Source organism: Zobellella denitrificans (genome assembly GCF_002237365.1).
Lineage (GTDB): Bacteria > Pseudomonadota > Gammaproteobacteria > Enterobacterales > Aeromonadaceae > Oceanimonas > Oceanimonas denitrificans.
Genome location: NZ_NMUO01000017.1, coordinates 1 through 51,054, shown reverse-complemented (window position 1 = coordinate 51,054; position 51,054 = coordinate 1). Strand labels below are relative to the sequence as shown.

Here is a 51,054-nt window from a genome sequence, read left to right as displayed (position 1 = left end):
GCCGCGCCTCCGGCCTCCGCACCGGTGGTGGCGCCGGCACCGCCCGAACCGCCCTTCGATCCGGGCGTGCCGGACCTGCGCGAGCTGCCGGCCAATATCCGGGCCCGCCTGCCGGCCCTGACCCTGTCGGTGCACATCTATTCGGCCACGCCGGCCAGCCGCATGGCCAATATCAACGGCCAGATGCTGCGGGAGGGGCAGCAACTGGGGGCGCTGCAGCTCAGGAGCATCACCCCCAGGGGGGTCATCCTCAGCTTCGAAGGGCAGGAATTTCATCTTAATTCGGTGGGAGGGTGAGGGGTGAGGGGTGAAAAATGTACTCAGCCCGGCATGGCCGCTGGGTGGAGGAGATATGGGGCGCGGGCGGCCCGCCCGCATGAACCCGGCGCCGGCGGTGGGGTGATCCACTGAAGTGGACCCTACCGCCAGGTCGTTGTAGGGTCGAATTTATTCGACCAAAACACGGCACCGGTGGTGGAACGCTCCCTGGAGCGCGGGCGGCTCGCCCGCAGGGATGACCACACCCATCTTTCCCGCTGCGCGGGAAGGCAGGCGGGCCGCCTGCGCTCCAGGAGTTGCACCGGGTCAAGCAAGGCCTACAATGGCTCGTCTTTTTCTTAACCAAGGAAGTCTATGAGTCACTTCACCCTGCTGGTGGGATCCACCCTCGGCTATGCGGAAGATCTGGCCGAGGTACTGGCCGGGATCCTGGCAAGCCGGGGTCATCAAACGGTTATTCACACTTCTCCCCAAGTTGATCACATCTTGATCGGGCCCGATCATTACCTGCTGCTGGTGTGCTCCACCCACGGCGCCGGTGATCTGCCGGACAACATCCAGCCCCTCTCCCGGCAGCTGCAGGAACAGCAACCGGACCTGGGCGGCCTGCCGTTCCTGGCCGTCGGCCTCGGCGACTCCAGCTACGATACCTTCTGCCAGGCCATACGCAGCCTGGATCAACAACTGCGGGATCGCGGAGCCGAACGGGTCGGCGATCGACTGGAAATCGACGTCAGCCAGCCGGATCTTCCCGAAATCCTGGCCTCGGCGTGGCTGGATCAACAGCTGCAGGCGGCGGGGATCCATCCCTGAGATCATCCGGCCGGGGCCGGACCCTGGCCGGATCCCGTCATGCCGGCCCACACTTTCCACCAAGTTATCAACAGATCGCACCGATCCCGCCATTCATCCGTTCTTTCCTCTACAACCAGCAGATGTTGATAACTATGATCCAAACCGGTGTTAAACCTATAGTTATCCTATTAATCAAATAATCTCCCCCCTGCATCTGTGCATAAACCACAGGGTTAACCACCGTCCATACCGCGTGTCCCGGAGGGTTTTCCACATCAAACGATCATCACTAACCGCATGATCTTGTAGATCAAAAAACGGTTATACACAGATCTGGACGGCACTAATAATAGATCCAACAGAAGATCGATCTAGAGATCTAAGATCTATTTAGGATCAGCCGGATCCCCTCGATCCGGTTTCCATCCGCCCGGCAAACCAGCTAAAATATCCGCCCTTTCGGGATCCTTACACCTGCACGTTTCAAGAGTATCTGTTATGCAATATGAAGAATGGTTTGACGTCATTGTAGTGGGAGGCGGCCACGCCGGCACCGAAGCCGCCGCCGCCGCCGCTCGCATGGGGGCAAACACCCTGTTATTGACCCATAACATCGATACCTTGGGACAGATGTCCTGCAATCCCGCCATCGGTGGCATCGGCAAGGGCCATTTGGTCAAGGAGATCGATGCCCTGGGCGGGATCATGGCCCAGGCCGCCGATCAGGCCGGGATCCAGTTCCGTACCCTCAACGCTTCCAAGGGACCGGCGGTGCGCGCCACCCGGGCCCAGGCGGATCGTCAGCTGTACCGCCAGGCGGTCAGGACCCGGCTGGAAAACCAGCCCAACCTGAAGATCTTCCAGCAAGCCTGCGATGATCTGCTGCTCGACGGCGATACCGTGGTGGGCGTGGTGACCCAGACCGGACTCAGGTTCCATGCCAAAACCGTGGTGCTGACCGTGGGCACCTTCCTCAACGGCCTGATCCATATCGGCATGGACAACTACCGGGGTGGCCGCGCCGGGGATCCTCCCTCGATCGCCCTCGCCCAACGGCTGCGCGAGCTACCCCTGCGGATCGATCGGCTCAAGACCGGCACCCCGCCACGGATCGACGCCCGCAGCGTCGACTTTTCGGTGATGCAGCCCCAGCCCGGCGACGATCCCACCCCGGTGTTCTCCTTTATCGGCAGCCGGGCGGATCATCCCCGGCAGGTGCCCTGCTACATCACCCACACCAACGAGCGTACCCACGAGGTGATCCGCAACAACCTGGATCGCAGCCCCATGTACGCCGGGGTGATCGAGGGGATCGGCCCCCGTTACTGCCCCTCGATCGAAGACAAGATCATGCGCTTCGCCGACAAGGCCTCGCACCAGATCTTCGTGGAGCCGGAGGGGCTGACCAGCACCGAGCTCTACCCCAACGGCATCTCCACCAGCCTGCCCTTCGACGTGCAGCTGGCGATCGTCCGTTCGATCCGCGGCTTCGAGCAGGCCCATATCGTCCGTCCCGGCTATGCCATCGAGTACGATTACTTCGATCCCCGGGATCTGAAGACCAACATGGAAAACAAGTGCCTGCACAACCTGTTCTTCGCCGGCCAGATCAACGGCACCACCGGTTACGAGGAAGCCGGCGCCCAGGGCCTGCTGGCGGGCCTTAACGCCGCCCTGCGCGCTTTCGGCAGGGAAGCCTGGTCGCCGCGCCGGGATCAGGCCTATCTGGGCGTGATGATGGACGACCTGTCCACCTTGGGCACCCGCGAGCCCTACCGCATGTTCACCAGCCGGGCCGAATACCGGCTGCTGCTGCGGGAGGACAACGCCGATCTGCGCCTCACCGAGGAAGGCCGCCGGCTGGGCCTGGTGGATGATCACCGCTGGGCCTTGTTCAGCGACAAGCTGGAGCGGATCGAACAGGAAACCCAGCGCCTGCGGGAAACCTGGATCACCCCCAAACACGCGGCCGCGCCGGCCCTGAACGAAAAACTGAAAACCCCGCTCAGCCGGGAGCACAACCTCGAGGAGCTGCTGCGCCGGCCCGAACTGGACTACGCCGGCCTGATGGCGGTGGAGGGCATTGGCCCGGGCATCGAGCATGAGCAGGCCGCCGAGCAGGTGGAGATCCAGATCAAGTACGCCGGTTACATCGAACGGCAGAAGGACGAGATCGAAAAGCAGCTGCGCAACGAGCACACCCGGCTGCCGCTGGATCTGGACTACAAGGAGGTCCCCGGCCTGTCCAACGAGGTGGTGGTCAAGCTCAACCAGGCCAAACCCGAAACCCTGGGGATGGCATCGCGCATTTCCGGGGTGACCCCGGCGGCTATCTCCATCCTGCTGGTGCACCTGAAAAAGCGCGGCCTGCTGCGCAAGTCGGCATGAGGGACATGATGCGGGAAAAACTGCAACAACTGCTGGCCCGGGCGGATCTTCCGGTCGGTGAGGACCAACAACGGCAACTGCTCGAACTGGTGGCCCTGCTGCACAAGTGGAACAAGGCCTACAACCTCACCTCGGTGCGCGACCCCGAGGCCATGCTGGTGCGCCATATCATGGACAGCCTGGTAGTGAGCCCTTACCTCGAGGGCGAGCGCTTTATCGACGTGGGCACCGGCCCGGGCCTGCCCGGCCTGCCGCTGGCCATCGTCAATCCCGACAAGCAGTTCGTGCTGCTCGACAGCCTGGGCAAGCGCATCCGCTTTATCCGCATGGTGGTGCATCACCTCGGCCTGACCAACGTGGAGGCGGTGCAGAGCCGGGTGGAAGCCTTCAACCCGGAGCAAAAGTTCGATGGGGTACTCAGCCGGGCCTTTGCTTCCCTGGATGACATGCTAAGCTGGTGTGCGCATCTGCCGGGACCGGACGGACGCTTTCTGGCGTTGAAAGGACAATATCCCGAGCAGGAGTTACAATCATTGCCTGCTCACCTGGTGCTGGAGAGGGTCTATCCCCTGGCCGTGCCCGAGCAGGAAGGCGACCGCCATCTGGTGGTCATCCGCAAGAGCAGCCAGTAGAGGTTTCCGGTGGGAAAAGTCATCGCCATTGCCAACCAGAAAGGGGGCGTGGGCAAGACCACGACCTGTGTCAACCTGGCGGCGTCCATGGCCGCCACCAAACGCAAGGTGCTGGTGATCGACCTGGATCCCCAGGGCAACGCCACCATGGCCAGCGGCGTCGACAAATACCAGGTGGCCAGCACCGCCTATGAACTGCTGGTGGACGAGCTGCCCGTCGAGCAGGTGGTAGAGCGGGAAACCAGCGGCGGTTATCACCTGATCGCCGGCAACGGCGACGTCACCGCCGCCGAGATCAAGCTGATGGAATTCTTCGCCCGGGAGGTGCGGCTGCGCAACGCCCTGGCGCCGGTGCGCGACTATTACGACTATGTGTTCATCGACTGCCCGCCCTCGCTCAACCTGCTTACCGTCAACGCCATGTCGGCGGCGGACTCGGTGCTGGTGCCCATGCAGTGCGAGTACTTCGCGCTGGAAGGCCTGACCGCCCTGGTCGATACCATCAGCAAGCTGGCGGCGGTGGTCAATCCCGAGCTGCACATCGAGGGCATACTGCGCACCATGTTCGACCACCGCAACCGGCTGGCCAATGAGGTGTCCGATCAGCTCAAGGCCCATTTCGGCGACAAGGTCTATCGCACCGTCATTCCCCGCAACGTCCGCCTGGCCGAAGCCCCCAGCTTCGGTACCCCGGCCATGTACTACGACAAATCCTCGGTGGGAGCCAAATCCTATCTGGCCCTGGCCGGCGAGATACTGCGCCGGGCCGAACTGGAGCAGGACTCCCCGGAAAATTCGGAACAAACAGCATGACCATGAAACGACGCGGCCTGGGCAAGGGCCTGGATGCCCTGCTCAGCACCAGTTCGGCGGCCAGCCTGCGCCAGCACCAGGCCGAGATCCACTCCCGGCCCGGGGCCAACGGCGAACTGCAGAGCCTGGCCCTGAACGAGTTGCAGCCGGGCCGGTACCAGCCCCGGCGGGACATGTCCCAGGTGGCACTGGAAGAGCTGGCGACCTCCATCCGCCAGCAAGGGATCATCCAGCCGATTGTGGTACGCCCGCTCGAGGCCGGCGGTTACGAGATCCTGGCCGGCGAACGACGCTGGCGGGCCGCGCGGCTGGCCGGACTTGGCCAGGTGCCCTGCCTGATCAAGCCGGTGGCAGACCGGGAGGCCATGGCCATCGGCCTGATTGAAAACATCCAGCGGGAAGACCTCAACGTGATCGAGGAGGCCCGCGCCCTCACCCGGCTGATCGAGGAATTCGGCTTCACCCACCAGACGGTGGCCGAGGCGGTGGGCAAGAGCCGCAGCACCGTCAGCAACCTGCTGCGCCTCAACCAGCTCAACGACGAGGTCAAGCAACTGGTGGAGCACGGTTCCCTGGAAATGGGCCATGCCCGGGCCCTGCTGGCCCTGAGCGGCGAGCCGCAGACCGAGCTGGCCCGGCTGGTGGCCCAGAAGGGCCTGACGGTGCGCGAGACCGAAAAACTGGTGAAACAGACGATTACTCCGAAAAAAGAGAAAATCGACCAGCCCAGATCCTTGCTGATGAACCAGCTTGAACAGGAAATTGGTGAAAAGTTAGGAACAAAAGTAGAAATCAAATCGACCCACAAGGATAAGGGGAAATTGGTGATTTCTTACAACTCATTGAATGAACTGGATAAAATAAGCCAATTCTTCGGCCTGAACGAGATGCTGGAAGATTAGTTTGTAGTAAACATTCAATCAGTTTAAGCCGTTGTAAATGGTCGGAAAAATCGCGCAAAGCTGCCAAAAATAAGGATTTCCCGCAATTGCATTTGCGCCGTTCACGGGTATAATTTGACCTGCTTTTTTGGGGCCTGACTGACGACACTCCGCGTGTGGCCAGCAAGCCCCTAACTGTGTCAGGAGTGGTGGTGAAACAGAAAAAGTGGCTCCTAAGCGATAGGCAAGTGGCGCTGGTGATTCTGTTCTGCCAACTGCTCCTGGTGGTGGCTGTCGCCACCCTGTTTTTTTATCTGCAGGGTGAGGCTGCCGCCCGTTCCGCCCTCCTTGGGGGCGGAATCTACTGGGTTCCCCAATGTCTGTTCAGCGTTCGGGTATTGGTGCACAGCGCCGAACGTTCGACGCCGGGCAGTGTTGTGGCGGACTTCTACAGCGGGGCAGGGATTAAGCTGGGCAGTACTATCCTGTTGTTCGTGGTAGTGCTCAAGTACATGGAGGTGCTTCATGCTCCCCTGTACACGGCTTACGCCCTAGCATTGCTGATGCAGTGGATTCTTTCATTCACTCTCAACAACCGTTACTAGGAAAACACATGGCTGCAACAGGAGATGTCTTAACTTCCCAGGGTTATATCTCTCACCACCTGCAACACCTGCAGGTCGGTTCGGGGTTCTGGGCGTTAAATATCGATTCTTTGCTTGTTTCCGTTGTCCTGGGGATGCTGTTTTTGTGGGGCTTTCAAAAGGTTGCATCCCGTGCAACCAACGGAGTTCCGGGAAAACTGCAATGTGCCGTTGAGCTGTTGGTCGAGTTCGTGGATAAATCCGTCAAGGACGTCTTCCATGGCAAGAGTGCGTTGATCGCGCCCCTGGCGCTGACCATTTTTGTCTGGGTCTTCCTGATGAACCTGATGGACCTTATCCCGGTCGACTACCTGCCCTACGGCATGGAATTGCTAGGTGTTCCCTACCTGAGGGTTGTTCCTACCGCTGATGTTAACGTCACCATGTCCATGGCGTTCGGTGTCTTCTTCCTGATCATTTTCTACAGCATCAGGATGAAGGGCGTGTCCGGCTTTGTTAAAGAGCTGACCATGCAACCGCTGAACCACTGGTCCATGATCCCCGTTAACCTCGTGCTCGAGACCGTGTCCCTGATCGCCAAGCCCATCTCCCTGGGCCTGCGTCTGTTCGGCAACATGTATGCTGGTGAACTGGTGTTTATCCTGATCGCCGGTCTGCTGCCGTGGTGGTCTCAATGGACCCTTCATGTGCCTTGGGCGATTTTCCATATCCTGGTTATCAGCCTGCAGGCCTTTATCTTCATGATCCTGACCATCGTATACCTGGCGATGGCCTATGAAGAACATTAATCAAAAGATAACAAAACTTTAACAAGCTGTCGTTCTAACCACTAACAACTGGAGAAGAAAAAATGGAAATCATCTACATCGCTGCCGCCGTTATGCTGGGTCTGGCTGCCATCGCTGCTTCTATCGGTATTTCTATGCTGGGTGGCAAGTTCATGGAAAGCGCGGCTCGCCAGCCCGACATGCTGCCTGCCCTGCGTACTAACTTCTTCATCGTGGTCGGTCTGGTTGACGCCATCCCCATGATCACCGTTGGTATGGCTCTGTACCTGATCTTCGCCGTTGCCTAATGGCCCGGTCTGTCAATCAGTTAGCTAACCATTTTTAAAGGAGAGTTGCGATGAACATGAACGCAACAATCCTCGGTCAAACGATCGCGTTTATCATCTTCGTTTGGTTCTGCATGAAGTACGTATGGCCGCCCATCATGGCCGCCATCGAAAGCCGCCAGAAAGAGATCGCCGAGGGCCTGTCCTCCGCGGAGCGGGCCAAGAAAGACCTGGCCCTGGCGCAGAACAATGCAACCGAACAATTGAAGGAAGCCAAGCTGCAGTCCGCTCAAATCGTTGAGCTGGCCAACAAGCGCAAGGCCCAGATCATCGAAGATGCAACGCGTGAGGCCCAGGCCGAGCGTGAAAAAATTCTGGCACAAGCCCAGGCGGAAATTGAAGCCGAACGCAATCGTGTCAGAGAGGAACTGCGTAAGCAGGTTGCTGCTCTTGCCCTGGTGGGTGCAGAGAAGATCCTCGAGCGTCAGATTGATGCCGCTGCCAACAGCGACATCGTTGAGAAAGTAGTAGCTGAACTGTAAGGGACATAGAGCTATGGAAATGAAAACCATTGCTCGCCCCTATGCCAAAGCAGCTTTCGATTTTGCCGTTGAGAAAAACGCGGTTGAGCACTGGTTGTCCATGCTGACTTTCGCGGCCGAAGTGGCCCGGAACGATGCCATGACCCAGGTACTCAGCAGCGATCTGAACGCGGAAAAGATGGCCGAGGTGTTTTTGGCTGTCTGTGGCGAACAGCTCGATGAGCAAGGCCAGAACCTGATAAGGGTGATGGCCGCAAACGGACGCTTGAGTGTGTTGCCGGCAGTGGTGCAGGAGTTCGTCTTGATGAAGGCGGAGCTGGACCAGGAAGTGGAAGCCGATGTGGTTTCCGCAGCCAAACTGACCAAGCAACAAGTGGCCAAGATTCAGGCTTCCCTCGAGAAGCGCCTGGGGCGCAAGGTGAAGCTGAATTGCAGCGTCGACAATAGCCTGATGGCCGGCATCATCATCAGAGCCGGTGACATGGTGATCGACGGAAGTGTGCGGGGCCGTCTGTCCCGCTTGGCCGAAACGCTGCAATCTTGATTGGGGAATAGAGCATGCAACTGAATTCAACTGAAATTGCCGAGCTGATCAAACAGCGTATCGAGCAATTCAATGTTGTCAGTGAAGCACGAAACGAAGGTACCATCGTGTCCGTAAGCGATGGCATCATTCGTATTCACGGCCTTGCTGACATCATGCAAGGTGAAATGATCGAACTGCCGGGCAACCGTTACGCCCTGGCCCTGAACCTGGAGCGCGACTCCGTGGGTGCCGTGGTCATGGGTCCCTATGCGGATCTGGCCGAAGGCATGAAGGTCCAGTCCACCGGTCGTATCCTGGAAGTACCGGTCGGCCGCAGCCTGCTGGGCCGCGTGGTCAACACCTTGGGTGAGCCGATCGACGGCAAGGGCGCCATCGAAACCGACACCTTCTCTCCGGTGGAAGTGATCGCCCCGGGCGTTATCGACCGTCAGTCGGTGGATCAGCCGGTGCAGACCGGTTACAAGGCCGTTGACGCCATGATCCCCATCGGCCGTGGCCAGCGGGAGTTGATCATCGGCGACCGCCAGGTGGGTAAAACCGCCCTGGCCGTCGACGCCATCATCAACCAGAAAGACTCCGGCATTAAGTGTGTGTACGTGGCCATCGGCCAGAAAGCGTCCACCATCGCCAACGTGGTGCGCAAGCTGGAAGAGCACGACGCTCTGAAGAACACCATTGTCGTGGTGGCTTCTGCGTCCGAGTCCGCTGCCCTGCAATACCTGGCGCCTTACGCCGGTTGCGCCATGGGTGAGTTCTTCCGTGACCGCGGCGAAGATGCCCTGATCGTGTACGACGACCTGTCCAAGCAGGCCGTGGCCTACCGTCAGATCTCCCTGCTGCTGCGCCGTCCGCCGGGCCGTGAAGCCTATCCGGGTGACGTTTTCTACCTGCACTCCCGTCTGCTGGAGCGCGCGTCCCGCGTGTCCGCCGACTACGTGGAGCGCTTCACCAAGGGTGAAGTGAAAGGCCAGACCGGCTCGCTGACCGCGCTGCCGATCATCGAAACCCAGGCCGGCGACGTGTCCGCCTTCGTTCCGACCAACGTGATCTCCATCACCGACGGTCAGATCTTCCTGACCACCGAACTGTTCAACTCCGGTATCCGTCCGGCGGTTGATCCGGGTATCTCCGTATCCCGGGTAGGTGGCGCGGCCCAGACCAAGATCGTGAAGAAACTGTCCGGTGGTATCCGTACCGCCCTGGCCCAGTACCGCGAACTGGCGGCCTTTGCCCAGTTCTCTTCCGACCTGGACGAAGCCACCCGTAAACAGCTGAGCCACGGCCAGAAAGTGACCGAGCTGATGAAGCAGCAGCAATACCGTCCCATGTCCGTGGCCGAGCAAGCCCTGGTGCTGTTCGCCGCCGAAAACGGCTACCTGGACGATGTTGAGCTCAAGCTTATCACCACCTTTGAAGCCGCCCTGCTCGCTTACGCCAATTCGGAACATGCCGCCCTGATGGCGGAGATCAACGAGCAAGCCGACTACAACAAAGACGTTGTAGCCAAGCTGACTGCGTTGCTGGATAGCTTCAAGGCTACCCAGTCCTGGTAACCATGTGGCAGCAGCCGCTGCCACCTGAATTGGAGAAGCGACATGGCCGGCGCAAAAGAAATACGTAGCAAGATCGGGAGTGTGAAAAACACTCAGAAGATCACCAGCGCTATGGAAATGGTGGCCGCCTCGAAAATGCGCAGGGCGCAGGATCGGATGGCCCACAGCCGCCCATACGCTGAAACCATACGCAAGGTGATCGGCCACATCGCGCAGGGGAACTTGGAATACAAGCACCCCTACTTGGAAGACCGCGAGGTCAAGCGCGTTGGGTTTATTATCGTCTCTACCGATCGGGGCCTCTGTGGTGGCTTGAACATCAACGTGTTCAAGGCCGCCATGAATGAAATGAAGGCATGGACCGACAAGGGCGTGGGTATCGACCTGGGCCTTATCGGCAACAAGGCGGTGGGCTTTTTCAACCGCTATGGCGGCAAGGTGATCGCCCAGGCCACGGGATTGGGTGACAACCCCTCCCTCGGCGAGCTGATCGGCTCCGTCAATGTCATGCTGGAGGCGTACGATAACGGTGAGATAGACCGCCTGTATCTGGTGTACAACAAGTTTGAAAACACCATGGTGCAGAAACCCCGGGTCGATCAACTGTTGCCTTTGCCTGCATCGGAAGAAGAAGTGGCCAGCCACAGCTGGGACTACATCTACGAGCCGGATCCCAAATCGCTGCTGGACAAGCTGCTGGTGCGCTTTGTGGAATCGCAGGTGTACCAGGGTGTGGTGGAAAACCTGGCCAGTGAGCAGGCTGCCCGGATGGTGGCGATGAAAGCCGCTACCGACAACGCCGGCAACCTGATAAACGATCTGCAACTGGTGTACAACAAGGCCCGTCAGGCCGCCATTACCCAGGAACTGAGCGAGATCGTGGCCGGGGCCGGTGCCGTATAAGGCGAAGGTATTCAAAGGTTTAGAGGATTTGACATGAGTAAGGGTATCATAGTCCAAATCATCGGCGCGGTCGTGGACGTGGAATTCCCGCAAGATGCGGTTCCCCACGTTTACGATGCGCTGAAGATCACGACTGAAGGCCAGGGCCAGGGTCTGGTTCTGGAAGTTCAGCAGCAAATCGGCGGCGGCGTAGTACGCTGCATCGCCATGGGTTCCTCCGACGGCCTGCGTCGCGGTCTGGAAGTGGAAAACTCCAATGCACCCATCCAGGTGCCGGTGGGCGTGAAAACCCTGGGCCGGATCATGGACGTGCTGGGCAACCCCATCGACGAAAAAGGTCCGGTGGAATCAGAAGAGCGCTGGTCCATCCACCGCGAAGCCCCCAGCTACGAAGAGCAGTCCAGCTCTACCGAACTGCTGGAAACCGGCATCAAGGTAATCGACCTGGTTTGCCCCTTCGCCAAGGGTGGTAAGGTTGGCCTGTTCGGCGGCGCCGGCGTGGGCAAGACCGTTAACATGATGGAGCTGATCCGTAACATCGCCATCGAGCACAGCGGTTACTCCGTGTTCGCCGGTGTGGGTGAGCGGACCCGTGAAGGTAACGACTTCTACCACGAGATGACCGAGTCCAACGTACTGGACAAGGTATCCCTGGTATACGGCCAGATGAACGAGCCGCCCGGCAACCGTCTGCGCGTGGCGCTGACCGGCCTGACCATGGCCGAGAAGTTCCGTGACGAAGGTCGTGACGTTCTGCTGTTCGTCGACAACATCTACCGTTACACCCTGGCCGGTACCGAAGTATCCGCACTGCTGGGCCGTATGCCCTCTGCGGTAGGTTACCAGCCGACCCTGGCGGAAGAGATGGGCGTGCTGCAGGAGCGTATTACCTCCACCAAGACCGGCTCCATCACCTCCGTACAGGCCGTTTACGTGCCCGCGGACGACCTGACCGACCCCTCTCCGGCCACCACCTTCGCCCACCTGGACGCGACCGTGGTACTGAGCCGTCAGATCGCCGCCCTGGGTATCTACCCGGCCGTTGACCCGCTGGATTCCACCAGCCGTCAGCTGGATCCGCTGGTGATCGGTCAGGAGCACTACGAGGTGGCTCGTGGCGTGCAGTCCGTACTGCAGCGCTACAAGGAGTTGAAGGACATCATCGCCATCCTGGGGATGGACGAACTGTCTGAAGACGACAAGCTGACCGTAGCCCGTGCCCGTAAGATCGAGCGTTTCCTGTCCCAGCCCTTCTTCGTGGCCGAGGTATTCACCGGTTCTCCCGGCAAGTACGTCTCCCTGAAGGACACCATCAGTGGCTTCAAAGGCATACTGAACGGCGACTACGATGCGCTGCCCGAGCAGGCGTTCTACATGGTTGGCTCCATCGACGAAGTGGTCGAAAAAGCCAAGAAACTGTAAGCCTCGAAGGAGGACCTGATGGCTGACTATAGCTTTCACCTGGACATTGTCAGTGCCGAGGAACGTCTGTACTCCGGCTCTGTCACCGCGGTGACTGTCTCCGGCTCTGAGGGTGAATTGGGGATCCGTTACGGACATGCCCCCTTGTTGACGTCCATTCGTCCCGGCCTGGTGCAGTACCTGACCAAGGCCGGCAAACAAGAAGTCCTGTACGTTTCCGGCGGCATGCTGGAAGTACTGGGCAGCAGTGTGATGGTTCTGGCCGACACTGCGATTCGCGCCGAAGATCTGGATAAAGCCAAGGCCGAAGAAGCCAAGAGGGCGGCGGAAGCCAAGCTGCATGGTTCGTCTCACGACACCGACTATGCGGAAGCGGCCGCCGAACTGGCCCGGGCTATGGCGAAACTGCGCGTGCTGCAGTTGCTCAAACAGAATGTGCGGTAATTCATACCGCCTCGAAAAGCGACCTCAGGGTCGCTTTTTTTTTATAAAAAAATCAGAATAACAGCCGGTTGAGCGACTCAAGCAAGCAACAGCAAAGATATGGTGCCAATGCCGTCTCTGTGTAGCCGCCGCTTTAGCCGGCGGACAAGTGCGCCTGGCCTTCAGGCTCCCCATCGTTGGCAGGCTTTCGCCACCTAAAGGGGCGGCTACAGGAAAAAGCATGACGCAGCTCAAATTGACGTTTTCACTTTCCATCATTACGGGATTATCAAGCTTATGAGCATTCAGGCGGTTATTCTGGCGGCGGGCAAGGGCACCCGCATGCGTTCCTCCCTGCCCAAGGTGTTGCACCCGGTGGCGGGACAACCCATGGTCGGCCATGTGCTGGCGGCGGCCAGGGCCTGCGGCGTGGACGGCATCCACCTGGTCTACGGTCACGGCGCCGACCAGCTCAAGGCCAGGATAGCAGCGCCCGGCATCACCTGGGTACACCAGGAGGAGCAACTGGGCACCGGCCATGCGGTGGCGGTGGCGCTGCCGGATCTCAACGACGACGACAGGGTGCTGGTGCTCTATGGCGACACCCCCCTGTTGCAGGCCGACACCCTGCGCCGGCTGCTGGCCGCCCATCCCGACAACGGCATCGCCCTGCTCACAGTCCGGCTGCCCGATCCTACCGGCTATGGCCGCATCGTGCGGGAAAACGGCAAGGTCACCGGCATCGTCGAGCAGAAGGACGCCAGCCCCGCACAGCTGGCCATCGACGAGGTCAACACCGGGGTGCTGGTGGCCAGGGCCGGACAGCTCAAGGCCTGGCTGGGCCGGCTCGACAACGACAACGCCCAGGGTGAGTACTACCTGACCGATATCTTCGCCATGGCCCATGCCGAGGGCTGCGAGATCAATACCGTGCACCCGGCCAGCACCGCTGAAGTGGAAGGGGCCAACGATCGGCTGCAGCTGGCCGGCCTGGAGCGGGCCTACCAGCGGATGCAGGCCGAGCGGCTGATGCGCGACGGGGTGACCCTGCTGGATCCGGCCCGCTTCGATCTGCGCGGCGAGCTGAGCGTGGGCGAAGAGGTGGTGATCGACGTCAACGTCATCATCGAAGGCGAGGTGCGGCTGGGCAACCGGGTGCGTATCGGCGCCGGCGCCATCCTCAAAAACTGCGTGATCGGGGACGACGCCGAAGTGAAGCCTTACTCCCTTATCGAGGGTGCCGAACTGGGCCAGGCCAGCAGCGCCGGCCCCTTCGCCCGGCTACGCCCCGGCGCCGTGCTGGCGGAAGATGCCCACGTGGGCAACTTCGTGGAGATGAAGAAGGCCCGGCTGGGCAAGGGCTCCAAGGCCGGCCACCTGAGTTACCTGGGCGATGCGGAGGTAGGCGACAAGGTGAACATCGGCGCCGGCACCATCACCTGCAACTACGACGGGGTGAACAAGTTCCAGACCGTGATCGAGGACGGCGTTTTCGTCGGCTCCGACACCCAACTGGTGGCGCCGGTGCGCATCGGCAAGAACGCCACCCTGGGCGCCGGCTCCACTATCACCAAGGACGTGGCCGAGGCCGAGCTGGTGATCACGCGGGTGCCCCAGCGCCATATCAAAAACTGGCCCAGACCGGTTAAAAAGAAGCCATAAGCCTGAGGCTGGAAGCTGGAAGAAAGACGGCGCGGCTGCGATTTCACAGCCGCGTTTTTTATTTTCAGATTTGCCTGTAGCTGCCACTTTAGTTGGCTGGGCCTGTGAAACAGGCCTGGAGTAGATTTTTGCCTGTTGGTTTGCGCCGGCTAAAGCGGCACCTACAGCTAAACACCGCAACCTTTCAGACCACTCGGGCAGCTGATCGCTTCCAGCTTATGGCTGACCGCTTTCTTTTAGTTGATCGTTTATCTTTTGATCTGCTAGCATTCGGTTTCGATTCGAAACTTAGTGCGACCATGTCGAAACGCAATACCCAACAGCGCCGTCATATCATCGTCTCCCTGCTCAACGAGCGGGGCGAGCTGACGGTGGACGAGCTGGCCCGCCGCTTCGAGACCTCGGAAGTGACCATCCGCAAGGATCTGGCGGCCCTGGAGAAGAACGGCCTCTTGCTGCGCCGCTACGGCGGCGCCGTGCCGGTGCCCAGCGAAATGGTGGCCGAGCACGGCGGCGAGCCGGTTTCGAAACGAAAGCAGGCCATCGCCCGGGCGGCGGCGGCGCGCATCCGCGATCACAACCGCATCATCATCGACAGCGGCAGCACCACGGCGGCGCTGCTCGGCGAACTCGGCAGCAAGCACGGCCTGGTGGTGATGACCAATTCGCTCAATATCGCCAATGCCCTGCGCGAACTGGAGCCGGAGCCGACCCTGCTGATGACCGGCGGCACCTGGGATGCGTCATCCGAGTCGTTCCAGGGCCAGGTGGCGGAGCAGGTACTGCGCTCCTATGACTTCGATCAGCTGTTTATCGGTGCCGACGGCATCGACATCCAGCGCGGCACCACCACCTTCAACGAACTGACCGGCCTGTCGCGGGTGATGGCGGAAGTGGCCCGGGAGGTGGTGGTGATGGTGGAGTCGGACAAGATAGGCCGCAAGATCCCCAACCTGGAGCTGCCCTGGACGGCCATTCACACCCTGATCACCGACGGCGGCCTGTCGGCCGCCGCCCGAGAACAACTTGAACAGAAGGGCATTAACCTGGTTATTGCCCCCGAACACTGAGGATTTGACTATGTGCGGAATTGTAGGGGCAGTTGCCCAGCGGGACGTGGCGGAAATACTGGTGGAGGGCCTGCGCCGCCTGGAATACCGGGGGTATGACTCGGCCGGGGTGGCGGTGATCGACGGCGAGGGCAAACTCGGCCGGGTGCGCCGGCTGGGCAAGGTGCAGGCCCTGGCCGAGGCCCTGGAACAGCAGCCGCTGGCCGGCGGTACCGGCATCGCCCATACCCGCTGGGCCACCCACGGCGAGCCCTCGGAGCGCAACGCCCATCCCCATGTGTCCGGTGACATCACAGTGGTGCACAACGGCATCATCGAAAACCACGAGGAGCTGCGCGTCGAGCTGCAGGCCAAGGGCTACGAGTTCGTGTCCGACACCGACACCGAAGTGATTGCTCACCTGGTGCACTGGCACCGCCAGCACTGCGACTCCCTGCTGGCCGCCCTGCAGACCGCGGTCAGGCAACTGCGCGGCGCCTACGGTACCGTATTGATGGACACCAAGGATCCCTCCCGGCTGGTGGTGGCCCGCTCCGGCTCGCCCCTGGTGCTCGGCCTGGGCCTGGGCGAGAACTTTATCGCCTCGGATCAGCTGGCGCTGCTGCCGGTAACCCGCCGCTTCCTGTTCCTGGAGGAAGGGGACGTGGCCGAGGTGACCCGCCGCGATATCCGCATCTTCGATGTGAACGGCGCGCCGGTGGTGCGCGACGAGCTGGAATCCGACGTGTCCCACGATGCGGGCGACAAGGGCGAGTACCGCCACTACATGCTGAAGGAAATCTTCGAGCAGCCCAAGGCCATCACCGACACCCTGGAAGGGCGCATTGCCGACAGCCATGTGGTGGTGGAGTCCTTCGGCAACGGTGCCCGCGCCATTTTTGAGCGGGTGGAGCATATCCAGCTGATTGCCTGCGGCACCTCCTACCACTCCGGCATGGTCGCCAAATACTGGTTCGAGGCCCTGGCCGGGGTGTCCTGCGATATCGAGATCGCCTCCGAGTTCCGCTACCGCAAGTCGGTGGTGCGGCCCAACAGCCTGCTGATCACCCTGTCCCAGAGCGGTGAAACCGCCGATACCCTGGCGGCGCTGCGCCTGGCCAAGGCGTCCGGCTTCATGAGCAGCCTGGCCATCTGCAACGTGCCCGGTTCTTCCCTGGTGCGGGAGTCCGATCTGGCGTTCATGACCCGGGCGGGCGCCGAAATCGGGGTGGCGTCGACCAAGGCCTTCACCACCCAGCTGGCCGGCCTGCTGATGCTGGTGGCCGCCATCGGCCGCTGCCGCGGCAACATGGATGCCGACACCGAAGCCCGGCTGGTGCAGGCGCTGCGCAGCCTGCCGGCCCATATCGGCGAGACCCTGGCGCTGGCCAGGGACATCGAAGCCCTGGCGGAAGAGTTTGCCGACAAGCACCACAGCCTGTTCCTCGGCCGCGGCGATCAGTACCCCATCGCCATGGAAGGGGCGCTCAAGCTCAAGGAAATCTCCTATATCCATGCCGAAGCCTATGCCGCCGGCGAGCTGAAGCACGGCCCACTGGCGCTGATCGACGCCGACATGCCGATCATAGTAGTGGCGCCCAACAACGATCTGCTGGAAAAGCTCAAGTCCAACGTGGAAGAAGTCCGCGCCCGGGGCGGCATCCTCTATGTGTTCGCCGACAAGGAAGCGGGCTTCAAGGGCGACGCCACCATGAGGGTGATGCCGCTCAACCACGTGGACGAGCTGATCGCGCCCATCGTCTACACGGTGCCGCTGCAGCTGCTGTCCTACCATGTGGCCCTGATCAAGGGCACCGACGTCGACCAGCCGCGCAACCTGGCAAAATCGGTCACGGTTGAATAAGAAAGACAGTAGAGTAGATAAAAACTGTGGGATGAAAATAAAGTATCATCATTGAAAATATAGTTTCATCATTAAAAATAAAGTTTCATCCTTGCCCGTCATCGACTATGTTGAATTTATCAACAGTCGGTGGCGGGCGTTTTTATGGCAGGAACATTCAAGGGGCTGAGCCAGCAGCAGATTGACAAACGTCTGCGAGAAGGGCGCGGTCAAGGCCACGGGCCCGGATACAAGCCGTTCATCTACACCCGGGACGTTTCTTCCCTGGGACGTTCGCACCGCCTGCTCGGCTCCAAGAGTTCCCGTTTGCACCACCTCCTTTCCGACCTGGAATTGGCCGTGTTCCTGATGCTGGATTGGTCGCCGAAAGTGCTCGATATACGCGAGCAGTTCCCGATGCGGTCAGAGGACACCGTCCGAATTGCTAGGGACCTTGGCATTCCTCACTCTTCTTTCAAGGGCACACCACAAGTCCTCAGCAGTGATTTCCTGGTGGATTTCGATAACCCGGAAATGCCCGTAATGGCCTTTCAGGCCAAGTACAGCACCGATCTCAGAAAGTCTGAAACCATAGAGCGGTTGATGCTCGAAAAGCGTTATTGGGAGGAAAAAGGGATCCCTTGGAAGCTGGTTTCTGAAAAAGAGCTATCCAGGCCGGTACAGGACAATATCCAGTGGCTTTACCCGGCAAGTGCTGAAAAAGACGTGTCTCTAGACGAGTTACACCATTATCAATCTTTGTTTGTAAAAGAGTTTGAGCAGAATCCGAATATGCTCCTGACGACCATTAGTCAGCGTTTGGATATGGCTTACAATCTTCAGGCAGGTCATACCCTGTACTGGCTCAGACAACTGCTGGCCCGCCGTGTTTTTATGTTTGATATCAACTTGTCTTACCGCAAGTTGACCTCCGCTGATATTCGTCTTAATCGCCACAATGATGGTGGGGAGGTAAATATTGCTTCCGGTTAACCAGGTTTTTTCATGGGCAGGGCATCGTTACCGATTGTTATGGTGTTCTGGTGATATCGCCATCTGGATTGAAATAGACGATGACACATCGTTGCCGGTGTGTCTTCCTCTTGAAGAGTTGGAAAGGCTGCTTCTGGATGAGGAAGTACAGCGGATTGATGATCCTTTTATTCAGGCCATCATGCGGGAAGTAGAAGAGGGGACACCGGACTGGCAGAAGAGGGAGCGGGCATGGAATATGCTGGCCGCGCATGTCGAAGATCCGGGATTACTGGACAGCCGCACCAGAGGTCATATCGTCAGGTCCATCATGGAGGAACATGGAGTTACCCACCAGACGGTCTATCGCTACCTTAAGCGCTACTGGCAACGGGGCATGTGCAAAAACGCCCTTCTGCCCGACTATTTCAAATCGGGAGCCAAAGGCAAGAAGCGCCAGGTTACGGGAACCAAACTGGGCAGGCCCAGGGTGGTGAGGGACGGCACCGGCGTGAATATAACGCCCGACATTGAAAGGGTGTTCAGAAGGGTTATCGAAACCAGCTTGCTGAAAGAAAAACATCTCTCTGTGGCCGATGCTCACGCCAAGTCGCTGAACTTTATCAGGGCTATATATCCAGACTCTCCGGCCTCTGAAATGCCAACACCGGAACAATTTCGCTATTTTTTTCGCAGGGAATACGAGAAAACCAGTGTACTGGAAAAGCAATCTTCCGCGATTGATTTTGCCAAGGACATCAGACCCTTGAGGAGCACTTCTACAGCAGAAGCCTTGGGGCCGGGTCATCGATACCAGATAGATGCGACTGTGGGCGATCTGTATCTGGTTTCGGAGCATGATCGCAGCCTGATAGTGGGACGTCCTGTCATCTACGTTGTCGTGGATGTTTTCAGCCGGATGGTCACCGGGCTGTATATCGGTTTTGAAGGACCTTCCTGGGTTAGTGGCATGATGGCTCTGGCTAATGCGGTAACTAACAAGGTGGAGTATTGCCGGCAGTTTGGCATTGATATCGGCCCTGACGACTGGCCGGTACAAGGGTTGCCGGATGTCATCCTGGCGGACAAGGGGGAACTGAATGGCACCAAGGTGGAACCCTTCTCTGAAGCCTTCGGAATCCGTATCGAAAATGCCTCCGCCCGGCGAGGGGACGCCAAGGGCGTAGTAGAAAGGATGTTTCGTACTTTGCAGGACGGATTTAAACCCTATGTTCCGGGCGTGGTGGAAGTGTCTACGAGCCGTAAACGTGGCGGACACGATTACCGGCTGGATGCCAGTCTGACGTTATCGGAATTCACCCGATATATCGTAGCAGCAGTGCTCTATCACAATAACTTCAGGACCATGGCGAGGTACGACCGGGCAGAATCCATGCCTGGCGACCTTCCCGCCGTTCCGCTGGATATTTGGAATTGGGGCCTGGCCAACATGACAGGACGACTGCGCCAGGCACCCGAAGAATTGGTTCGTATCAACTTACTTCCTCATGATGCGGCAACCCTGTCGGACCGAGGAGTCAGGCTATTTGGTTGCTTCTACACCTGCCCTGAGGCCATCAAGGCTGGTTGGTTTCACCGAGGGGCAGGGCAAAGGCCCGAAAAGGTTCAGGTGGCGTACGATCCCCGTTGCGCAGACCATATTTATATTCGGCCCAATAAGTCACTCAAGGACTACTGGGTATGTGACCTGGCCGATCTCAGCCGGCGTTTCCGGGGAATGACGTTTTGGGAGGTGTGGCAGCTCACCCGGGCAGAGAAGAAAGCTGATGCTAATGCGCTGATGGTTGCCACCCAGGAGAAGGGGAAATTGCTTGAACAACTGGAAGCCATTGTGGCCGAGGCTGATGCCAGCAGACCAGATCGCTCCGGGTTGACCAAGAAGGACTTGGGTACTCGCATCCGGGAGAACAAGCAGGGTGAGAAACAGCACGAACGAGGCCGTACAGCTGTAAGGCCAATTAAGAAGCACCAGGACAAAACCGCCGACATAGTGCCGCTGAAGGGCGAGAAGCCGGATGACTATGCCTTTCCTGATATGGGTGATCTGATTTTCGGAGATGATGGCGATGAGTGAGCCGACCAGTGTGGCTGGTATTCCCGAGGCTGAGTACCAGGATCCGCTGTTGCCCGAATACCGGGGCAATCCGCTGATTTGCGCCCTGCCCCCGATTTACGGCCTGCAGGAGGTGGTGGGTAAGCTCCAGTTGATGCCGGCTTTTGATCCCCAGGAGATATTCCTGGATGGTCGCCTCAGGGGGCATGCCATTGCCCGTTTACTACATTCGTTTTTCCAGCCGCTCAACCACCACCTTGAGCTGGAGGACAAAATCAGCCTGATGATCCGTCAGGGATACATTGGGCGTAATCCTGCCAGTGGTGCCTGGTATTCGCACCTGCAAAACGGTTTCCGGCGGGTGGAAGAGGAAGACCTGGAGGCCAGGATATATGAAAACGCCTCATCCACCGCCAGCAGCCTGTCATTGTTCGGGTGCTCGGGATGCGGCAAGACCCGGACCCTGGAACGCATCCTGGGTATGTATTCCCAGGCACTGTACCATCCGGAATACAACATTACCCAACTGACCTACCTCAAGGTGGATTGCCCCATTGACGGCGATCTCGATGAATTGTGCCTCAGCTTTTTCAACCAGGTGGACAGGGTTTTGGGTACTCAGTACAGCAGGAGCCATGGTCGCAAGAAATTGGGGACCAAACGCCTGCTGGCCAGCATGTGCCAGATTGCCAATCTTCATGCTCTTGGGGTACTGATTATTGATGAGGTACAGAACCTCAACGAGGCCAGATCTGGCGGTGCCGAGAAAATGCACAACTTTTTCGTCTCCTTGGTCAATACCATAGGTGTCCCCATCATCCAGGTGGGGACTCACAGAGCCAGTAAATTCTTCCAGCGGACTTTCCGGGCGGCCCGCCGGATTTCAGGATTGGGCAGTGTCCGCTGGGACCGCTTGCCCCAGGATCAGCACTGGCAGAGGATGCTGAAGCGCCTGTGGAAGTACCAGTGGCTGAAGAATGCCGCGCCTCTGGATGATGAACTGGAAAGTACCATGTATGAGTTGACCCAAGGCGTCATGGATATCGTGGTGAAGCTATTCGTGCTGGCCCAGATAAGGGCGATTGTGACCGGCGTGGAGTCCATCAAACCGCTGTTGTTGCGTAAGGTCTATGAAGACGAATTCAAACCTGTTCATCCCATGCTGGCGGCCCTGAGGAGCAACAGAGCAGAGCTTATTGCCCGGTACGACGACTTGCTGATGCCAGAGATTGAAGGACGGCTGATTTCTCTTACTCAGGCACTAGAAAACATTCCCGATCCTAAACCAGCCCCGCCGCCAAGCGATGATAAAACCAAACGGTTGCTGGCCTTGCTTGAAGCAATGGATATCCCCCGGGATATCGCCATGCCCATGGCCGACGACCTGTTGAGGAAGAATCCGGATATTCCGCTGGCGGCCCTGGTGCATAAGGCTACCGCCTATCTTGCCCTAGGCGAAGACAAGCCAAAACCACCAAAGGCCAGCAGAGTGAAGCTGGCCGAATGGGGAAATCTGCCACCTGACGACCTGCGGAACATCTATGCTGCCGGCCCTGAGGGCGAAATTTACGACAGGTTCAAGCAAGCCGGCCTTGTTTTTGATTTGAGTACCCTGCTGGACAAGGCGGGGTGACGCATGTATTTCCCCAGGCCCTACCCCGATGAACTGTTGTACAGCCTTATCGCCCGTTGCCGGGTCCACCTGGGGCTTGATAGCCACAAAGGCCTTCTAAGGCTTTTATTCGATGACACCAGGGTAGCGGCAATCACCGACCTGCCAACCCATTTGGAATTGCTTGCCGGCAACATCGGGTGGAAGGCGGAGGAGCTGCTGCAGCAACATACCCTGTTCCCGCTGTATGCCCCTTTTATCCCCGAGGCCCGCAGACGGCGGTTGCGGCAAGCCATGCTTGCGGCCGATATCCCGGGAGCCATTGGACTGGCGGGCTCGAGTACCTCCAGGGTCAAATGGCCGGGCTGGCTGCGTTATTGCCCCCTCTGTTTTGAAGATATGCAGGGCAGGTACGGTGAGGTGTACTGGCGTCGCTGCTGGCAGGCCATGGGGGCGGACGCCTGCCCGGTGCATGGTTGCATGCTGCTGGATTCCCCCGTCCCGTACCGGCGGCAGGAGCGGCACGAGTTTATCTCGGCTTCACCCGTGTTCGATCGACGAGGCGGTGCCCTTGGCGTGGCGGGCAGTGGTGCCATGGCGGTTTCCGGTTTGGTGGTGCAGCTGCTCTCCCTAGGGGCTTGCCCAACTCCCGGCTACCGGGGCTGGACCCGTTTTTATCAGGTACTGGCGGCCGACCATGGTGCCAGCCGGGGGCGCCAGGTGAAAGCCGGGATATTGTGGGAGCGGGTGCGTTCGTGTCACACCAGCGGATGGCTTGCCTGCAACGGCTTGCTAGGGGATGAGCCCCCAAGCTGGTTTGTGGCACTCTTCCGCAAGCATCGCAACAGCTTCAGCTTTTTACAGCATATAACCCTTTGGTCCGTCTTCCGTCCCGGGCAGGCCGTGGGGGAGATCATCAGGGAAGCCCATGACATGGCGCACTATCCTGTTCCCAAACCTTATGCCCAACTACCGGCAGCGCCCGGGCAGTTGCAACAACGCCGGGAGCATTGGCTTGCCGCGCTTTCCCGGAACGGTGGTGCCAAGCAAGCCAGGATTAACGGTGGTGGCGCCCTCTATGCCTGGCTGTACCGGCACGACCGGGAGTGGCTGATGCAAACCAATGGCACCCGGCACACCAAATCCGGCAACAACAGCCAGGTTGACTGGAGCAAGCGGGATCGATACCTGGTGCGGTTACTGATCCGGATTGGAGAGTATGCGGCCGAGGACCTGGCACTGCCGCGCAAGAGCAGGAACTGGTTCCTGGGCCAGCTGCCGCATCGTGCGTCTGTGGCACACCACCTTGGCCAGATGCCCCTTTGTCGGGCTTTCCTCGAGCGATATTCGGAATCCGTTGGGGAGTTCCAAATCCGCAGGCTGACCCGGGCAATCCTCGAAGACACCAGGCAGGGCAACCATTCAAACCTGTGGGAGCTGGAAAGGCGCTGCGGGCTGCAAAAGGGCAGGGTGGCACCACTTACCGTCGGCTTTATCAACTATATGGGAGGGTTGGATTGAGCAGGATCTTATTTCGTCAGATCCCCAAAGGGAGCAAGTTGTTGGCAGCGGGCAATTTTTTCAAGGGGGGATCGCCTGGTTCGCAATGGCGGTTGGCATCTTTTTTCGATCGGGAAGGCCAGGTTAGGACCGAGCGTTTTGGCCTGGAGATGGCTTGTGTCTTGGGTGTCGGCCGTGAATTTACCGGTGAAGACGATACCCCGTACCTGTCGCACGGTTTCCGCAAGAAACTCGTGCTGCCTCCGGTAGGTGAATGGAAGGAGGCGACATTGGGTCGTTGTGACCGTTTGTCCAAGAGGTTGGCCCAAAAGCCCGAGATTGCCGGCCAGCAGTGTTTTGTGTTCGAGGCCGATGGCGTTACCTTCTGGCTTCCGAAATTTGAACTGGCGCGAAAGCTCTTTTTCCATGCCGGCTTTTTAGTCCGGGCGGCCTTCGAGCCCAATGGCCTGGACATGGTGTTTTCCGTGATAAAGGAGGAGGGCGCCTACCATATCCATACGCCTTCCAGGACGGGGGCGCCAGTCCAGTACCTCAAGATAAAGGGATACCGGGACCTCTTCAGCTGGCTGCTGCTGGAGCGTGAGATGAGGAGCGCCTTCGAATCCATCTGGATGTGCCTGAACCAGGAACAAGTGCGGGGAGGCTCACAGTACGCCAGGTGGCAGTTCAACTTCTTGCCCCCCGAGTGTCTTTCTGGCGTTACGATGGAAGTGCGGGGGCCTTGGGATCGGGACAGCGGTGACATGCTGGTCTGGGAAATACAGTCCCTGCAGGGACTGAGGTTCGAGGTTGATGACGACATTTTCTTCCATCACCCGTCCCTCAAAATGTCGGTCCGGGGGGAAGGCGGTGGTTGGAGCCCGCCAAACCGGGAGGGAGCGGATATCGAGGTGGATGCCGACGAAGAACCGGACGAGGACAAGCAGCGGCAGCTTATCGAGCTGCCTATCGAGGGGATGTTTTTCAACAGGAATCCGGCCACCAGGGTTGCCTACAAGGGAAAGCAGGCCAACGGCCACGGCAAAAAGGTGGACGACGAGCAGGTGCCGGGCGGCGGAACCAAGGCCTTGGGGCTGGCCGACGACGTGGCAGGCGGCACCATCGCACCGGGGGAGCTCAACCAACTCGAAAGACAAGAGGAGCAGGAAGAGTACCCGAACCGCTTTGTGATGCTCAGGGAAATCATCCAGCAGATAGCCGAGGAACCGGGTATCGAGCTGCTGGAACTGGAGGTGAAGCCCTTACCCTACGTACCTCGCTGCAGCTACCACATGATGGCTGATGACACAGCTCGCTGTTACTTGATGGCGAGGTTCAGACTGGAAGATGGTAGGGATCGATATCTGTTGGAGGTTGATACATCAGATCACCGGAAGACCATGTCAACGCGGATCATGAGCTTCAAAGAAGGTGCTGAGGCAGGGAAAAGCATAGATAGGATTTTGAAGGATATGGTGAAAGCGTCGTTGCGTTGGCCAAGCACTATGGTGAAGCATTGTGAGCCATTGCACTCCGTGCACCACCCGAAAGAAAGCTCATTTGGTGCCAATCCCGCTAGGATATTCAACTGGAAGCAGCGAATACGAGCGCTCCTAAGCTGATCGTAAAACAAACAGAAGTATCTTGGCTGCAACATACCCTGAAATCATGCCCACGTTTTCATACCGGCAGTCGACCTATCAGACCCGACTTGAGGCTTCGATATTTGCCACAGGTAGTAATGTGCTGTATATTTGTACAGGTTTCCGGTTGTCATAATCGGACTGGAGGGATTCACCAGTTTCAGGTAAGCTGCCTACCATGAAAAGTACAACATCAAAACTCAACCGCAAGAAGTCTGTCTACTTCTCTGGGCACGAAACGTTTCCGCTGCGCCAAATGTGGCTTAAGAAAGCTTTTGACCAAGCGACCGTTGATAGGCTGATACCCAAGACTACCTTTACCGATGACTCCGCCATCGCAGCCTTCGGTGTGGGTAAGAATATGGTTGCATCGATTCGGCATTGGGCCTTGGCGTGCGGAATCATGACTGACGAAGGGGACGCTTTCCGCTTAACAGACTTCGCCATGGACACTCTGTCAAAGGACGGTTTTGATCCATACGCAGAAAACCCCTCCACCGCGTGGTTTGTACATTGGCAACTAGCAGGCAGGTGCCATCGCTCCACCACGTGGTATTGGCTATTCAACCATGTGACCGCTCCTACGTTTACACGCCAAGAACTCGAAGAACCTTTGGCGCTCTACGCCCGCACTCTTGACCCTAAGCATCGACTGTCTACCGCCACTATTTCGCGTGACTTGGAGACCTGCCTACGCAGCTATGCTCCACGTACAGCAAACGGTTCTCCAGAGGATTTCGCTGAACCTCTACTTGGCGAGTTGGGGCTGCTTCAAGAGGTCCATAGGGGACAATACGCATTCCGCCGGGGCCCCAAGGCCGCGCTTCACGACGGTATTTTTATCTATGCCCTTATTGATTTTTGGGATAAAACGGCCGCCAACCAAAGCTCACTAGCTTTTGAAGCGATCGCTTATGCTGAAGGGTCGCCCGGCCGTGTATTCAAGCTCGACGAGGAGTCGATCGCCCAACGACTGATTTCTTTGGCCGACTTCACTGATGGCAAACTCGCGTGGACAGACTCTGCGGGCCTTCGCCAAGTCCATAGAAAAGACCTCACAGATGACGATCGAAATGAAATGGTCAGAAGAGCTTATGGCTGAGACAAAAGAGCAGATGCTCGCGGACATCGTTCAGATTTCACACCAATACCAACGCTCAATCCGGATCGATGCAGATATTGGCCGTTCTGATGCATTGGACGGCTACATATTCCATGCGACCGCATCGACAGTGGTAGATGGAATGTGCAGGCAGCTTTCGGCAACCAACCAACGTAGCTTCACCTGGACTGGACCATTCGGCGGAGGTAAGTCGTCCCTAGCAGTGGCTCTAGCGAGCGCTCTGCATTCTGACAACAGCCTTCGTGAGAAAGCTCGCTCCGTTCTAAACTTGGGCTCGAAGTCGGAATTCGACAAGGCTTTCCCTGTCCAAAACGGTTGGCTGGTTATCCCGGTTGTGGGCAGACGCGGCAGTATCCTCAAGGAGTTGGATATATCTATCCGCAAAGCCCGAGGCAAGAGTTTTGACGGTCGAAACAAACCCAATGCACAGGGCGTCATTGCCGATCTTCTTGCTGAAGCTAACAGTCGCCCGAACGATGGTGTCCTGGTATTCGTTGACGAAATGGGCAAATTTCTTGAGGCCTCGGCCCTAGGCGCAGGCGACGATGTCTATTTCTTCCAAGAGCTAGCCGAAGCATCTGCACGCTCCGAAGGCCGGCTGGTTGTGATTGGAGTGCTGCATCAATCATTCGCGCAGTACGCCAACCGTCTCGGCATCGACACGCGTGACGACTGGGCCAAGGTCCAAGGTCGTTACTTGGACCTTCCTTTCGTTGCTGCAAGCGATGAGGTTGTTGAGCTCATCGGCAGTGCGATAGAAGCCAAGCAGCGCCCAGAATGGATACGGGAGGCTTCAATATCTGTTGCTGATGCAATCAGATCGCGCCGCCCCGCAGTCGGCAATGATTTCGCTTCTGCCTTGGAGCGTTGCTGGCCACTGCACCCAACCATGGCTGCTTTGTTGGGCCCGATCTCAAAGCGGCAATTCGGCCAAAACGAGCGTAGTACCTTCGGCTTCCTCTCCTCGGTAGAGCCCTATGGCTTCCGTGCTTACTTGCAATCGACGCCGCTAGACCAATCATCTTGGTATCGCCCTAGTGACTATTGGGACTATCTGCGCGCGAATCTAGAGCCCGCCATCCTGGCCTCTTCCGATGGGCACCGCTGGTCCCAAGCGGTCGAAGCCGTGGAGCGCGCCGAGGCAAAGTCTGGCGACCCTTTGCTTGTGGCGATGATCAAGAACATCGCAGTCATCGATTTGTTCCGCAATGGCTCGGGGTTGTCCGCCGATCTGCAAGTTTTGTCGAGTCTATTCCACGATGTGCCACAGGAGCAGATCGAGGAGGTTCTTAAGAAGCTCACATATCTCAAAGTGGCTTTGTATAAGAGCTACACCGGAGCTTGGTCAGTCTTTGAGGGCAGCGATTTCGACATTGATGCTGCTATTGCCCAAGCATTGGCCGTGTCTCCAGGAATCGACTATACCAAGCTATCCCAGTTCATGGGTTTGCATCCCGTAGTAGCCAAGCGGCACTACCACGAAACGGGCTCCATGCGCTGGATGGAGTTCTCGCTGCGTAGCATCGAGCAGGCGGAGAAGATCGCCAAAACCTATTCTCCCCAACGGGGCGAGTTTGGCCAGTTCATCCTTGCTCTTCCTTGCCGCGACATGACCATTCGTGAGGCCCGAGAGCGGGCCCAAGCCTGTGCGTACGAGAAGCCTTGGCCGGTGCTGGTGGGCATCCCGGACAACCATGCCCGGATTGCTGAACTTTCGGCCGAATTAGTCGCCTTAGAACAGGTAAAGAAGCGGCCCGAGCTTGAAGGTGACACGGTAGCTCGTCGTGAAGTCTTCGCCCGTTTAACAGCTACGCGCACCGCTCTCGAAGACCAGCTCCAGGCCGCAGTTTCACTGTGCAGATGGCACAATGGAAGCGACAAAATCATCGAGCCTGGAGCTAAGCTTTCTCCTATCGCTTCAAATCTCGCGGACAATCTCTATGAGTATTGTCCTCGTGTGTGGAGCGAGCTAGTCAATCGCGATAGTGTTTCGAGCAATAGTGTCAAGGCTCGACGTGATCTACTACACGCCATGATCAACGCCGAAGGTCAAGAGCGGTTGGGTATCGAAGGATTTCCCGCCGAGCGAGGTCTTTTCGAAACGCTGCTTGTCGCATCGGATCTCTATCGAGTTGAAGGAGGGGCTTGGCGCTTCTGTGAGCCATCTGCAGCCTCTCCTAAAGGCTTCGTCCACCTCTGGAAAATTACCCGGCAGCTTTTCTCGGATGCTAATACTCGTGTCGGTGTGAATGCGGTCTACGACCGTTGGAGCAAAATCGGCATGAAGCAGGGCATCTTGCCCGTGTTTCTCACAGTGTTCTTACTGGCGCACAAAGCTAACATCGCCGTATACAAGGAAGGCATGTTCATTCCCCGGCTAAGCGATGCGGATATCGACGAGTGCCTGCAAGATCCTGCTCGCTTTACACTCCGCTGGATCGCTATTGATGAGGACAAGAGCCAAATTCTAGAAGGTATCTCCAGTCTCCTTGAAGAGGTTGGAGAGAAAGGGGGTGCAGCCGATCCTCTAGAGGCGGCACGAGGCCTCGTGGCGATGATTTTCAACATGCCCGAGTGGTCTCGACGTACGCAGCGATTGGGTGAAACAGCCAAAGCGATCCGGGATATGCTGTTAAAGGCCAGCGATCCGCACAAAGTCTTGTTCGTTGATTTGCCTTCGCTACTGGAAGCTGCCGATGCTAAAACCTATGTGACCGCTCTGCGCGAGCCGCTGCAAGAGATCGCAACAGCCTATCCAAAGATGCTCTCCGAAGTTGAAAGCAGAATGCTCGAAGCGCTTGATGCGACTTCAGAGGACTTAGCGTCTTTGCGTGAAAGAGCGAAGTCGGTAGCCGGCATTTCAGGTCATTTCAGGCTCGATGCGTTCTCTACACGCCTTGCCTCATACGATGGCAGTCGTCAGTCACTGGAGGGGATTCTGAGCCTGGCGGCAGAAAAGCCGCCGCGCGACTGGGTTGACCGTCACATCGATACAGCCGTGCTGGAGCTTGTCCAGTTCGCTAGGCGCTTTCGCGAGGCTGAGGCTTTCGTCGGGGTCAAAGGACGTGAAGCACGCAGTGAAGCCATCGCCTTGGTTATTGGCACCGGAGCGGATACTACGACGATCTCTCGATCATTCGCGCTCTCGGAGCGCCATCGTCAGACGGTGGATGACAAGGCCGCTGAACTAGCCTCAATGTTACAAGACCAAGGTTTTGACACTGATGTTCTGCTAGCAATCCTGGCTAAAACCAGCATGAAGCTGGCAAAGGAAAAGGAGCACGTGAATGGCTGAGCGACACGTACTGGGCCTCTCTGGTGGCAAAGACAGCGCAGCTTTGGCTGTGTGGATGCGTGACCATCACCCAGAGTTAGACATCGACTACTTCTTTACTGATACCGGTGAAGAGCTCCCAGAGGTTTACGAGTTCTTGGGAAGGCTCGAAGGCTACTTGGGTAAGCCCATTGAGCGGCTCAATCCCCGCCGAGATTTCCGCTTTTGGCTTCGCGAATATAACCACTTCCTTCCCAGCCCGCAGACGCGCTGGTGTACCCGCCAACTCAAATTGGCACCGTTCGAGCAGTGGGTCAAACCATGGCTGGCAGCTGGAGACACGGTGTTCTCCTACGTGGCCATTCGTGCTGATGAGGAGTACCGCGAAGGGTATGCGGCAAAAGCTCAAAATCTGATAGTGAGATTCCCCTTTCGCGAAGCTGGCATCGACAAAGCAGGCGTGTTCGACATCCTAGAATCTTCCGGCGTAGGCTATCCGAAGTATTACGAGTGGCGCTCACGTAGCGGCTGCACCTTCTGCTTTTTCCAGCAGAAGATCGAGTGGGTGCGCCTCAAAGAGCAGCATCCCGAGGATTTCGAAAAGGCCAAAGAGCTAGAGAAAGACGCTTTGGAGCATGGATCACCGTTCACTTGGTCTAAGGGTGAGTCACTCTGTGACTTGGAAAAACCGGAGCGTATTGCTGAGATCAAGGCAGAATACGAGGCTCGGCGTGCGCGCCTTCGCCTAAGCATCCCTATCAATCCTCTACGGCCTGTGAAGGCCTGCCCCGAAGACATCGACGATATCTACGGGGAAGATGAAGGTGGTGGTTCCTGCCTTATCTGTCACAAGTAGGTGCGATTACCTGATGATCGCACTTTCCAAGGCTGCGCTGAACTCTGCGCTCGTCTGAAACCGATTTTGACAGTTGTGAAGCAGAGCCCGCTCCATAATTGGGAATAGCTCCGCGGGACCACACCAGTCGGTGTCACGGACTATTCCAGTTGGATGACGACCGCAGGCGGCATACCAAAAGACAGATGCTAATTGGAACACGTCTGACGTTTGGTCAATCGAATCAGCACAACCCAAGTTTTTGTTGAATGCTTCTGGCGACATCCACTGAACTGGCCCAATTTTTTCATCAACACGCGATAGATCAGGTCCTCCCTCATGCAAATCGCATAGTCCAAAATCACTGATCGCCCAAGCACTGCCAACCACCAAAATGTTCTCAGGCTTGATATCGCGGTGGAGAGCCTTCTCATTTATTTTCACCAACGCTTTGGAAAGCCCGAGAAATTGCGCAAGATAAGTCGCAGGAGGAATTTGTTTAGGTGTCCGAGCGTGCTCAGCCAAGTTTTCTGAAGCCTTCATTAGAATAACAAAAGGTAACTCCTCCGAGCCCCCCCGCTTTTTAGGGATTGAACGTCCCCCTTGCCTAATGCGTTCGGTGCGAGTGCCCGGGACAGTGCCGGTCGCGACAAATCGAATGATGTGTGGATCATCAAACTCTCGCAGCAACTCAACCTCTCGTTGAAAGCGCTCGCGGCGACGCTGTCGCAATTCAACTTGGAATTTGACAGCATAGCTATCGCCTGAGAGCCTTTCATTGCATTCGTGAACAACAGCGTTACCCCCTGCTGCGATACGTTCGCCCACGATGTAAATGCGACCATCATCACCAGCAATTTGATCCTCGATCGTGTAAGAGCTGGATTTATTTCGAAATAACTCGATTTGGCTCATACCCAGGCCTTTGGCAAATTATTCGTCTTCTTCGACATTGTTGTATTCGTCGTCGATAGCGCCGGAGATATCGGCTCCCTCAATGAGCACTTCGGTGGAGATATCGCTCCTGCACCTCTCATGAGCCCATCTGGCGTTTGACAGCTGGAAAGCCTTGGTCCCTTTTGACCAGTAGAGCACTGATTTGGGTAAGCTAGTCTCTCCTACATCGAGCTCACCGCACCCGCCGCACTTGAAGCCTTCTGCTGGGGGGCATCCGTCACCTGTAAATAATGGGTCAATGGCAAATCGAATATCACTAGCCGTCCTCGATATGATTATACGTTGTTCGTCGTCATCCATCGCCGCAGCGTAAGTTCCTCGCAGAATGGCTCGGATGAACTGCATGCGCCAATTGCGGCTTGATGCCGAGTTCGCTTGGGAGACACAGTAAACCGCGTATTTGCTGAGGATCGGCACCTCTGATGTGGGGGCTATCCGCTTGTCCAGTAGAGTCAAGTCTTGGCGTAAGATGCTCACGTCGCCAGGCAGAACTAATCCATCGCGCCTCAGCGACAAGGTGGCAAAAAAGAGTGAGTAGAAGTCTGCTTTTTGCTTCCAACGGGTCTTTTTCATCGGATAGCTAGAATCGAAGATCTTCGTGATGTCGGAGATAACACCTTCGAACTCTGAGCGAGCCGCATGGGATTCAGTTTTGGACCAAGCTGCGTAGTCGCGGCAACACTCGTCAATTGCATTCTTCTTATCGCTGATGCCCCTGAGCTGAGCAGCGAGCAACTCGCTGACATATTCGACATCCAGCGAGCGACGACGTGCCGTCGCGTTGAACAGCCCTAGTTCGTCGAGAGAATCGAGGTTGGCCAGCTCCTCAGAGGTCTTCAAGAACTCGCCCGGAAAGTCAGCCTTGCGCAGCTCCTGCCGGTTCAATGGAACCAAATATTTGTTGACACGTGAATAGACCTCCCGAAGTTCTTCTTGCGGCAAGCCGGAAGCCTCGTTGAAGTCGATGGAATATAGCAAGACGTCATCGCGGATATCCGGCGGGAGCTGCGAGAACGTCATGCCGTCGTAGGGTCCTTTGTATGGATCCTCAAGCTTGAAGCCGTCTTCCAAGAATGAAAGAATTGTGGAAATGCGTTGCTGACCATCAATTACACTGCGATAGGTCCTCATGTCTTTGATGGTCTTGGACACAAAGATCTTCGGCATCGGGATGTCGTTAAGGATGCTGTCGATAAGCATCACCCGAGCAGCTTCGCCCCAGACTTCACGGCGCTGGTAGTCGGGTTGCAGCAGCAGAGTTCCATTTCCGTTCCATTCTCGAATATCGGCGATCGTGTGTGGACTGGACTGCCATTTCTTGGCCATAGCGGCTCCTTAATATCTGTTATTGGTTGTCAGAGCGAATGGCGGCTACTACGGCCTCGATGTCTTGGTCGGGCAGGAACGGAGCTTGGGCGAACATTAGGCCAAGCTCTCCGTTGAGCTTGGCAGCCAAGTGGCCTCGACCCAACAGTAACTCGGCTCCTGGTCTGTCGAGTGCAATCTTGGAGGTGGCTTCGCTCGATACCTTCAAGATCAAGCGATTGCCCAAGTTCTCACGAAGTTGCATTGGCATTACATCCTTGTCAGGGCGCTGCGCGGCGAAGATCAAATGAATGCCAGCTGCTCGGGCTTTCACGCCCAGGCGCTGGACTGCTGCCCCAACTGCTGCTTTGTAGGCGTCATCGAGCATCCAGTCAGCAAACTCATCGTGAACCAGGAATACCATCGGCAACCGCTCTTCGGCCGAAACCTTCGAGTTGTAGGTCGGCAAGTCGCGAGCTCTAGTCTTGGCAAAGGCGCGGTAGCGATCCTCCATCTCCTGTACTAGAGCCTCGAGAACTTCGGCGGCTTTTTCTTTGGTGGTGACGATCTCATCGCGCATATGTGGTAAGTCGGCCAGTGGCGCGTAGTCCACGCCCATCTTTGGATCGATCAAGATGATCTGGGCGAGCTCTTTGGGATTAGTCGCGGCAATATCCAATAGCAGTGCCTGAATGAGTACTGACTTGCCACTGCCCGTCGCTCCTGCCACCAACGAGTGTGGTTCATGCGAAGAAAGCCCGCCGAACTCTGATCCCAAGTTCAGATACAGTAGCGAGCCGTTAATTTCCTGGAGCCCCAGAAGAAACGAGGTGTTGATGCCCGCAACGTTTCTATTGAGCTCACGACGCGACCAAAGCTCCCAAAGCGACACAGCCTGCCTCTTTTCGCCAGCGACTGTCACGACAATTTCACCAGGCTTGGGCTGGACAGTGACGAGGCGGATTGCATGAGTGGTTAGGAGCTGCGTACGCTTGTTCTCGATGTCCTCGACACGAAGTCGATCAGAGCCTGCCAGGCGAACCAAGCAGCCATTGGGAGTCAAGCGTGTGCCCAGGATAGCCGCCTGTAGGCCATAGCTGTTGAGCGCGGCTTTGAGCTTCTTGGTGACATCTTGGGCCCACTCCTCACGCTCGGCATCGGCTTGCGCGCTGCCAGCAAACTTCGAAGTGACCAGATCGGATAGCGCAGCCCCCAAGTTGGTGACCGTGGCAGTAATCTCGCTCGAGACAGAAGTGGTAACCGTTGAAGAGGCTTGGGCGTGCTCCTCCGTCAGCGCCGAAGGCGTAGCCATCGGGCTGCTCAGCTCGGCCGCCGCATTGTCACTGTCCGAAGCTTCCTCATCAAAAGAATGGATTTGGCCACTGGTTATCTGGCCCATCGTGGTCAACCACGGCACTCGCGGAGCGGGTTTTCTGAAACAGTGCCCACTCCAAGGCCGTTGGGCTCCAAGGCCTGCTCGGGCTTCGTGAGTGCCGGAACCTTTAGCGTAGGCTTCGGCGAGTTTTCGTAAATCCGGCCTATCGAAAACTTCTTGCCAAGCTTTCACACCTTCAGTGTCATCCAGAAGCTCTTGATCAGATGCCGATGCCGAGCCAGCGTCCGAGGTATGGACATAGATGTGCGAGTAGCCACGTAGAGAGATCTCCACATTGCCCTCTCGCAGCTTGGCGCGAGCACGCTCCATCAAGCCAGTCATGCCGGGTGGGACGTCTGCATCGATAAGCATATCGGCCAAACGGGCCAACCAAACGTCCCGATCAAGACGGCCGGGATCACCAAAAAGCGCCACACGGAACATGCCCAGCGTTGCAAGAAGTTGGTCTTTGGAATCTCGACGAGCTTTGGCCAGCCCGTCGTCCCCAACATATTTCGACTCAATGATAGAAATGACGACGCGGACAGTTTCCTCGTGTTCCTCGACGTTGAGCGCCAAAATATCTGCTATGCGGCTCTCCGGCTGTGACAACCAGCTTGCGTAATCGTCAAGCAGGAAATAGGCGGTCAAGTTCTGCCCTCCAGCTGCGGCTGTTTTGAACTCCTCCGCAAGTAAGTAACGGCTAAGCACCAGACCGATCATCTCTCCAGCGGAAACACCTCGCTTGGCAGCGCGAAGTACAATATCGCCGGAGATTGAAAGCGCGTCACGCTTTGCCTTGTCGGCAGCGGCTTGGATCTCATCGGGTCCGAGCTGGAGGTTCAACTCTTGCAGACGCCTGCGGACGAGCACGCCCAACAGTCGCAGTTCCGAGGTCGAACTCACAATCATATTACGGCCGTTGGTCGAGCCTCGTCGGTAGCGCACCACCGTGATGTTGTTGTGCTGGAGCTGACGCTTGTCGAGAAGCTCATCGTAGGTAGCTACCCATTCAGCCAGCTCGTGTGCGTCCTTTATCATTGCAGCCAGCTCTGGGCTTTGCAGAGAAATACGACGCGCTGGCAGGAACCGCTCCCCAGGCAAAGCGTCCGTCTGGCGGCAAACCGCTGCAACAGCCGACAGATATGCCCAGCCTGATGCCGTTTGCCATGGGCAGGCCAGGAATGTGGTTGACTTCAGTTCGTTCTCGCCCGACACGCTCCGGTACGACCAGCGCGAAGGGGCATGTTCCAAGTTGGGCCGATCGTTGGTCCACGTTACAGGGATCCACTCGGTCTGGGCTGCTCGCGCGACTACGTCATGCAGGAAGGCGACGTCGAAGGCCTTGAAGCCTTGTGCACTCTCACCTGGGGTAGCCGAGAGAGGCGTCACTGAAATACGCAGCTTCGACATGAAGTTGTCGCTGGTCTCGCTGACAACTGGCAAGTCGGGATCGTCTCCGGCTTTGTTAGCCAACTCACCATAAATGCGTCGCAGCTTATTTGGATCTGAGTGACGCACTGAAACGCTGCATTGAAGCTTGCCATCCTCTTGGATTGAGGAGAGTTCTCGGATCGTGGCGAGCGGTAGCTCAGCTGCATCGGCGTTGTAGAGCACAACGCTAAGGTTGTTTCCCTCATGGGGCTGTAGCCCGACATAGCGCTCCAAAAGCTCACGCGCCTGTTTGGCCGCAGCCGTCGGATCGACATCGGTCATGGCCTGCTCAGCACCACGCGTGGGCGACTCCAATAAGCTGTAGCCGTTGACCGTGCTGCTCTCCGATACCAGAGTCAAAGCACCGCCCCGATTGAGGACTGCTATCTCCGGATAGAACGGATGGGCGATCTCGTCAGAGAGCTCCCGCATGAAGATCTCGCGATCGCCGTAGAGAATGCTGTCGCTCGACAGCAAGTGGCTGGCGAAACCGGCGACGCGTCGCGTCTTCACCGCAAGGGCTTTCATGCGTTCTGGATGCCAAGGCGGGATTATCATTGCTAGGTTGTCCCCAGTAACGCGCGCCGTGCCCACCGATAGTACTTCGGAGACTAGCCGTGAACGACATACGTCACCACGAGCATGCGCCATCAGGGTGTTCAGCAGCGTGGCAAAAGACTCCGCCTGACGCATAACGGCATCGCCATGTAGCCCCGTCGCGATAAAGTCTTTCATCGCACCGATGTAATCCTGTTCGAACTCATCCCATGAGGTCTTTACTTCGTTTTGCTGATGCAGAGTCAGTCGGCCTTCCTCGGCCAGCTCTTTGATCCGACTCTTGATCTCATGGCGCAAGCTCCGAAGCCTGTTGGCCGCCGGAACCAATGAGCCAGCATCTGTCGCATACGTCGCTTCCAACGTCCCGGTATCGAGCAGCGAGACGTTTTGTACCCCACCCTTCTTGCTGACGAGGCGGCGGGGGACCTCTGTACAACCGACTGCGCCTTTCTCCAAGAGACGCCGCATATCGGCGACCATCGACAGTCCGATCGATGTAGGCTTATAGCTCCAAAGGAGCTGAGTCTTCGCCAGTACGGTCTCTTTGTCCTTAGCAACCTGAATCAAAGCTACATCGAACTTGATCTGTAAGGCCTTGCGAGATAGCGATGAGTTTGGGCGGACCTTACTCTTCTTATCGTTGCGGAGTTCTTTCTCCTTAGCGAAGAAGGCTTCATAGTCGAAAAGGGGGTCGGGCAAATTCGCATTTCCCAGCCGCTCGACCTTCCACTGTACTTTGGAGCCCATGAGCTCCTTTAAGCCGCGATACATCGCCGAGAAGTAGCTGCCAGCGTCGTAGTTGAATCGCTCACGCCATTCCTTGCGGCCCTTGGTCACTGTGAAGCGCAGGATTCGCTCTCCTTGCGGATCCCGTAGGCCGGCATGCAGGCTATTAACTACTCGAGCGAAGCCCTCGAAGAAGTCATTGCAGTCAATGGGTTTGCCATAGAGGGCCTTTTCCCAGCGCGAGCAGAGTTTGGTGTCTTGCTCCAAGAGCCTTCTCTGCTTAACGAAAAACGCTTCGTCTTCCTCAGTGAAGTCGGATCGCCGTTCACGGCCCTTCAGGTCTTCCAGAAGCTTGCGGTCCTCAGCATCAAGCGAGCTCTCTTGGTCGCACTCATGGTCGAAGAAATGGATCGTCGACGTGGCTAAGCCCAGTTGCTTTTCCTTTGGTTTGTCGAAGGCTAGGTATACCCCATCGCTCTCCCACTCGAACTGGGCGAGGGCATCGGCAGCCTCTTGATCTCCTGCCGGTGCGGCGGCGAAGGCATCAAGCGCTTGGCGGGCCGCGTCCGAAATTTCTGCAGCATTGGCTTCGATACGCTCGGAGATCTCTTCCGAGTCGAGAGGCTGACCATTCTGTCGAAGCTTTTTAAGCAACGGCGCGCGCTGAGCAAAGAGCTTGGTGAAAGCGGTGAGCCATGGTTTGCGCAATGCCACGAAAGTCTTGGCATTTGAGAAATAGGAACTGTCCCTAGGGAGTCCCGCGCAGGGCAAAGCAAAGCCAACAGCATCACGGATAGGCAGTCCGTGCGTGGTGGTGGCCTCGACGATGGCGGCACAAAACTCGCCAAGCTGCACTAGCGAAAGCTCTGAGGAGGCGAGCAACCCGCCAAGAGCCGCTTGAAACACCGCTCGGTCGTCGGGCACAGGTGCAATGCTGCCTGCGCGGAGAGTGGCTTCAACCCACGACTCAGGATCGGCACGCATCTCTTTGGCGCCAATAGCCATGACGTGGCCCAACGTATCGGCGAGGTTGTGCTCGTTGCCATTGGCCGTAAGGATCGCAGCCTTGGTCGTCTTGGCGTTGTTGCGAACGTAGCCGGCGTTATGCGGAATCAGGATTTCTGGCGGTAGGCCTTGCCCTTCCACCAAGGCCTCCGGGATCATGAGATCCACTTGGGTGCGCAGATCCGGATTAGCGAGGATAGCCCGCGCCACCGCCGCGATTTGGTTGGCCGAAAGCTTGTCTAGCCTGAATAGAGCCGCCATATCACCAAGTTGGCCTGGATTAGATATGCGTTGGGCGAGGATGTCTGCGCCGACGCGCCCAATAATGCGATCGGTCAGCATGCGGCATCTCCCTGAAACGCAAACGGGTTTTCTACAAACGAGCAAGAATCGGAGAGCCTGCGAACTAGGCCTAAGCCGACAAGTCGGGCTTCTAGGTTGTCTCGGTTATCACTGAGTTCTTCTTGGTCGACTAACTTTGCATCAATCAATCGAGTGCCCTCGGCGTCTCCAATTACTAGGCCATATCTGCGCATGGCTTCGCCGAGGAACTCGTCGAACTGCATCCGATCATCTACGATGGAAACCACGATCGACTTGAGCAGCCGATCGTTCGGCGCGTATCGGGTGCGCCTCGAAAGCCTGCGGGAGCTGAGCCCTATCGCGCGCGACCAAGAAGCATGAATTTTGCCTACATGCTGCCGATGGCGAGCCAAGGCGTCGTCGGTTAACTTGGTGACCAGCTCATCCGGACTCTTGCCTGTGCAGTCTTCATCGTCGCCGCCATCAGCCGGAGGCCATTGGAAATGATCGCGCATGAGCTTCACGCGCTCGGCCTCAGGGAACTCAGCGGATTCAGCCGCAACCCATCCAGGGGCCAACCTAATCGACTCGACATGGGCTCGCACAGCCTTTGCTGGCAGCCCTTGATTGAATTGATAGCTATCGCCAGAGAGTGCTCGTACCTTCGAGCGCTCCTTGGAGACGATTTCACAGACGATCTCTACCGGATCGTCATCGCCAGCGACCCGCTTGGCCCGCTCCAGGAAGTAGAGCAGCATGTTTAGGCCCGTGATCGCGATCAGGTGCTCCAAGGCATCGTAGATCGGCATGTCCTTGGCTAGGATTGACAGCCAGTCCTCGCAGATTTGGTCGAAACGGGCATTGGCTGTTTCTGGAAGATAACCTGATTGCCGAGGTTCTTCGGCATGCTGCGGTGCACCTTGCAGAGCCCTGGCTAGGCGATTCATCGGTGCCTCATGATCGAATAGGCGCTTGACCAAGGTATCGCCTAGCTCTGCTCCTCGCTTGGCTCGCGTGAGCATGAGATAGAGCAGCTCGCCCGTACGAGCGAAGAAACGGCGATCATTGCTCATTCCCCCACTTGCATTGATTTGCAGGTCTTCATAGAGGGCATCGGGGCCGAAGGGGAAGGCGAACTTCGAACTCCAACGCTTGTTGCTACGAGACTCGAACGACGAAGAGCGCAGCAGCTCGATGGCCTTAGCGAAGTCATCGAAGCTGGTGAATGAACGACGAAGGTAGGTCATGTCGTCATCACCATTGCCCGTCGCCCCCAGGCGAAAACGCTCTAGCCACAGCTTCCACTTTTCCTCGTCTGACGCAGCACTTTCCGCAATCGATTCGACATAGGGGTTGTTGAACAGTAGCCCGCGCAACCGGATTTGGCGCTGCGGCTTGAACATGACTGAACCGCCCTGCTCTTGGTGTGGCCTGAGCGGTCGATCCAAATTCGATCCAAGTACGCCCAGGAACTCAAGAACGGTCAAGTGAGGTAGCTGCTCATCATAAAGACGATGCCCCCAAATGTTCTCGTCGACGCAAAAGTCGATGCTCTTGATCTCGGGACGATGGATGATTGTGCTCATTCCGGGGCCCTCACTGTCACAGCGCGTGAAAAGCCGCAACCGCCTACCTCAATCTCGATAAAGTTAAGCGTCAGCGCAGACGACTCGTCGACGACCTCATCATCATCGTCAACCATACCTGCCTTCCTGACGATCTCTGCCTTGCGCAAGAGCTTCGCCTTGAAGGCCAGCAGGTCTTCTAAGCATTCATTGGAGAAGCTCGCTGGCAAAGCACCTTCTGCCACACGCGAGAGAAACTCATGGCGGATAGGGGTCAAGTCGAAGGCAACTGAATTGCCTGGGCCCACCGCGAGCGAAACGTCGAGTCGAGGGCGACCCGTTTCCTCAGCAAGCCTGATTGCCATGCCAACGCCACCTTGCCTACGAGAAGGAGTCTCGTGGTCACAAAGTACGCTCACTCGGCTTTGAGTGAAACCACCTGAGCTGGCAACGAAGATGCGATCCACGTTTTCAAGAAGAAGGCCAGTCAATACCCGGTTCAGCCCCTTCGCGATGCGCCCGCGAACTGTCTCGTTGACGGACCTCTTCGCTTTGAGTGCTTCAATGATTTCCAAGTAGTCGCCAGTAAAGCGGAAGGCAGTCATCGACCAATGTGGATACCCTGCTTCCCCATCTGGAAGCGTGAAGAAGAGTCGGCGTCGCTGGTCTTCGAGCATCGCAAGGAACTCGGCCGCCCCACCTTCCACACGGGCGCCCTCATACCCCTCCAAATAGGCGTCTTGGGCCGCGCGAAAGGCGGTCGTAGCCCCGTAAATCGGGTCGCTCGCGACTAGACGCGCGAAGTCGTCTTGCAGGCGCGAGTCGTCCTTGCCGTACACCAGCAGACCATCAGCAGCATTGGTGGACTCGTCACCCACGCCAAAGCTAGACATCGCCTTAAAAATGGGGCGGTGAGCAGCCCTTCGCTTGGGCAAGTTGGCTCCAAAGGCATTGACATAAACACTGGCCTTACCAAAGTCGCCACTCGCCTGAATCTTCGCGATATCGGCGCAGGTCATTAGATTTTCCTTTGCCTGCTTCGCATCGGAACAACCGAGGACCATGTTCGAGCACAGCGCGAGCAAGTCACGCATAGGGAGATGCAGGCCATTGAGTCTGGCGACCTCTACCAAATCACCCAAGCGGCGAGCGAGCTGGCCACCATCCGACTCGCCCAAGAGCCTACGTCGGTTCTCATCAATGGGGCAGATTTTTCCGTCTGCCTGTAGTGCGCAGCGCTTGCAGTTATCCCACTCGGGATGTCCCGCGACAACTCTGGCCACTTCTTCTAGCGTCTTTCGGCTCGTCGATCGACTGAGATCGAAAACCGTCAGGCGCTCAGGAGCCGGACCGGCCTGTAAGAAGCGCTCTTGCAGTGGTTTTCGAAGTGGGTGCTTACGCTCCTGACGCCTACCCAAATCGCGAAGACGATCAAGAATCTGCCCATGGTTTGCCGCAAGGATCACGACCTCGGAGTCATCGCCTTCTAAAACGGATTTTTCGAGCCGCTGCAATGGCTGATCACTCTCTTCGCCATTGAACTCGGAGAGATCCTTGATGAAGACCGCCAACCGGCCATCGGTCAGACGTAGCTCCTTCACGTTGCCCTTGGTTGTCCAATCCTTGGGATCCCCACCAATGCGCTCCCACAGGGCGCGACAGTGGTACGTCTTTCCATCGCCAGCAGTTCCGGCGATCAAGATAGAGCCCGGCGTCTTGGATTCGATGTGTTCTACCATCTCCTCAAGTAGAGGTGCGGACAGGCGAATCGGCTTGACTTTTGCCCGTCCCAGCGCGCTCGATACATACTCGTCGAACATCGTCAGGTTATTCGATGTTGGACCATAGCTACGCAAAAAACGAACCCAAGCGCTAGCTGGCGGAATCTCACCCCTTTCATCTTTCTGCGGTGTGGTGATCATATTGCTCCCTAATAAAAATCATCTACTACGCTAGTGTTAGGGCTTTTTCTTGTCAGTGTGTCGTAGCAAAGCCATCCCGAATACTCTAGGCGATCAACATCGCGCTTTTATTTGTAGGTTTCTTCGTCGAGCGATGAAAACAGATGGGACAACTGCTCGAACATGGCCGTTTGCCGATGATACTGTCATAGCGGGCCGTGAGGAAGGGGCCTCGCAAGTTGGAGTGGTACATCTTCCATTCCTCCATTAGGCAGATAGGGCCGCTGACACTGTGGAAGCGAGCCAATACAGAGGCACTGTCCACGCCGATATGAGCCTTCATTCCGAAGTAACATTGATCTCAGTTTAGGGGGCGCTATCCTTTCGCCCGGTTTTTGGGGCTGGGCGACGCGGTAGGCATGGTGAATTCCAATGGAAGTTAATATGATGGACGATCTATGCTGGTCTGTGAATAAATTAGAGTTTTTTAAGCATTATACCGTTACAGCTCAGTTGAGCTGCCAATTCGTGAACTCCTCGATTTCTTCATCCAGGTTATCGGCAACCATAGAACCGACCAATCCCCGACTACGCTTCCCAACAGCACTAGGGCAATCGCGTATAGCCAAACAGTTCACCCCTCGGCGGCACAGTCCCTATCAAGATAGCGGGGAGGCTGGCAGAGGGGCCGGGTCGCGGCATCAACGGTCTGGTTCGTGACTAGGAAAGGATGAAACTTTATTTTCAGCTGTACCGGTCGATAGGCAGGGTGCTGTCTTTCCCAGGATGATACTTTACCCTTGAAAGTGAACAAAAAGCCGCCAATTATGGCGGCTTTTATCGCTAGTCATGATGACACTTTATTTTCATCCCACAAAAACATGCCGGGGTAAGCCCGGCATGTTGCTGTCGGCAGGGGCTCTTACTTCAGATCGAAACGATCCGCGTTCATCACCTTGGTCCAGGCGCTGACAAAGTCCTTGACGAATTTCTCCTTGGCATCGTCCTGGGCATAGACCTCGGCGTAGGAACGCAGCACCGAGTTGGAGCCGAACACCAGATCGACCCGGGTGGCGGTCCATTTCACCTTGCCGGACTTGCGTTCGACAATTTCGTACAGGTTGTTGCCGGCCGGCTTCCAGCTGTAGGCCATGTCGGTCAGGTTGACGAAGAAGTCGTTGCTCAGCACGCCGACGCGATCGGTGAAGACGCCCTCCTTGCCGCCGCCGTGGTTGGTGCCCAGCACCCGCATACCGCCCACCAGCACCGTCATTTCCGCCGCCGTCAGCCCCATCAGCTGGGTGCGGTCCAGCATCAGCTCTTCGGGGGTGACCACATAGTCCTTTTTCAGCCAGTTGCGGTAGCCGTCATGCAGGGGCTCGAGCACGGCGAAGGATTCCTGGTCGGTCATCTCCTCGCTGGCGTCGCCACGTCCCGGGGCGAAGGGCACGGTAATAGCCACGCCGGCGTCCCGCGCCGCCTTTTCCACCGCGGCAGAGCCGCCCAGCACGATCAGGTCGGCCAGGCTCACCTTTTTGCTCAGCCCGGACCGGATGTTTTCCAGCGCGGCCAGCACCTTTTGCAGCCTGGCCGGCTCGTTGCCCTCCCAGTCCTTCAGCGGTGCCAGGCGGATGCGGGCACCGTTGGCGCCGCCCCGATAGTCGGAGCCGCGGAAGGTGCGGGCGCTGTCCCAGGCGGTGGCGACCAGCTCTGAGATGCCGAGGCCGCTGGCCAGGATCTTCGCCTTGAGATCGGCGATGTCGGCGTCACTCAGGGTATAGTCCACGGTGGGGACGGGATCCTGCCAGATCAGGTCCTCTTGCGGCACATCCGGGCCCAGGTAACGGCTCTTGGGCCCCATGTCCCGGTGGGTGAGCTTGAACCAGGCGCGGGCGAACACCTCGGACAAATAGGCGGGATCCTGATGGAAGCGCTCGGCAATCTTGCGGTATTCCGGGTCCATCTTCATCGCCATGTCGGCGTCGGTCATGATGGGCTTGCGGCGGATGGACGGATCCTCCACGTCCACTGGCATGTCCTCTTCCTTGATGTCGACCGGCTCCCATTGCCAGGCCCCGGCCGGGCTCTTTTTCAGCTCCCACTCGTGCTCGAGCAGCATCTTGAAGTAACCGTTGTCCCACCGGGTCGGGTGGGTGGTCCAAGCGCCTTCCAGGCCGCTGGTCACGGCGTCGCGGCCGACGCCCCGGGTCTGGTGGTTCATCCAGCCCAGGCCCTGTTCTTCCAGGCCGGCCGCTTCGGGCTCGGGCCCCAGGTTGGCGGCATCGCCGTTGCCGTGAGCCTTGCCCACGGTGTGGCCGCCGGCGGTCAGGGCCACGGTTTCTTCATCGTTCATCGCCATGCGGGCGAAGGTTTCGCGTACGTCCTTTGCTGTGCGCAAGGGATCCGGATTGCCGTCAACCCCTTGCGGGTTGACGTAGATCAGCCCCATCATCACCGCCGCCAGCGGGTTTTCCAGGTCGCGCTCACCGGAGTAGCGGCTGTTGGGACCGCCGCTGGGCTGAAGCCATTCCTTCTCGGAGCCCCAGTAAATGTCTTTTTCCGGGTGCCAGATATCGGCACGGCCGCCGCCGAAGCCGAAGGTTTTCAGGCCCATGGACTCATAGGCCATGTTGCCGGCCAGGATGATCAGGTCGGCCCAGGAGAGCCGGTTGCCGTATTTCTTTTTGATCGGCCACAGCAGGCGGCGGGCCTTGTCGAGGTTGCCGTTGTCCGGCCAGCTGTTCAGCGGGGCGAAGCGCTGGTTGCCGGTGCCGGCGCCACCCCGGCCATCGGCAATACGGTAAGATCCGGCGGCGTGCCAGGCCATGCGGATCATCAGGCCGCCATAGTGGCCCCAGTCGGCCGGCCACCAGTCCTGGCTGTCGGTCATCAGGGCGCGCAGGTCCTGCTTGACCGCATCCAGGTCCAGCTTCTTGAATTCTTCCGCATAATCGAAGTCTTCTCCCAGCGGGTTGGTCTTGGTGTCATGCTGGTGAAGAATGTCCAGGTTCAGTGCCTTGGGCCACCAATCCATATTGGAAGCCCCGGCTGCGGTATGGGCACCGTGCATGACGGGGCACTTCCCGGAAGCACTGTTGCTGTGCTGACTCATGTTCAATCTCCCTTTCGCGTTGTGCTTGGCTTACTGTCAAAGGCATTCCCGTGGCCTGAGGTGAAGCACCGTGAATCGGCCGTGCTCATAAGAGAATAGACCATCCGGTAACTTCATCACTCGCTAAATTAGCCAGCTTTTAAAGCCCCGATTTTGCACCGGGCTTGACCTCGGGTGACGGACTTCAGCTCCCTAAGGCGGGATGGTGAAAGTCCTGGCGCAACAGCTGTTCTATCTCCGCGACAGGCATGGGCCTGGCCAGCAGATAGCCCTGGCCCTCGTCGCAGGCCTGCCGGCTCAGTTGCTGCAGCTGGTATTCGTCCTCTATGCCCTCGGCGATGACGGCAATCTTCATGCTGTGGGCCAGGGTGATGATGGAGCCGACGATGGCCCTGTCTTCCGCCTGCCGGGCCAGATCCTTGATAAAGGACTTGTCTATCTTCAGGCGGTGGATGGGAAAGCGCTTGAGGTAGGCGAGGGACGAATAGCCGGTACCAAAGTCGTCTATCGCCAGCTTGACGCCCAGGCGGTTCAGGGAGGTTATGGTGGCCACCGCCATTTCCATCTCTTCCATCAGCATGCTTTCGGTGATCTCCAGTTCTATCGACCGGGGATCCAGTTTCAGCTCGCCGAGCAGCCGGGCGATGTCCTGTGCCAGCCCGGGCTGGCGGAACTGGCGGGCCGAGAGGTTGATGGCCATGCGCAGCGGGCCCAGGCCGTCCGCAAGCCAGCGCTGCAGCTGGCGACAGGCGGTAGTCAGTATCCACTGACCCAGGGGCAGTATCATGCCGGTCTGCTCCGCCAGGGGGATGAAGTCGCCGGGGTAGATGAGGCCGGCGCCCGGCTTGTTCCAGCGCACCAGGGCCTCTACCCCGATAAGCTTGCCGTCGCTCAGGCGGAACTGGGGCTGGTAATGCAGCTCCATCTGGTTTTTCTCCAGCGCCTGGTGCAGCTCGCCGCTGATCTTCATCAGGTTCACGGCGCGGATATTCATGCCGCTTTCGAACAGCTGAACCTGGTTGCGCCCCTTTTCCTTGGCCTGGTAGAGGGCGGTATCGGCGTGCTGCATCAGGGTTTCCATGCTGGTACCGTGCTGGGGGTAAAAGGCCACTCCTATGCTGATGCTGATATAGAGGCTTTGCCCGCGGATCAGCACCGGCTTGGCGAAGGCGTCGACGATGCGCTGGGCGGTGGCCCTGGCCTGCTGCAGCGACAGGGTATTGGTGATCAGCAGGATGAACTCGTCCCCGCCGAACCGGCACAGGATGTCCTCCTTGCGGCTGTGGCGCTGCAGCCGCCTGGCGGCCATTTGCAGGAACTCGTCACCAACCTGGTGCCCCAGGCTGTCGTTGATTTGCTTGAAGCGATCCAGATCGATGAACATCATGGCCAGGCTGGCGCCGTGGCGTTCGGCCCGGGAGTGGGCCTGCCTGAACAGCTCGGCGAACAGGCTGCGGTTGGCCAGCCCGGTCAGGGGATCGTAGTGGGCCATCTTCTGCAACTGATACTGGGTCTCCTTGAGCGTGGAGATGTCGGAGAACACCGCCACATAGTGCGGTTTGTCCGCCCCCGTGTTCAGCCTGGTGACCGACAGCCAGAGCGGATAGGAAGCTCCGTTCCTGCGCAGGCCCGAGGCCTCGCCGCGCCAGTAGCCGACCGATCTCAGGGTTTGCCATATGGCCATCAGCTGCTGGTTGCTGCCTTGCAGCTGGAGGGCGGCGGCGGGCTTGCTGCCGAGCATCTCGGCTATCTGGTGACCGCTGATGGTGGTAAAGGCATGGTTGGCGTAAACCAGCCGCAGGCGGTGGTCGAAGATCAGCACCGCCTCCATGATGTTCTTCAGCACCAGATCGTTCAGTTGCAGGGAGGCCTCGGCCTGTTTCAGCGGGGTGATGTCCTGGCCCTGGGCCAGCACCGCGACCAGGCTTTCCTGCTCGTAAACCGGGGCCAGGGTCCAGATCTGATGGCGTTGCTCCTTGCCGCCCTGGGTCAGGCTGGCTTCCACTCCGCCCAGGCTGTGGCCCTGCCTGACCCTGCTGATGGCGTTCTCCAGGGGGGCCAGTTGCCAGGGGCTGAAATGCTCCGCCAGCGGGGTTCCTGCCAGGTTGGCGGCCGGCTGCTTGAACAGGCGGGTGGCGGCCGGGTTGATGGCCTGGATACGGTTGTGGCTGTCCAGCATGATGGTAAGGGAATTGCCCGAGTTGAACAGGTTGGCCAGCTCCCGCTCCCGGCGGTGCAATGCCGCGACCATTTTCTCCAGGCTCTGGCCAAGAAAGTTGAATTCTTCGATGCGTCCGGTCCGGAACCGGGCCGGCAGGCCCTGGCCGACACGTTCGGCAAAGTCGGTCAGCCGGCCCAGGGGCGTGGCGATCAGCCGCAGGGTGTAGAGGGCGAGCAGCACGGCGGCGGCCAGGACCAGTATCAGGGCGAGCAGCCCGTGGTACCAGTAGGAAAGGCGCAGTTGCCGGTTGGCCTGGTTGTCGGTCATCATCAGGGCCTGCAGGGTGCCGGCCTGCTCGTTCAGCCGCAGCGGCCGGGTATCGAAGTGGTAGCCCTGCAACTGGCCGGGGAGGCGCTGCCTGGACAGCATGCTGTGCAGCACCTCCGGCGCCGGTGACGGGCCGGCAGGGGCGGGGCCGAGCAAACGGTCTTGGTGGAGCAGCCGGAAACTGAACTGTTCCAGTCCCTGGCCGAGCTGGTTGAGCAGGCTCAGGTTGTCGTCCAGCACCATACCACCCAGCAGGTGGCCTTCGACCCGGCCGGTGTCGTCATCGATGAGGGGATAGGAGTGCAGCAACAGGCTGAGGGAGGGTTCCAGTTGAAGCAGGCTCCACTCTCTATCCTGGCCGGCGGCCATCAGCAGTTGGAGCCGGTGGCGAGCCAGATCGTAATAGGGGGAATTCAGGTCGAGCCAGGGCTGCCCTTGATGTACCAGCATCAGGATATCCAGGTGCTCACCATCAGGTTTTTCCAACACGGCCTGCAGCACGGCCTCGGCGCCGGCCTGATCGGACCCTTCCAGCATATCGGCCAGCCCGGCGTGTTCGGCGGTGGCCGACAGCAGGGTGTAGATCCTGTTGAGGTAGGCGTCCAGGTTGGTTTGCAGCCGGCTCTCGGCCTGCCGAAACTGGCCATGCAGACTCTGCTCCATGATCCGGGATGAACTGTAATAAGTGAGGGCCAGCAATGCCAGGGCCAGCAGCGCGAAGGCGGGCAACAGTGCCATCAGGATCAGGCGCAGCAGGCGGCGCCCCGGCGGAGGATCAGCGGGAGTAGCGGAATGCATAGGCTTTCAATCGCTCCAGTTCGGCCAGGGGAGTGTCTTGGGTCACGACCGCGAAATCGCCGGAGTATACGCCGGGAATGGCGTCGGTCTTGCCTTCCCGGTCGAGGCGGATCGCTTCCGCGATGGCGACGCCGCTGTCATCGTTCATGCGCATCACGGTCAGATCGAGCCGCCCCTGGCGCAGGGCGTCCAGCTCGTCCTGGCCGCCTCCCCAGCCGTTGACGATGACGTCGGCCTTCCTGCCCGCCAGCTCCAGGGCCTGGATGCTGGCCAGGGCGATATCGGTGGTACTGGCGTAGATGAGATTGAGTTCGGGTATGTCGGACAGGGCCTGCAGGACTGCCGCCCGGGTCTTTTCCGGCTCCAGGTCGGTATAGACCTGCTGGCGCAGGTGGAAGTCGGGGTTGCCCGACATCAGCCGGATGAACTCGTCGCCCCGGGCCAGGCTGACATGCCCCCGGGTGCCGTACAACATCAGGTAGTGCACCGGCGCCCCGGCCAGCGCTGGCAGGCTGGCCGCCAGTTGACGGGTTCCCAAGGCGTGATCGAAGCCGACATAGAGCAGCGGCTGGCGCTGTTGCCAGGCTTTCAGGGGAGTGGTGATGTTCTGCAGGATCAGCTTGGGCCGGTCGCGGACCAGCAGTTTTTCGATCAACACCCGGTGGCGCCGGCTGTCCAGGGTGAGAACAAGGTAGTCGGGATCCTGGGCCAGTATGTCGGCCAGCAGGCGCTCCTGCTCTCGGATCGGACTGTGCTGGGCGACAAAATGGGAGTCCAGCCGATAGGGGATGGCAATTTCATCCAGGCGGGCCGCCAGGCTCCGGTGGTTGCGCCGCCAGTAGTCCGAGAGCTGGCCGCCGGGGGAGAGCATGGCGATGCGTACCGGTCTGTTGTCGATGCCCTGCCAGGGCTCGGCGGGGGCTCGTATCCGCTGGGAAAATGCCTCGCTTCTGGCTTGTTGTTCCGGAAAACGGGCCAGATAGTCCTGCAGCGACCAATGCTCCGCCTCTCCGGCAAGGGCCGGCCAGGAGAACAGAAGTGCGAGCGTCAGCCTGCGGGCCAACCTGATTGATATAGGCATCTATCCGTGTGCTCATTTTTTATTTGTTATGATTGTAGCTCACTTGAGTCTCTCTTTTCCTGGTGGCGGAAGCAGGACTCCTCTTTGCTTGAGAAAGTATGCGGGCGAATGGCGGAGGCTTCCACTCGCGGTTGGAAAACAGCAGGATATGCCATGGGTGTCGGCAGGGAGTAATGGAAAAAACGGTTATTTAGTGGTAGCTTTGGCGAACATTTCTTCGTTTTTAGTGTTTTATATTCTTATTTGCCGGACACCGGATCCCGGCGTTGGCATCCCTCCTCGTATATCGGTAATAAACAAAAATGACAGTCTTTGAGCATATGCTGGTAATAGTGCTGTTGGTGGCGATCAGCTCGTTCTTTTCCGTTTCCGAAATCGCCCTGGCGGCGGCCCGCAAGATGAAACTTCGGCTGATGGCCTCCGACGGCGATGCCAACGCCGAAAAAGTTCTGTTGCTGCAGGAACACCCCGGCAACTTTTTCACCGTGGTGCAGATCGGGCTGAATGCGGTCGCCATCCTGGGCGGTATCCTGGGGGAGGCGGCCTTTACGCCCTTTGCGCAAGGGCTGCTCGGCTTCTTCTTCGATGGCGCCTGGGTGGACAAGGCCGCCTTTGTCCTGTCCTTCTTTATCGTCACCTCGCTGTTTATCCTGTTTGCCGACCTGATGCCCAAGCGGCTGGCGATGATCGCGCCGGAGCGGATAGCGGTGGCGGTGGTGCGCCCCATGGGTTTCTTTATTGTGGTACTCAAACCGCTGGTCTGGTTTTTCAACGGCCTGGCCAACCTGTTTTTCCGCCTGTTCAGGGTGCCGACCATGCGCCAGGACGAGATCACCCCGGAGGACATCATCGCCATGATGGACGCCGGGGCCCAGGCCGGTGTACTGCAGGAGCAGGAGCATCACCTCATCGAGAATGTGTTCGAAATGGAGTCCCGTACCGTGACCTCGGCCATGACCGCCCGGGAGAGCCTGATCTATTTCACCCTTGCCGAAACCCAGGAAAGCATCAAGGCCAAGATAGCCGAGCATCCCCATGCCAAGTTCCTGGTGTGTGAGGACAGCCTGGACCGGGTGATCGGCTACGTGGATTCCCGCGATATCCTGATGCAGGTATTGCACCAGCAGCCGATTTCGCTGCAAAAAGAGGGGATCATCCGCACCCCCCTGATTATTCCCGATACCCTGTCCATGTACGAGGTGCTGGAGCACTTCAAAACCACGGGCGAAGACTTCGCCATCATCATGAATGAATATGCCCTGGTGGTCGGCATCATCACCCTCAAGGACGTGATGAGTATCGTCATGGGTGAGCTGGTGCACTCACCGGAAGAACAGATAGTGGCCCGGGACGACAGCTCCTGGCTGGTGGAAGGGCTGACACCCCTGGCGGATGTGATGCGGGTACTGGATATAGACAGTTTTCCCGATGACGAGAACTATGAAACCATCGCCGGTTTTATGATGTACATGCTGCGCAAGATCCCCAAGCGTACCGACTTCGTGCTGCATGCCGGTTATAAATTCGAGGTGGTCGACATCGACAGCTACAAGATAGACCAGCTGCTGGTGACCAGGATTGGCTCATCCGAGCCCGGTTCCGAGGAGAAAAAGCAGTAAAAAACGCCTTTTTGCTCAAGTTTTGTTCGAGTGGCAGAAAAAGTGATGTTTTTCACAAAAAAGCCCTTGCGCAAAAAACGCGGCTCCCTATAATGCGCCCTCACTGACACGGCGGAACACGCCGGCGGTCACAAGCACTAACAACTTCGGTTGAAACTGCTTGACGAATCAAACGGACGGCGTAGAATACGCAGCCCTGACCCGCTAACGGTCAACGCTCTTTAACAATTTATCAAGCAAACTGTGTGGGCACTCGCAGTGGTTGGGAAACAAAAAATATTGTTTTTCAATGATTGTCGAAGTGCACAAACACTTCAGTAATTCATTGAGCATCAAACTTAAATTGAAGAGTTTGATCATGGCTCAGATTGAACGCTGGCGGCAGGCCTAACACATGCAAGTC

35 protein-coding genes and 1 rRNA gene are annotated in these 51,054 nt (G+C 58.0%); 28 read left to right on the top strand and 8 right to left on the bottom strand.

Annotated elements, in window-relative coordinates:
* The 26 genes from CGX12_RS05915 to CGX12_RS05790 form a co-directional block, all read left to right on the top strand.
* A partial coding sequence (locus CGX12_RS05915) for a general secretion pathway protein GspB (RefSeq protein ID WP_176442010.1) occupies nt 1-297 on the top strand: 297 nt, incomplete at its 5' end.
* A gap of 336 nt (nt 298-633) precedes the next feature.
* Entirely contained in the window at nt 634-1,092 is a 459-nt protein-coding gene (gene mioC, locus CGX12_RS05910) for an FMN-binding protein MioC (protein WP_094038967.1), read from the top strand.
* A gap of 480 nt (nt 1,093-1,572) precedes the next feature.
* Nucleotides 1,573-3,462 (top strand): tRNA uridine-5-carboxymethylaminomethyl(34) synthesis enzyme MnmG, encoded by a 1,890-nt coding sequence (gene mnmG, locus CGX12_RS05905; protein WP_094038966.1) that lies wholly within the window; start codon nt 1,573-1,575, stop codon nt 3,460-3,462.
* Nucleotides 3,463-3,470: 8 nt separating this feature from the next.
* Nucleotides 3,471-4,094, top strand: a complete 624-nt coding sequence (rsmG, locus tag CGX12_RS05900; protein ID WP_094038965.1) for a 16S rRNA (guanine(527)-N(7))-methyltransferase RsmG — start codon at nt 3,471-3,473, stop codon at nt 4,092-4,094.
* Between the two features lie 9 nt (nt 4,095-4,103).
* The gene (locus CGX12_RS05895; protein ID WP_094038964.1) at nt 4,104-4,907 is read left to right on the top strand and encodes a ParA family protein; all 804 of its coding nucleotides are present in this window, start codon (nt 4,104-4,106) and stop codon (nt 4,905-4,907) included.
* Nucleotides 4,904-5,809, top strand: a complete 906-nt coding sequence (locus CGX12_RS05890; protein ID WP_094038963.1) for a ParB/RepB/Spo0J family partition protein — start codon at nt 4,904-4,906, stop codon at nt 5,807-5,809. Before CGX12_RS05895 ends, CGX12_RS05890 begins: the two co-directional genes overlap by 4 nt.
* A 191-nt stretch (nt 5,810-6,000) precedes the next feature.
* Nucleotides 6,001-6,393 carry an ATP synthase subunit I gene (locus CGX12_RS05885; RefSeq protein ID WP_094038962.1) on the top strand — a complete coding sequence of 131 codons (393 nt, stop codon included), beginning with the start codon at nt 6,001-6,003 and terminating at the stop codon, nt 6,391-6,393.
* 8 nt (nt 6,394-6,401) lie between these two features.
* Complete coding sequence (gene atpB / locus CGX12_RS05880; RefSeq protein WP_094038961.1) at nt 6,402-7,181, top strand: F0F1 ATP synthase subunit A; 780 nt, start codon at nt 6,402-6,404, stop codon at nt 7,179-7,181.
* Nucleotides 7,182-7,243: 62 nt separating this feature from the next.
* Nucleotides 7,244-7,468 carry a F0F1 ATP synthase subunit C gene (atpE, locus tag CGX12_RS05875; RefSeq protein ID WP_094038960.1) on the top strand — a complete coding sequence of 75 codons (225 nt, stop codon included), beginning with the start codon at nt 7,244-7,246 and terminating at the stop codon, nt 7,466-7,468.
* A 50-nt stretch (nt 7,469-7,518) separates the two neighbouring features.
* Entirely contained in the window at nt 7,519-7,989 is a 471-nt protein-coding gene (atpF, locus tag CGX12_RS05870) for a F0F1 ATP synthase subunit B (RefSeq protein ID WP_094038959.1), read from the top strand.
* A gap of 13 nt (nt 7,990-8,002) precedes the next feature.
* The gene (gene atpH, locus CGX12_RS05865) at nt 8,003-8,533 is read left to right on the top strand and encodes a F0F1 ATP synthase subunit delta (RefSeq protein WP_094038958.1); all 531 of its coding nucleotides are present in this window, start codon (nt 8,003-8,005) and stop codon (nt 8,531-8,533) included.
* Between the two features lie 14 nt (nt 8,534-8,547).
* Nucleotides 8,548-10,089 (top strand): F0F1 ATP synthase subunit alpha, encoded by a 1,542-nt coding sequence (atpA, locus tag CGX12_RS05860; RefSeq protein ID WP_094038957.1) that lies wholly within the window; start codon nt 8,548-8,550, stop codon nt 10,087-10,089.
* A 42-nt stretch (nt 10,090-10,131) separates the two neighbouring features.
* Entirely contained in the window at nt 10,132-10,992 is an 861-nt protein-coding gene (gene atpG / locus CGX12_RS05855; protein ID WP_094038956.1) for a F0F1 ATP synthase subunit gamma, read from the top strand.
* 33 nt (nt 10,993-11,025) lie between these two features.
* Entirely contained in the window at nt 11,026-12,414 is a 1,389-nt protein-coding gene (gene atpD, locus CGX12_RS05850; protein WP_094038955.1) for a F0F1 ATP synthase subunit beta, read from the top strand.
* Nucleotides 12,415-12,432: 18 nt separating this feature from the next.
* Nucleotides 12,433-12,858 (top strand): F0F1 ATP synthase subunit epsilon, encoded by a 426-nt coding sequence (locus tag CGX12_RS05845; protein ID WP_094038954.1) that lies wholly within the window; start codon nt 12,433-12,435, stop codon nt 12,856-12,858.
* A 276-nt stretch (nt 12,859-13,134) separates the two neighbouring features.
* Entirely contained in the window at nt 13,135-14,499 is a 1,365-nt protein-coding gene (gene glmU / locus CGX12_RS05840) for a bifunctional UDP-N-acetylglucosamine diphosphorylase/glucosamine-1-phosphate N-acetyltransferase GlmU (RefSeq protein ID WP_094038953.1), read from the top strand.
* A 299-nt stretch (nt 14,500-14,798) separates the two neighbouring features.
* The gene (locus CGX12_RS05835; protein WP_094038952.1) at nt 14,799-15,569 is read left to right on the top strand and encodes a DeoR/GlpR family DNA-binding transcription regulator; all 771 of its coding nucleotides are present in this window, start codon (nt 14,799-14,801) and stop codon (nt 15,567-15,569) included.
* A gap of 10 nt (nt 15,570-15,579) precedes the next feature.
* Nucleotides 15,580-17,412, top strand: a complete 1,833-nt coding sequence (gene glmS / locus CGX12_RS05830; protein ID WP_094038951.1) for a glutamine--fructose-6-phosphate transaminase (isomerizing) — start codon at nt 15,580-15,582, stop codon at nt 17,410-17,412.
* Nucleotides 17,413-17,556: 144 nt separating this feature from the next.
* A complete protein-coding gene (locus tag CGX12_RS05825; RefSeq protein WP_094038950.1) occupies nt 17,557-18,384 on the top strand; it encodes a TnsA endonuclease C-terminal domain-containing protein in 828 nt (275 codons plus the stop codon).
* A complete protein-coding gene (locus tag CGX12_RS05820; protein ID WP_094038949.1) occupies nt 18,371-20,458 on the top strand; it encodes a TnsB C-terminal domain-containing protein in 2,088 nt (695 codons plus the stop codon). Before CGX12_RS05825 ends, CGX12_RS05820 begins: the two co-directional genes overlap by 14 nt.
* Complete coding sequence (locus CGX12_RS05815) at nt 20,451-22,070, top strand: ATP-binding protein (protein ID WP_094038969.1); 1,620 nt, start codon at nt 20,451-20,453, stop codon at nt 22,068-22,070. The genes CGX12_RS05820 and CGX12_RS05815 overlap by 8 nt, the downstream gene beginning before the upstream one ends.
* A gap of 3 nt (nt 22,071-22,073) precedes the next feature.
* The gene (locus CGX12_RS05810; RefSeq protein WP_094038948.1) at nt 22,074-23,570 is read left to right on the top strand and encodes a TnsD family Tn7-like transposition protein; all 1,497 of its coding nucleotides are present in this window, start codon (nt 22,074-22,076) and stop codon (nt 23,568-23,570) included.
* On the top strand, nt 23,567-25,171 hold the full coding sequence (locus tag CGX12_RS05805) for a Tn7-like element transposition protein TnsE (RefSeq protein WP_094038947.1): 1,605 nt from the start codon (nt 23,567-23,569) through the stop codon (nt 25,169-25,171). The genes CGX12_RS05810 and CGX12_RS05805 overlap by 4 nt, the downstream gene beginning before the upstream one ends.
* Nucleotides 25,172-25,370: 199 nt before the next feature.
* Entirely contained in the window at nt 25,371-26,294 is a 924-nt protein-coding gene (locus CGX12_RS05800) for a DUF4007 family protein (protein WP_094038946.1), read from the top strand.
* Complete coding sequence (locus tag CGX12_RS05795) at nt 26,254-29,610, top strand: hypothetical protein (RefSeq protein WP_217898132.1); 3,357 nt, start codon at nt 26,254-26,256, stop codon at nt 29,608-29,610. Before CGX12_RS05800 ends, CGX12_RS05795 begins: the two co-directional genes overlap by 41 nt.
* The gene (locus CGX12_RS05790; RefSeq protein ID WP_094038944.1) at nt 29,603-30,445 is read left to right on the top strand and encodes a phosphoadenosine phosphosulfate reductase family protein; all 843 of its coding nucleotides are present in this window, start codon (nt 29,603-29,605) and stop codon (nt 30,443-30,445) included. Before CGX12_RS05795 ends, CGX12_RS05790 begins: the two co-directional genes overlap by 8 nt.
* Nucleotides 30,446-30,451: 6 nt before the next feature.
* Here the strand turns inward: CGX12_RS05790 and CGX12_RS05785 are convergent, their stop codons facing one another.
* The 8 genes from CGX12_RS05785 to CGX12_RS05750 form a co-directional block, all read right to left on the bottom strand.
* Nucleotides 30,452-31,339, bottom strand: a complete 888-nt coding sequence (locus CGX12_RS05785) for a protein kinase domain-containing protein (RefSeq protein ID WP_094038943.1) — start codon at nt 31,337-31,339, stop codon at nt 30,452-30,454.
* An 18-nt stretch (nt 31,340-31,357) separates the two neighbouring features.
* Nucleotides 31,358-32,707 carry a DUF262 domain-containing protein gene (locus CGX12_RS05780; protein WP_094038942.1) on the bottom strand — a complete coding sequence of 450 codons (1,350 nt, stop codon included), beginning with the start codon at nt 32,705-32,707 and terminating at the stop codon, nt 31,358-31,360.
* Nucleotides 32,708-32,726: 19 nt separating this feature from the next.
* Nucleotides 32,727-38,126 (bottom strand): FtsK/SpoIIIE domain-containing protein, encoded by a 5,400-nt coding sequence (locus CGX12_RS05775; RefSeq protein WP_094038941.1) that lies wholly within the window; start codon nt 38,124-38,126, stop codon nt 32,727-32,729.
* Nucleotides 38,120-39,673 (bottom strand): hypothetical protein, encoded by a 1,554-nt coding sequence (locus tag CGX12_RS05770; RefSeq protein WP_094038940.1) that lies wholly within the window; start codon nt 39,671-39,673, stop codon nt 38,120-38,122. The genes CGX12_RS05775 and CGX12_RS05770 overlap by 7 nt, the downstream gene beginning before the upstream one ends.
* The gene (locus CGX12_RS05765) at nt 39,670-41,574 is read right to left on the bottom strand and encodes an AAA family ATPase (RefSeq protein WP_217898131.1); all 1,905 of its coding nucleotides are present in this window, start codon (nt 41,572-41,574) and stop codon (nt 39,670-39,672) included. The genes CGX12_RS05770 and CGX12_RS05765 overlap by 4 nt, the downstream gene beginning before the upstream one ends.
* 901 nt (nt 41,575-42,475) lie before the next feature.
* Nucleotides 42,476-44,665, bottom strand: coding sequence for a catalase/peroxidase HPI (katG, locus tag CGX12_RS05760; protein WP_094038938.1), 2,190 nt, complete (start codon nt 44,663-44,665; stop codon nt 42,476-42,478).
* Between the two features lie 184 nt (nt 44,666-44,849).
* Nucleotides 44,850-47,891: an EAL domain-containing protein gene (locus CGX12_RS05755; protein ID WP_176442009.1), complete on the bottom strand. Its 3,042-nt coding sequence runs from the start codon at nt 47,889-47,891 to the stop codon at nt 44,850-44,852.
* Between the two features lie 37 nt (nt 47,892-47,928).
* Nucleotides 47,929-49,032 (bottom strand): substrate-binding domain-containing protein, encoded by a 1,104-nt coding sequence (locus CGX12_RS05750; protein ID WP_094038936.1) that lies wholly within the window; start codon nt 49,030-49,032, stop codon nt 47,929-47,931.
* 302 nt (nt 49,033-49,334) lie between these two features.
* On the opposite strand from CGX12_RS05750, the gene paeA reads away from it, so the two are divergent.
* Entirely contained in the window at nt 49,335-50,651 is a 1,317-nt protein-coding gene (paeA, locus tag CGX12_RS05745; RefSeq protein ID WP_094038935.1) for a polyamine export protein PaeA, read from the top strand.
* A 340-nt stretch (nt 50,652-50,991) separates the two neighbouring features.
* Nucleotides 50,992-51,054 (top strand): 16S ribosomal RNA (locus CGX12_RS05740); the annotation flags it as partial.

Excerpts from the sequence above, each read along its gene's own strand:
- CGX12_RS05815 (WP_094038969.1), top strand. The coding sequence starts at position 20,451 with ATGAGTGAGCCGACCAGTGTGGCTGGTATTCCCGAGGCTGAGTACCAG.
- CGX12_RS05800 (WP_094038946.1), top strand. The coding sequence starts at position 25,371 with ATGAAAAGTACAACATCAAAACTCAACCGCAAGAAGTCTGTCTACTTC.
- CGX12_RS05810 (WP_094038948.1), top strand. The coding sequence starts at position 22,074 with ATGTATTTCCCCAGGCCCTACCCCGATGAACTGTTGTACAGCCTTATC.
- atpA (WP_094038957.1), top strand. The coding sequence starts at position 8,548 with ATGCAACTGAATTCAACTGAAATTGCCGAGCTGATCAAACAGCGTATC.
- rsmG (WP_094038965.1), top strand. The coding sequence starts at position 3,471 with ATGCGGGAAAAACTGCAACAACTGCTGGCCCGGGCGGATCTTCCGGTC.
- CGX12_RS05755 (WP_176442009.1), bottom strand. The coding sequence starts at position 47,891 with ATGGCACTGTTGCCCGCCTTCGCGCTGCTGGCCCTGGCATTGCTGGCC.
- glmU (WP_094038953.1), top strand. The coding sequence starts at position 13,135 with ATGAGCATTCAGGCGGTTATTCTGGCGGCGGGCAAGGGCACCCGCATG.
- CGX12_RS05790 (WP_094038944.1), top strand. The coding sequence starts at position 29,603 with ATGGCTGAGCGACACGTACTGGGCCTCTCTGGTGGCAAAGACAGCGCA.
- mioC (WP_094038967.1), top strand. The coding sequence starts at position 634 with ATGAGTCACTTCACCCTGCTGGTGGGATCCACCCTCGGCTATGCGGAA.
- atpH (WP_094038958.1), top strand. The coding sequence starts at position 8,003 with ATGGAAATGAAAACCATTGCTCGCCCCTATGCCAAAGCAGCTTTCGAT.
- atpE (WP_094038960.1), top strand. The coding sequence starts at position 7,244 with ATGGAAATCATCTACATCGCTGCCGCCGTTATGCTGGGTCTGGCTGCC.
- atpG (WP_094038956.1), top strand. The coding sequence starts at position 10,132 with ATGGCCGGCGCAAAAGAAATACGTAGCAAGATCGGGAGTGTGAAAAAC.
- CGX12_RS05780 (WP_094038942.1), bottom strand. The coding sequence starts at position 32,707 with ATGGCCAAGAAATGGCAGTCCAGTCCACACACGATCGCCGATATTCGA.
- mnmG (WP_094038966.1), top strand. The coding sequence starts at position 1,573 with ATGCAATATGAAGAATGGTTTGACGTCATTGTAGTGGGAGGCGGCCAC.
- CGX12_RS05890 (WP_094038963.1), top strand. The coding sequence starts at position 4,904 with ATGACCATGAAACGACGCGGCCTGGGCAAGGGCCTGGATGCCCTGCTC.
- glmS (WP_094038951.1), top strand. The coding sequence starts at position 15,580 with ATGTGCGGAATTGTAGGGGCAGTTGCCCAGCGGGACGTGGCGGAAATA.
- CGX12_RS05785 (WP_094038943.1), bottom strand. The coding sequence starts at position 31,339 with ATGAGCCAAATCGAGTTATTTCGAAATAAATCCAGCTCTTACACGATC.
- paeA (WP_094038935.1), top strand. The coding sequence starts at position 49,335 with ATGACAGTCTTTGAGCATATGCTGGTAATAGTGCTGTTGGTGGCGATC.
- atpD (WP_094038955.1), top strand. The coding sequence starts at position 11,026 with ATGAGTAAGGGTATCATAGTCCAAATCATCGGCGCGGTCGTGGACGTG.
- CGX12_RS05750 (WP_094038936.1), bottom strand. The coding sequence starts at position 49,032 with ATGCCTATATCAATCAGGTTGGCCCGCAGGCTGACGCTCGCACTTCTG.
- katG (WP_094038938.1), bottom strand. The coding sequence starts at position 44,665 with ATGAGTCAGCACAGCAACAGTGCTTCCGGGAAGTGCCCCGTCATGCAC.
- CGX12_RS05835 (WP_094038952.1), top strand. The coding sequence starts at position 14,799 with ATGTCGAAACGCAATACCCAACAGCGCCGTCATATCATCGTCTCCCTG.
- CGX12_RS05770 (WP_094038940.1), bottom strand. The coding sequence starts at position 39,673 with ATGAGCACAATCATCCATCGTCCCGAGATCAAGAGCATCGACTTTTGC.
- CGX12_RS05765 (WP_217898131.1), bottom strand. The coding sequence starts at position 41,574 with ATGATCACCACACCGCAGAAAGATGAAAGGGGTGAGATTCCGCCAGCT.
- CGX12_RS05795 (WP_217898132.1), top strand. The coding sequence starts at position 26,254 with ATGACGATCGAAATGAAATGGTCAGAAGAGCTTATGGCTGAGACAAAA.
- CGX12_RS05845 (WP_094038954.1), top strand. The coding sequence starts at position 12,433 with ATGGCTGACTATAGCTTTCACCTGGACATTGTCAGTGCCGAGGAACGT.
- CGX12_RS05825 (WP_094038950.1), top strand. The coding sequence starts at position 17,557 with ATGGCAGGAACATTCAAGGGGCTGAGCCAGCAGCAGATTGACAAACGT.
- CGX12_RS05775 (WP_094038941.1), bottom strand. The coding sequence starts at position 38,126 with ATGCTGACCGATCGCATTATTGGGCGCGTCGGCGCAGACATCCTCGCC.
- atpB (WP_094038961.1), top strand. The coding sequence starts at position 6,402 with ATGGCTGCAACAGGAGATGTCTTAACTTCCCAGGGTTATATCTCTCAC.
- atpF (WP_094038959.1), top strand. The coding sequence starts at position 7,519 with ATGAACATGAACGCAACAATCCTCGGTCAAACGATCGCGTTTATCATC.